The following is a 57,671-nucleotide window of genomic DNA, read 5'->3' on the forward strand; positions in this document are numbered from 1 at the left end:
AGTTTCGGCTGCAGGTCGGCAAGCTCGGCGGTCGCGGTGACCACATGCAGGTTGTCGTAGGGCGTTTCATAAATATCGACATGGTTCTTCTTGCCGAAGGGCGTCGAAGACAATGTCTGCTTGAAGAAATCGGCGATGCCCATGGGGATGTCAGTGCCGGTAAGGCCCGTGAGGTACTGGGTCGAATTGGCCTGTGCATCGAGGTCGATCAGCAGGGTCCGGTAACCTTCGTTAGCGCTGACCGCTGCCAGATTGCAAGCGATGCTGGACTTGCCGACACCTCCCTTCTGATTGAACACCACGCGACGCATGAATTGCCTCCCTGATTGATGAAGAAAAGACGCAGCCTGCTGATAACAGCCTGCAATGGGCCGAGTCTAGGCAATATGCATGACAAGGGCGAGGCTACAGACAAAAACAGTGCCGCATCAAAGTCTTCCCGCGTCATGGGTCACCAGCTCCATAAATGCCCTGGCCATGGGCGACTGTTCGTCCTTGCGTCGCGCCAGCCATATCGAGCTGGTCGCGCCGGGGTCGAGCAGGGTTCGGTATACGACGCCGTCGATACGCATCCGCTGGTAGGACGCTGGCAGGACTGTCACGCCCAGACCGGCGGCGACCAGGCCGATGATGGTCATCACTTCCCCCGCTTCCTGAGTGATCAACGGACTGAAGCCTGCCGCCCGGGCCAGGCTGAGCAACTGCGCGTGCAGGCCGCTGCCGTAACTCCGGGGGAAGAATACGAAAGGCTCGGCAGCCAGCGCCGAAAGGGACAAGCCGTGCTCGCTGCCTTCCGCAAGCGGATGATCGGCGCGCAGGATCGCCACCAGCGGATCACGCAGCAGTTCGACGGCAGTCAACGAATCGGGCAGCGGCAGAGGCCGCATGATGCCGACGCGAATTGACTGGTCCTCCAGACAGGCGACGACGTCCTGGCTGGTCATTTCCTTTAGCGCCAGGTGCACGTCCGGGTAGGCCTGACGAAACGCGAAGATAGCCTGTGGAATGCTCGACGTGAACGGCGCCGACGCGGTAAAGCCGATCTTCAGCTCGCCCAGTTCACCCAGCTGCGCTCGCCGAGCGACGTCTGCAGCTTTGTCCACCTGCGCCAGCACCTGGCGCGCTTCGTCCAGAAACAGCCGGCCCGCTTCGCTCAGTTCGACACGCCGATTGGTCCGCTCGAACAGACGTGCGCCCAATTGCTGTTCAAGCGCCTGAATCTGCTGACTCAATGGCGGTTGAGAAATTCCCAGCGACTGAGCCGCACGTCCGAAGTGAAGTTCTTCGGCGACAGCAATGAAATACCGCAGATGGCGCAATTCCATGACTTCCCCATTGAGTCGTTTTACATATCAAACAGGTCGAACAATATATTGGATCGCATCATTAACCGGCTATATGCTTTTCCCTGTTCTGCCTTGTCCAGCCTTGAGGTTTACCGTGAACCCCGTGCACGCACCGCTTGCCGCCGACCAACAGCCCTCGACGGCCAAAGCTTCCGTTCCGCTCGATGACCGCCACATCGAAAAGGACACGCCCCTATTCAAGCGCACGGTGTTGGCCCTGTTTGCCGGCGGGTTTTCGACTTTCACTCTGCTGTACTGCGTGCAGCCCATGATGCCGCTGCTCTCTCAGGAGTTTTCGATCAATGCGGCCGAGAGCAGCCTGATCCTGTCAGTCGCCACGGCAATGCTGGCGATCGGTCTGCTGATCACGGGGCCCATCTCCGACCGGCTGGGCCGCAAGCCCGTGATGGTGCTGGCGCTGTTCTGCGCAGCGCTGGCAACTCTGGCCAGCGCCCTTATGCCAACCTGGGAAACCGTGCTGGCGACTCGCGCCCTGGTCGGGCTTTCGCTCAGTGGTCTGGCGGCAGTAGCGATGACTTACTTGAGCGAAGAAATTCACCCGGCCCACCTGGGATTGGCGATGGGGCTGTACATCGGCGGTAGCGCAGTGGGAGGCATGAGCGGCAGGCTGATCGCGGGCGTGATGATCGATTACGTCAGCTGGCATGTGGCGATGTTGGTCGTGGGCGGTCTTGCACTGATTGCAGCCGTGGCGTTCTGGAAGATGCTTCCGGAGTCGCGCAACTTCCGCGCTCGCTCGCTGCATCCGCGCAGTCTGCTGGATGGCTTCGTGGTCCAGTTTCGTGACGCCGGTTTGCCGCTGCTGTTCCTGATGGGTTTTCTGTTGATGGGCGCATTCGTCACGCTCTTCAATTACATCGGCTATCGGTTGCTGGCCGAACCGTACCATTTGAGTCAGGCAGTAGTGGGCGTGTTTTCGGTGGTGTATCTGTCGGGAATCTACAGCTCGGCGAAAATCGGCTCGCTCGCCGACCGACTGGGGCGACGCAAAGTGCTCTGGGCGGTCATCGTCCTGATGCTGGTGGGTCTGGGCCTGACACTGCTATCGCCATTACCGTTGGTGGTGATCGGGGTATTGATCTTCACCTTTGGCTTCTTCGGCGCACATTCGGTGGCCAGCAGCTGGGTCGGCCGCCGCGCCACCAAAGCACGCGGTCAGGCGTCCTCGCTGTATCTGTTCTGTTATTACGCAGGTTCAAGCGTGGCGGGCACCGGCGGCGGGGTGTTCTGGCATTACGCAGGGTGGAACGGAATCGGGCTGTTCGTCGGCGTGCTGTTGGTGATCGCCCTTGGCGTGGCGCTGCGGCTGGCGAAGTTGCAGCCGCTGTCTATCAACGCCTGACCCCTGTGGGAGCGGACTTGTCCGCGAAGGCATCGGTACAGTCGCAACATGTGCGTCATTTTTACCTACGTATTCGCGGACAAGTCCGCTCCCACAACGTCCGCGCCTGCAGGCTCGGTCCGTTACTGGTGATACTGCGCCGACAACTCATGCACGGCTTCGATGAAAGCACCGGCATTGGCTGGGTCGACCTCTGGGGTGATGCCGTGGCCGAGGTTGAAGACGTGGCCGGTGCCGCTGCCGTAGCTGGCAAGGATACGCGCCACTTCCTGGCGAATCGCCGCAGGGCGAGCGTAAAGCACGGTCGGGTCCATGTTGCCTTGCAGGGCGACCTGACCACCGACACGTCGACGCGCTTCACCGATATCGCAGGTCCAGTCCAGGCCCAACGCGTCGGCGCCAGCGTCGGCGATGCTTTCCAGCCACAGACCACCACCTTTGGTGAACAGAATGACCGGCACCTTGCGACCGTCGTGCTCGCGGATCAGACCGCTGACGATCTTGCGCATGTACGCCAGGGAAAACTCCTGATAAGCCGCCGACGACAGGCTGCCGCCCCAGCTGTCGAAAATCTGCACCGCCTGAGCGCCAGCGAGGATCTGGCCATTCAGGTAGGAAGTCACCGACTGCGCCAGCTTGTCCAGCAACAGGTGCATCGCCTGCGGGTTGTCGTAGAGCATCGCCTTGGACTTGCGGAAGTCCTTGGACGAGCCGCCTTCGACCATGTAAGTCGCCAGTGTCCACGGGCTGCCGGAGAAGCCAATCAGGGGCACTCGGCCATTGAGCTCACGGCGAATGGTGCTGACCGCGTCCATCACGTAGCCCAGATCCTGACGCGGATCGGGGATCGGCAGCGCTTCGATGTCCGCCAGCGTTGTGACGGTCTTCTTGAAGCGCGGACCTTCGCCGGTCTCGAAATAAAGACCCAGACCCATCGCGTCGGGGATAGTCAGGATGTCGGAAAACAGGATCGCGGCATCGAGCGGATAACGCTCCAGCGGCTGCAGCGTGACTTCGCAGGCGAACTCCGGGTTCTTGCACAGGCTCATGAAGTCGCCGGCCTTCGCACGGCTGGCGCGGTATTCCGGCAGGTAACGGCCCGCCTGACGCATCATCCATACCGGCGTGACGTCGACGGGTTGCTTGAGCAGGGCGCGAAGGAAACGGTCGTTCTTCAGGGCAGTCATGTCGGCATCCGCAAAAAAAGTGCCGGCATTTTCTCAGAGAGCGACCTAAAAGGCACGGCGGATGCGGTTTCTTTTATCTATCGGGGCGATTTGTCGCGCTTGCCAGCATGGACACCGCTGGCCCCGTAGGAGCGAGCTTGCTCGCGAAGAGGCCAGTACAACCGCAACATTTGCGTCGTCTGGAAACAAGTCTTCGCGGACTAGTCCGCTCCTACAGGGCGCCGGGCTTGATCAGACGCCCAGGTAATCCAGAATCCCTTCAGCCGCGTTGCGGCCTTCGAAGATCGCGGTAACCACCAGGTCCGACCCGCGCACCATGTCGCCGCCGGCGAAGATTTTCGGGTTGCTGGTCTGGTGCTTGAACGGCGCCAGCTCGGGTGCGATCACGCGGCCCTGGCTGTCGGTGTTGATCGAAAACTGCTCGAACCACGGCGCCGGGCTCGGACGGAAGCCGAAAGCGATCACCACGGCGTCCGCCGGGATGATCTCTTCGGAGCCGGGAATCGGTTCCGGGCTGCGCCGACCACGGGCGTCCGGCTCGCCGAGACGGGTCTCGACCACTTTCACGCCTTCGACCTTGTCCTCGCCGACAATGGCGATGGGCTGGCGGTTGTAGAGGAACTTCACGCCCTCTTCCTTAGCGTTCTTCACTTCCTTGCGCGAACCGGGCATGTTTTCTTCGTCACGGCGATAGGCGCAGGTAACCGATTTGGCGCCCTGACGAATCGACGTCCGATTGCAGTCCATCGCGGTATCACCGCCACCCAGAACCACGACACGCTTGCCTTTCATGTCGACGAAATCTTCCGGCGACTTTTCGAAGCCCAGATTGCGGTTGACGTTGGCGATCAGGAAATCCAGTGCGTCATGTACGCCTGGAAGCTCTTCGCCAGGGAAACCGCCCTTCATGTAGGTGTAGGTGCCCATGCCCATGAATACGGCATCGTACTCTTCGAGCAGTTGGTCGACGGTGATGTCCTTGCCGATTTCGGTATTGAGACGAAACTCGATGCCCATGCCGGTGAAGACTTCACGGCGGTTGCTCAAGACCGACTTTTCAAGCTTGAACTCGGGAATACCGAAGGTCAGCAGGCCGCCGATTTCAGGGTTCTTATCGAACACCACGGGCGACACACCGGCACGCACCAGTACGTCGGCACAGCCCAGGCCGGCGGGACCGGCGCCGATGATGGCGACGCGCTTGCCGGTCGGTACGACCTTGGACATGTCCGGACGCCAGCCCATCGCAAAAGCGGTGTCGGCGATGTACTTCTCGACCGAGCCGATAGTCACCGCGCCGAAGCCGTCGTTCAAGGTGCAGGCACCTTCACACAGACGATCCTGGGGGCACACGCGACCGCAGACTTCCGGCAGGGTGTTGGTCTGATGCGACAGCTCGGCGGCGGCCAGGATGTTGCCCTCGGCCACCAGCTTGAGCCAGTTGGGAATGAAGTTGTGTACCGGGCACTTCCATTCGCAATACGGGTTGCCGCAACCCAGGCAGCGATGCGCCTGGTCAGCGGACTGCTGGGGCTTGAAAGGTTCGTAGATTTCCACGAACTCCTTCTTGCGTTGACGCAGCAGTTTCTTCTTCGGATCTTTACGCCCGACATCGATGAACTGGAAGTCGTTACTGAGACGTTCAGCCATGGGTGTTGCCTCGTTGCGGCAGCTTCAAGCTACAAGCTTCAAGCTGCAAAAAATCGAATTCGCAGGCATTCGCGCACTGCCGTTAACTTGCGGCTTGCAGCTTCCCGCTTGAAGCTGCAGTCATTGCCGCTTGCAGCCGCCTTACTGTGGGTTCGCCCGGGTGCTGGAGAGCAGCGACTTGAGGTTGGCAGCCTTGGGCTTGACCAGCCAGAAACGACGCAGGTAGTCATCCAGGTTCTCCGCCAGGTTGCGACCCCACTCACTGTCGGTTTCGGTGACGTACTCGTTCAGAACGCTCTGCAGGTGAGTGCGATAAGCCTCCATCGCTTCCCCGCTGATGCGCTGGATCTCGACCAGCTCGTGGTTGACCCGGTCAACGAAGGTGTTGTCCTGATCAAGCACGTAGGCGAAACCGCCGGTCATGCCCGAGCCGAAGTTGTAGCCGGTCTTGCCCAGCACACAGACGAAGCCGCCAGTCATGTATTCGCAGCAGTGATCGCCAGTGCCTTCCACGACCGCATGCGCACCGGAGTTACGCACCGCGAAACGCTCGCCCGCCGTGCCCGCGGCAAACAGCTTGCCGCCGGTGGCGCCGTACAGGCAGGTGTTGCCCACGATAGCGCTTTCGTTAGTCTTGAACGGGCTGCCCTTGGGCGGCACGATCACCAGTTTGCCGGCGGTCATGCCCTTGCCGACGTAGTCGTTGGCATCGCCTTCCAGATACATGTGCAGACCGCCAGCGTTCCAGACGCCGAAGCTCTGACCGGCAGTGCCCTTGAAGCGGAAGGTGATCGGCGCCTTGTTCATGCCCTGGTTGCCATGCAGCCTGGCGATCTCACCGGAAATCCGCGCGCCGATGGAACGGTCGCAGTTGCAGATATCCAGCTCGTACTCGCCGCCACTCAGCGACTCGATGGCCGGTTTGGCCAGCTCGACCATCTTCTCGGCGAGCAAACCCTTGTCGAACGGTGGGTTGCGGTCCACCAGACTGAACTGAGGCTTGTCGGCCGGAATGTGATCGCTGCCCAGCAACGGTGTAAGGTCCAGGTGCTGCTGCTTCTCGGTTTCGCCCGGCAGAATATCCAGCAGGTCGGTACGACCGATCAGCTCTTCGAGCGAGCGAACGCCCAGTTTCGCCAGCCACTCGCGGGTTTCTTCCGCCACGTAGGTGAAGAAGTTGATCACCATGTCGACGGTGCCGATGTAGTGATCCTTGCGCAGCTTGTCGTTCTGGGTCGCGACGCCGGTAGCGCAGTTGTTCAGATGGCAGATACGCAGGTATTTGCAGCCCAGCGCGATCATTGGCGCAGTGCCGAAGCCGAAGCTTTCAGCGCCGAGAATCGCAGCCTTGATCACGTCCAGGCCGGTTTTCAGGCCGCCGTCGGTCTGCACCCGCACCTTGCCGCGCAAGTCATTGCCGCGCAGCGTCTGGTGAGTTTCGGCCAGGCCCAGTTCCCACGGCGCGCCAGCGTACTTGATAGACGTCAGCGGCGAAGCGCCGGTACCGCCATCGTAGCCGGAGATGGTGATCAGGTCGGCGTAAGCCTTGGCCACGCCTGCGGCGATAGTACCAACGCCTGCTTCCGCAACCAGCTTGACCGAAACCAGCGCAGCCGGATTGACCTGCTTGAGGTCGAAGATCAGCTGTGACAGGTCCTCGATCGAGTAGATGTCGTGGTGCGGCGGTGGCGAGATCAGTGTCACACCCGGTACGGCGTAGCGCAGCTTGGCGATCAGGCCGTTGACCTTGCCGCCCGGCAACTGGCCGCCTTCACCCGGCTTGGCACCCTGGGCCACCTTGATCTGCAGCACGTCGGCGTTGACCAGATATTCCGGTGTTACGCCAAAACGGCCGGTCGCGATCTGCTTGATCTTGGAACTGCGGATCGTGCCGTAGCGCGACGGATCTTCGCCGCCCTCGCCCGAGTTGGAACGCGCGCCAAGGCGGTTCATCGCTTCAGCCAGTGCTTCGTGGGCTTCCGGCGACAACGCGCCGAGGGAAATCCCGGCGGAGTCGAAGCGCTTGAGGATCTCGGTCAGAGGCTCGATCTCGTCGATAGCCAGCGGCTGGTCGAGGGTCTTGACCTGAAACAGGTCACGGATCATCGAAACCGGACGCTTGTCCACCAGCGCGGTGTATTCCTTGAACTTGCTGTAATCGCCCTGCTGCACGGCGGCCTGCAGGGTGGCGACCACGTCCGGGTTATAGGCGTGGTATTCACCGCCGAACACGAACTTGAGCAGACCACCTTGCTGAATCGGCTTGCGCGGGCTCCAGGCTTCGGCGGCAAGCGCCTTCTGCTCGGCTTCCAGATCGACGAAACGCGCGCCTTTCAGGCGGCTCGGCACACCACGGAAGCTGGTGTTGCAGACTTCTTCGGACAGGCCGATGGCTTCGAACAGTTGTGCGCCGCGATAGGACGCGATGGTCGAGATACCCATCTTCGACAGGATCTTGAGCAGGCCCTTGGTGATGCCCTTGCGGTAGTTCTTGAAGACTTCGTACAGGTCGCCCAGCACTTCGCCGGTGCGGATCAGGTCGCCCAGCACTTCATAGGCCAGGAACGGATAGACCGCCGAAGCGCCGAAGCCGATCAGCACGGCGAAATGGTGCGGGTCACGCGCCGTCGCCGTTTCGACCAGGATGTTGCTGTCACAGCGCAGGCCCTGTTCGGTCAGGCGGTGGTGAACCGCGCCGACCGCCAGTGACGCGTGCGCAGGCAGCTTGCCCGGCGCGATATGACGGTCGCTCAGGACGATCAGCGTACGACCGGCACGCACGGCTTCTTCAGCCTGATCCGCGATGTTGCGGATAGCGGCTTCAAGGCCCATGTGCTCGTCGTAGTTCAGGTCGATGATGTGCCGCTCGAAACCAGGCCGCTCCAGGTTCATCAGCGAACGCCACTTGGCTGGAGAAATGACCGGCGAGCTGAGGATGACGCGCGAGGCATGCTCAGGCGACTCCTGGAAGATGTTGCGCTCGGCGCCTAGGCAGATTTCCAGCGACATGACGATGGCTTCGCGCAGCGGGTCGATCGGCGGGTTGGTCACCTGCGCGAACTGCTGACGGAAGTAGTCGTAAGGCGAACGCACGCGACGCGACAGCACCGCCATCGGCGTGTCGTCGCCCATGGAGCCGACCGCTTCCTGGCCTTGCTCGCCCAGCGGCCGCAATACCTGATCACGCTCTTCGTACGTGACCTGATACATCTTCATGTATTGCTTGAGCTGGTCGCTGTTATAGAAAGCCGAACCGTGGTCGTTGTCTTCCATGGTTGCCTGGATGCGCAACGCGCTCTTGCGCAGCCATTGTTTGTACGGGTGGCGCGACTTCAGGCGGTTATCAATGGCATCGGTGTCGAGGATCTGTCCGGTTTCGGTGTCCACCGCAAAGATCTGACCCGGACCGACGCGACCTTTGGCGATCACGTCTTCAGGCTTGTAATCCCACACGCCGATTTCTGACGCCAGGGTGATGTAGCCGTTGGTGGTGGTGACCCAGCGCGCCGGGCGCAGGCCGTTGCGGTCGAGCAGGCAGACTGCGTGGCGACCTTCGGTCATCACGATCCCGGCCGGGCCGTCCCACGGCTCCATGTGCATGGAGTTGTATTCGTAAAAGGCGCGCAGATCCGGGTCCATAGTCTCGACGTTCTGCCACGCTGGCGGAATGATCATACGCACGCCACGGAACAGGTCGATGCCGCCTGTGACCATCAGTTCGAGCATGTTGTCCATGCTCGACGAGTCGGAACCCACGCGGTTGACCAGCGGGCCGAGCTCTTCCAGATCCATCAGATCGTTGGTGAACTTGGTGCGGCGCGCCTGTGCCCAGTTGCGGTTACCGGTAATGGTGTTGATCTCGCCGTTGTGCGCGAGCAGGCGGAACGGCTGAGCCAGCGGCCATTTCGGCAGGGTGTTGGTCGAGAAACGCTGGTGAAACACGCAGATCGCGGTCTGCAGGCGCTCGTCGCTCAGGTCCGGGAAGAAGGCCGTCAGGTCGGCCGGCATCATCAAGCCTTTATAGATGATGGTCTTGTGCGAAAAGCTGCAGATGTAGTGATCGGTATCGGCGGCGTTGGACACCGAGGAACGGCGACGTGCGCTGAACAGCTTGATCGCGAATTCCTGATCACTCAGACCTTCGCCACCGATGAACACCTGTTCGATCTTGGGCAGGCGCTCCAGGGCCAGACGGCCGAGCACGCTGGTATCGACAGGCACCTGACGCCAGCCGATCAGATCCAGGCCTTCGGCCAGGATTTCGCGGTTCATGTTTTCGCGGGCAGCTTCGGCGCGGGCATCGTCCTGATTGAGGAACACCATGCCCACGGCATATTGGCGCGGCAGATCAGCGCCCAGGTGTTCCTTGGCGACTGCGCGCAGGAAGGCATCGGGCTTCTGAATCAACAGGCCGCAACCATCGCCGGTCTTGCCGTCGGCGTTGATCCCACCACGGTGGGTCATGCAGGTCAGGGCTTGGATCGCCGTCTGCAACAGGTGATGACTGGGCTCGCCCTGCATATGAGCGATCAGGCCGAAGCCGCAGTTATCCTTGAATTCATCTGGTTGGTACAGACCTGCTTTCATAGACACTTTCTCACCAGGCTGCCTCTATCAGAGGCTTTTCCTTTTTAATTCAACCACTTACTTGTCGCGCCGAACGGTCGCCAGCTTTGGACAGGCAAAACGGAGGTCATTGTACACAGCGACACATAGGCCCACAAATTTTACGACGAATAGCCGATGATATTTGTCGCATTTCTGAAGGTTTTAGAGTGCACCGCCGTGCTAGTCAAAATAAATCTTTGAAATCTGACCGAAGCGAAGAGGACTTCTGAGCGTTTGTGACGCAGACGCCACAAGGCGCACCACCCAGAGGCGGTACGCTCAAGCGGGTAAAATCAGGGGTTGCCGGGTGAGCGGCCTGGATAAGGCCGCTGCGACTTCAGCGGGTGGCGCCCAGCTCTTGTTGGATGCTGGCGACAGTACGAGGCCAAGGTTTACCAGCCTGAACCTTGGCTGGCAAGACCTTGATGGCTGCCAGTGCAGCAGCTCGGTCGGAAAAGTTACCGTAAGTCACGACATACAGAGGCTTGCCCTGCAGGGTTTTCTTGAAATAACGGTACTCGCCGCCCTGCTCCGCCACGTAGGCCTGAGCGGTGGCTTCGGAACTGGTGCCAAGAATCTGCACCACATAATGCCCCGGCGCCTGACCGCTGTACCAGTTACCACCAGCAGCCGGTTTGGCAGCCGCAGGTTTTTCGGCGGGTTTTGGCGCGGGCTTGGCGGTCGCCACCTGAGTCGGCGCCTGAGCAGGAGCCGGCCTTGCCGCTGGAGCGGCTTGCGGTGCAGCGGCCGGTGCCGGAATCGACGAACGGGGAGCCTGAGCCGCTGCCTGACCCGCCGGGACGCCGGCAGGCGGAGCAGTTGTGGTCACGGTCGGAGGCTGAGCCGGCGAACCGGTCGGCACTGCGTCTTCTTCGCCGATATCCCCGCCCTCGCCACTGGAGGCCTCGGCCAATGGGCCGCGCATCACCGGTTGAGAATTACCGACCAACGGCAACGGCATAGGTTGCGAATTGCCCGCGAACTCGATGGCCGGCCCGCCGTTGTTCGATTGCTGCGCGGCTGGCGTGCCCTGACCCAGCGGCAATTGTGCCTGGGCAGTGGCAGGAGCATCGGCTGGCGTCTTGTCGCCACGACCCGGGATCAGCACAGCGGCTGCCACGGCGACGACTACGACTGCGCCTAAAGCCAATACGTGTTTTTTCGGCATGTTGAACCCCACACTTGGACGTTTGACCGCAGAGCGACTCGCGATCATCGCCTCGATCATTGAATCCCGGGCGACCTGATTGATTGCTCCAGGCCAGCCGTCGGATTGTTCATGGATATCGGTAATCTGCTCGGCCGAGAACAGAGCAATGGACTGCCCTGCGCCTTCCAGCCGTTGCGCCAGGTATTCCCTGGTTTCTTCTTCCGTGTAGGGTTGCAGCTCGATAACGTGAAAGCGCTCGCCTTCAACATCTCCCTGCAAGGCGGCACATAGCTGGTCCAGACGGTCGAGCAGCGATGGCTCGCCGAACAGGAACACGTGCGGGCGGCCTTCCGGCGTACCTTCGGCCAGACCCAGCAACGCTTCGAGCGCCGAATCGCCCAGTTGTTCCGCATCGTCCACCAGCAGATAGACTTCCTGGCCGGTCAGCCCCAGCTGCACGACCTGGGCAAGAATCGCCTGCATTTCCGCGTGAGCAACGCTCAGCCCCTGTGCGACCTGTTGCAGCACGCCGGCCGCATCGCTTGCGCCGCGTGCTGATACCACAACGCTCTGCACCGACTGTTTGTTGGTGCTGGCGACCAGCGCCTGACGCAGCAAGGTCTTGCCGCTGCCCTGCGGCCCGGTGACCGCGAGAAGCAACTGGCTGTAGCGCGCCAGGTGGTGAAGCTGACCCAGCACCGGCTTGCGCTGGGCGGGGAAGAATTTAAAGCCAGGTACCCGCGCCGCAAAGGGGTCATGACTCAACTGATAATGACCGAGGAAGGCCTCGTCGGCATGCAAACTAGTCATGGAGTTTCCGTTAACCTCTAAGCTGATCCACCAGGGCGCGGTAATCCGCAACCAGAGTGGCCTGTAGTACTTCTTTTGGATAATCGTCCGTGACAACTGCTTCGCCCATCTGGCGCAGGAGCACCAGACGCAGACGTCCGTCGATGACTTTCTTGTCTACCGCCATGTGTTCGAGGAAGTGCTCTTCCGTCATTTCCTGAGGTGGCACCACCGGCAGCCCGGCGCGCTGTAACAGACGAATGCCGCGATCACGCTCCTGCGGGGTAATCCAGCCCAGACGCGAGGACATTTCCAGCGCCATGACGGTGCCCGCGGCAACCGCTTCGCCGTGCAGCCAGACACCATATCCCATATGCGTCTCGATGGCGTGCCCGAACGTATGCCCCAGATTCAACGTGGCCCGGACTCCGGACTCACGCTCATCGGCACCAACCACCAGCGCTTTCGCAGCGCAGGAACGCTGAATGGCAACAGTCAGCGCTGCCTGGTCCAGACCGCGCAGCTGGTCGACATGCTCTTCCAGCCAGCCCAGGAACGGCTCGTCGCAGATCAGGCCGTACTTGATGACTTCCGCCAGCCCGGCGGACAGCTCACGTTCGGGCAGCGAATTGAGCGTGGTGGTATCGATCAGCACAACCGCAGGCTGATAGAACGCACCTATCATGTTCTTGCCCAGCGGATGATTGACGCTGGTCTTGCCACCGACCGAAGAGTCCACCTGCGACAGTAGCGTGGTGGGAATCTGAATGAAATTCACGCCGCGCTGATAACACGCCGCAGCGAACCCGGCCATGTCGCCGATCACGCCGCCGCCCAAGGCGATCACCGTGGTGCGGCGATCATGGCGGGCGGTCAGCAGGCCGTCGAAAATGGTCTGCAGGGTTTCCCAGTTCTTGAAGGCTTCGCCATCCGGCAACACGATTGGCAACACGTTGTAGCCAGCCAGCGTTCGGGTCAGGCGCTCAAGATACAAAGGCGCCACTGTCGTGTTGGAAACGATCGCCACCTGCCGCCCAACGATATGCGGGGTCAGGAGTTCGGGACGATCCAGCAGGCCTTCGCCAATATGGATCGGATAGCTACGCTCACCAAGGTCGACCTTCAGAGTCTGCATGTTTCCCCGCATTGATTACGAATGGGCGTTGGCGCAGCGTTCGTGCGCCCGGACGGTGGGTGGCACACGCCACCAACCGCCCCGGTTTTATTGGTCGCCGAGGATAGCGCATTTTCGTCTGCGCTTTAACGGGGAGGAAGCTCTGCCAGTCGTGCGAGGATGTCCATAACGACCATACGCGGTGGCCGTTCATCGGTTTCAACCACCAGATCGGCGATCTCGCGATACAGCGGGTCCCGAATCGCCAGCAGTTCGCTCAGTACCTTGGCCGGATCGGCCGTACGCAGCAGTGGCCGATTGCGATCCCGCGCGGTGCGTCCGACCTGCTGTTCGACAGAGGCGTGCAGATAGACCACACGTCCGCCAGCGTGAAGAGCCTGGCGGTTTTCGCTGCGCATGACTGCGCCGCCTCCGGTCGCCAGTACCACGCCGTCGGCTTCGCACAGCTCTGCGAGCATCGCCTGTTCGCGATCACGGAAGCCCAGTTCGCCTTCCTTGTCGAAAATCCAGGGAATATTGGCGCCGGTCCGCAATTCGATTTCCTTGTCGGAATCCTTGAATGGCAGCCGCAGCTCTTTGGCAAGCAAACGGCCGATGGTGCTCTTGCCAGCACCCATCGGCCCTACGAGTATTAAATTTCGCACAGAATCAACGACTCACCGCAATCGCCTGGTTGTTCATGATACGCGGAGTCAGAAATACCAGCAGCTCGGATTTGGCTTCTGACACCACGTCACGCCGGAAAAGGCGGCCAACATACGGCACATCGCCGAGAAATGGCACTTTCTCGACAACTTTACTTTGCGTATTGGAGAACACGCCCCCGATCACGATAGTCTCGCCGTCGGAAATCAGCACCTTGGCGTTGACCTCGTTCTTGCGGATCGGAGGCACACCCAGCACCGCGTTCAGGTAGTCCGGCTCGTCCTTGGTGACCTTGACCTCCATGATGATGCGGTTGTCCGGGGTGATCTGCGGGGTCACTTCCAGCGACAGCGACGCCTCCTTGAAACTCACGGTCGTCGCGCCGCTGGAGCTGGATTCCTGGTAAGGAATCTCGGTGCCTTTCAGGATCTTGGCGGTTTCCTTGTCGGAAGTAACCACCTTGGGTTGCGAGACGATTTCGCCGTTACCGGTTTTCTCCATCGCGCTCAGCTCCAGGTCCAGCAACGTGTTGTTGGTCACGAAACCCAGACCAATCCCGGAGGTTGCGTCGGGAGCACCCAGATCGACGAAGGGCACGTTGGCGCCGATATCACTACCAGTGTTGCCGCCTTCGTCGCCATTGTTGTCCAGGCCGTAGGTATTCCAGTTGCTGCCACCCTTGAGGTTGGTCGACCCGCCCCAGCGCACACCCAACTGCTTGTCGTAATCGACGTTGGCTTCGACGATCCGCGCCTCGATCATCACCTGGCGCACCGGAATATCCAGCTGCGAGACGATACGGCGCAGTTCGTCGAGGCGGTCCTGCGTCTGATAAGCAATGATGTTGTTGGTGCGCTCGTCGACTGTGATCGAGCCACGCTCATCGGTCTGGCTCTCCGCGCTGGTGACCGACTGGAACAGCTTGGCGATGTCGGCCGCCTTGGCATAGTTGACCTGCAACAGCTCACGGCGCAGCGGCGCCAGTTCGGCGATCTGCTTGAGCGACTCCAGTTCCTGACGCTCGCGGGCAGCGATTTCGTCGGCCGGCGCGACCAGCAGAACGTTACCGACCTTGCGCTTGTCGAGGCCTTTGGTCTTGAGCACCAGATCCAGCGCCTGATCCCAAGGCACGTTCTGCAGACGCAGCGTGATACCGCCTTGAACCGTGTCACTGGCTACCAGGTTCAGGTTGGTGAAATCGGCGATCAACTGCAGCACCGAACGCACATCGATGTCCTGGAAGTTGAGCGACAGTTTTTCCCCGGTATAGACCGGCTTGTCCGCCGCGCGACGGTCCACGTCCTCGTTGGTGAGCGGGCGCACGCTGATGGTCAGCTTGTTTTCAGTCTGAAACGCCGAATAGTCGTACGCACCCGACGGCTCGATGGTGATGCTCGCTTTGTCGCCGGCAGTGGTAGCGTTGACGAACTGCACCGGTGTGGCGAAATCCTTGACGTCCAGACGTACCCGCAACGGGTCCGGCAGAAGCGTCTTGGCGAAGTCCACGCGGATCTTGCCGCCTTGCTCCTGAATGTCCGGCGCGATGCTGGCGTTGCTCAGCTCGATGACCACGTTGCCTTCGCCAAGCTCGCCGCGCTGGAAATCCACATTGCGGATCGCCTTGGCGCCTGCCGGCACATAAGGCCTAGAGGCAGCTGGCGCGGGTGTCGGAGTGGCGACTCGCGGCGCGCCCATCGCCGTCGATGGCTGGGAAGCCTGGGCCGCCGCCGCGCCCTGGCCGATCACCACGAACAGATTGTTGCCCTCGACCCGCGTGCTGTAGGCCGACAAGGTGGTCAGGTTGATGATGATCCGCGTCCGGTCCTGAGCCTGAACGACCACCACGCTGCGCGCATTGCCCGAGCCCAGCTCGCGGCTTCTGGTGGCCAACTGGCTGGTAACGCCCGGCAGGTCCAGCGCGATCCGCGCCGGCTCCTGAGTGGTGTAACCCCGCGGTGCCGGGACCGGCGCGTCGAAGGACAGCTTGAGTTCGATCCGGTCGCCCGGTAACGCCGCCACATCCAGTGTCTTGAGCGCGGCAGCCTGGAGAGCCGGCGATATCATCGCCATCCAGAGCGAAGCGCCGATGATCGAAAGAATCCTGGTCATGGTCGGTTTCCGTTTTGCGGTGTTAAGCATGCTTGGCCTTGCCCACTTCATGAGCGTTCTTTAAGGGAAATACTGCGTGGCCTTTCAAGCCAGGCCCCCTCTCCATCAGGAACTATTTCAATGACATCGACCTGCCCATCACTGACCGACACGATACGACCGTTGTTGCGCCCAAGGTAATCACCCACCTTCACGCGATGAACGCCTCCTGCTCCGCGCAGCAGCGCGAAGGTGCCCGAGCCGTTGCCGATGGTTCCGACCATCTCGAAGATCTCGATATTGAAGCCTTCGAGAAACTGCCTGGGCCGGTTCTCATCCGGCGCCACCAGCCGCGAACCCTTCTGCCGGTTCTGCAAGTCGATCTTGACCGGAGGCTGGAACGGGCTGCGCAGCGAAGCGGCGTTGTAGGTAAAAGCCTCGTAAGACCAGAACTTGGGCAGTGCCTCGATGGTGCCGACAGGCCGCGCGCGCACCTCGTCCATGAACGCGCTCAGGTCCCCGAAATCCTTGTCTGCGTCGCAGCCAGCCAGTCCCGACAGCATCACACTGACGCACAACAATCGCGCCAACCTCATTTCTTCAGCCCTTCATCGTTGTAGCGGTAGGTCTTGGCCAGAATGCTCATGCGCAGCCTGGTGGAGACCTTGGGATCGATCGGTTTGATCTCGAAATCGTGCAGGGTCACGATACGCGGCAGGCTGGCCACGCCGCTGGCGAAAGTCGCCAGGTCGTGATAGCTGCCCACTACCGTGATCTGGATCGGCAATTCGATGTAGAACTGCTGAGCCTCTTCCGGCAGCAGCTTGATCTCTTCGAACTCCAGTCCGCTTCCCAGGCCGGTGCGGGTGATGTCTTCAAGCAGGCCGGGCACCTCGGTGTCGCTGGGCAACTGCCGCAACAGCGCACCGAAGGTGTCTTCCATCTCCTGCATCTGCTTTTTGTAGGGTTCAAGATTCGCGGCCTGAAACGCCTTGCTGGAGAACTGCTCCTTGAGCATGGCCTCGTTCGCATGGGCAGTGTCGAGCTGCGTTTCCAGGTCCTGGATGAAAAAGAAGTACCCCAGCGCAAAGACCAGCACCATCACCAGCACGCCGGAAATGACTTTCACGGCGGCGGGCCAGGACCCTACGTTGTTGATATCAAGCTCGCTCAGATCAACCTTGCGAAGCCCTTCGAGCCATTCGGACATATTCATGGCTTGGCTCCTTCCGCCACGACCGGCTGGGTCTGACGCACCGTCAGCTGGAAGACGTTGGCCTGATCCACGGCACCCGCGGTGGTGGCCTTGACTTCGGTAAGGCTCGGCGCCTCCAGCCAGTCGGAAGCATCGAGGTTGCGCATCAGGTCCGAGACCCTGTTGTTGGACTCGGAAACCCCACTGATGGCGATCACCTTGTCGGTCATCTTCACGTCCGAAAAGTACACGCCATCAGGCAGGGTACGCGCCAGCTGGTCGAAGACGCGGCCAATGATCGGTCGGTTGCCCTGCAGATCTTGAATGATCTTCATACGCTCCAGCAGCTGTTTGCGCCGGGCGCGCAGGTCGCTGATTTCCTTGATGCGGATGTCCAGCTGGGCGATTTCCTTCTGCAGGAAGGCGTTGCGTTCGTTCTGATGCGTGATTGCGTTGCTGATGAAGCGGTCGACCAGAAACAGCGTACCGGCCGAGAGCAGCAGCACGCAGACCAGAGCCGTAAGAAAACGCTTCTTGCGCTCTTCGCGCAGCTCCTCACGCCAGGGAAGTAAGTTGATGCGCGCCATCAGTCGAAGCTCCTCAGGGCCAGGCCGCAGGCAATCATCAACGCCGGTGCGTCGCTGGCCAGCGCGCCGGCGTTGACCTTGGAGCTCAAGGCCATGTCAGCGAACGGATTGGCGACCAGCGTTGGCGTGCCCAGACGGCGCTGGATCAGGTGTTCGAGCCCCGCGATGGACGCTGACCCACCGGCCAGCATGATGTAGTCCACCGAGTTGTACTGCCCAGCTGCGAAAAAGAACTGCAACGATCGCGACACCTGCTGCACGAGGGCGTCCTTGAACGGGTCGAGCACCTCGCTGATGTAGTCGTCCGGCAGGCCGCCCTGCTTCTTTGCCAGCCCGGCCTCCTCCATCGAGAGGCCATAGCGGCGCTGAATCTCTTCAGTCAGTTGCCGGCCGCCGAACAGCTGTTCGCGGGTATAGATGATGCGACCATGGTGCAGGACGCTCAGGGTGGTCATGGTTGCGCCTATGTCGACGACCGCCACGGTCAGCCCTTCATGGCCGTTGCCCAACTGCGCCGAGAGCAGCCCGAACGAGCGCTCCAGTGCGTAGGCTTCGACGTCGACGACCCGCGCGGTCAGACCGGCAAGGGCAAGCGCGGCTTCGCGCACTTCGACGTTTTCCTTGCGGCAGGCGGCCAGCAGGACTTCGACGCGCTCGGGGTTGCGCACCGAATAGCCCTGCACTTCGAAATCGATGGCGACTTCTTCAAGCGGATAAGGGATGTACTGATCGGCTTCCAGCTTGAGCTGGTTTTCCATGTCATCGTCGGACAGACCGGCGTCCATCTCGATGGTCTTGGTGATGACCGCGGAACCCGCCACTGCCACCGCCACGCTGCGGGTGTTGGTCTTGGCCTTGATCAGCACGCGCGACAAGGCCTGACCGACGCCTTCGAGCTCCGCGATGTTCTTTTCGACGACGGCGTTGACCGGCAACGGCTCGACCGCGTACGACTCGACCTTATAGCGTGTGCCGGAACGACTCAATTCAAGAAGCTTGACCGAGGTGGAACTGATATCGATCCCTAGAAGGGTGTTGGCCTTCTTACTGAAGAGTTCGAACACTACTTGATTCCTATGAGTTTCCGTCACTTACGGAGTTATTTCGGTACTGCGTCTGTGTCGACAGCCTTGACAGTAGCGCAAATCACGCCTCGGGACGAAAAATGCTTATAATGCCCGGCGTTTTTTTCGTTTATCCAAGCTTCAAGGCGTGTTCATTTGTAAATGCCTGCGCTCAACCCATTATTTTTTCTGGAAATCCAAAAGCCTTGATACGCGTGCTGAAATTTCTATGGTGGTCCCTCGTAGCGGTGTTCTGTGCACTGCTGCTCGGCCTGAGCGGCGCTTTTCTTTACCTGAGCCCGAACCTGCCATCCGTCGAAGCCCTGCGCAGCATCCAACTGCAAATTCCGCTGCGCGTCTACAGCAGTGACGGGAAGCTGATCGCCGAGTTCGGTGAGATGCGCCGCACGCCGATTCGCTTCGCCGAGATTCCACCCAATTTCATCAACGCACTGCTGTCCGCCGAGGACGACAATTTCGCCAACCACTATGGCGTCGATCCCGGCAGCCTGATGCGAGCCGCCAGCCAGCTGGTCAAGAGCGGTCATATTCAATCGGGCGGCAGTACTATCACCATGCAGGTGGCAAAAAACTTTTTTCTGACGAGCGAGAGAAGTTTTTCACGTAAAACCACCGAAATCCTTCTTGCCTTGCAAATTGAGCGCCAACTGACCAAGGACGAAATCCTTGAGCTGTACGTCAACAAGATCTACCTGGGTAACCGGGCGTACGGCATTGAAGCGGCAGCGCAAGTCTACTATGGCAAATCGATTCGTGACGTCAGCCTCGCACAGATGGCAATGATTGCCGGCCTGCCGAAAGCGCCGTCACGCTTCAACCCGCTGGCCAATCCCGCCAGGGCCAAAGAGCGTCGCGACTGGATTCTGGGCCGCATGTACCGGCTTGGAAAGATCGACCAAACCGCTTACCAGGCTGCGCTGAGCGAACCCCTCAACGCCAGTTATCACGTGCCTACGCCGGAAGTCGACGCGCCTTACATCGCCGAGATGGCCCGCGCCGAAATGGTCGGCCGTTATGGTAGCGAGGCGTATACCGAAGGCTTCCGCGTCACCACTACCGTCCCGAGCGACTTGCAGGAACACGCCAAGCTGGCCGTGCGCCGCGGCCTGATCGAGTATGACCAGCGTCACGGTTACCGTGGACCCGAAAGCCGCTTCCCCGGCATGACCCGCGCTGGCTGGACTCAGGAACTGGCCAAGCAACGGACCATCAACGGCCTGGAGCCGGCGATTGTCACCCAGGTCGACAAGACCGGGCTGCGTGTTCTGACGCGCAACGGCGAGCAGGAAGAAACCGTAGATTGGGCGAGCATGAAGTGGGCACGTCCGTACCTGAACACCAACAGCATGGGCGCCAACCCGCGCCAGCCTGCCGACGTGGCGAAGGTCGGTGATCTGGTCCGTGTACTGCGTCAAGATGACGGCACGCTCAAGTTCAGTCAGATTCCCGCCGCGCAAAGCGCTCTGGTTTCCCTTGATCCGCAGAACGGTGCCATTCGCGCACTGGTTGGCGGCTTCGCTTTCGAGCAGAGCAATTACAACCGGGCCATGCAGGCCAAGCGGCAGCCGGGTTCCAGCTTCAAGCCATTCGTTTACAGCGCGGCGCTGGATAACGGCTATACCGCATCGAGTCTGGTGAACGACGCGCCAATCGTGTTTGTCGACGAGTATCTGGACAAGGTATGGCGTCCGAAGAACGACACCAATACCTTCCTCGGCCCGATTCGCCTGCGCGAAGCGCTGTACAAGTCTCGCAACCTGGTATCGATCCGCTTGTTGCAGGCGCTGGGCGTCGACAGCACCATCGATTACATCACCCGGTTCGGCTTTGCCCGGCAGGACCTGCCACGCAACCTGTCGCTGGCGCTGGGCACCGCAACTTTGACCCCGATGGAAATCGCCACCGGCTGGAGCGCATTTGCCAACGGCGGCTACAAGGTCAGCCCTTATCTGATCCAGACCATCGAGAACCGCGATGGTCAGATGCTGTTCGCGGCCAACCCGCCGAGCGTACCGGCTGGCGACACCAAAAGCGCTCCCGACACCTCGACCTTTGCCGTCAATGACAACCCGAGCGTGACCCCTGCTTCCGCTACCGCGCCAGCCCAGCCTCAGGCACCTGCGGTGGCGGAGCGGATCGTCGACAGCCGCACGACGTTCATTCTCAACAGCATGCTGCAAGACGTTATCAAACGCGGGACCGGACGCCGGGCGCTGGCCATGAACCGCCCGGATATCGCTGGCAAGACCGGGACCACCAACGAATCGAAGGATGCGTGGTTCTCTGGTTACAACGCCGATTACGTGACGACCGTCTGGACCGGTTTCGACCAGCCTGAAAGCCTGGGGCGTCATGAATTTGGCGGTACGGTCGCGCTTCCGATCTGGATGGACTACATGGGCGCGGCGCTCAAAGACAAGCCGCCCCATCAGCAGGCCGAGCCGGACGGCATCCTGAGCCTGCGCGTCGACCCGGTCAGTGGCCGCGCCGCTACACCAAGCACGCCTAACGCGTTCTTCGAGCTGTTCAAGAGCGAAGACACACCGCCAAGCGTGAACGAACTGGGCGGCAGCGCCCCAGGCAGCCCGCTGCCTGCCGACGAGTCAGCGCCCATCGATCTGTTCTAGGTCTGCTGGCCTCTTCGCGAGCAAGCTCGCTCCCACAGATTTGCGTCGAACTGTAGGAGCGAGCTTGCCCGCGACGACGGATTCCAGGGGCATGCATTTGCTGTGTGTGTACTGGCCTCTTCGCGGACAAGTCCGCTCCCACCGAAACTACGCCGAACTGTAGGAGCGGACTTGTCCGCGATGACGGATTCCAGGGCCATGCATTTGTTGTGTCTGTACCGGCCTCTTCGCGAGCAAGCTCGCTTCCACAGATTTGCGCCGACACGAACAAAAACGCCCCGACGAGTCGGGGCGTTTTTGTTTTACGGGTTCAGGCTCAGCCTTTGAACACGTCTTCCACGCTGGTCAACGGGTAGTGCTTCGGATACGGCAGGGTAGCAACGCCGCTCTCGATGGCCGCTTTGGCGACTGCGTCGGCGATCAGGCCCAGCAGGCGGGAGTCCATTGGTTTCGGAATGATGTACTCACGGCCGAATTCCAGCTTGATACCACCGTAGGCGTCGCTGACTTCCTGTGGAACCGGCAGCTTGGCCAGTTCGCGCAGAGCGTTGGCGGCGGCGATTTTCATCTCTTCGTTGATGCGCTTGGCGCGAACGTCGAGGGCACCACGGAAGATGAACGGGAAGCCCAGAACGTTGTTGACCTGGTTCGGGTAGTCGGAACGACCGGTCGCCATGATCACGTCGCTGCGAGTGGCATGCGCCAGCTCTGGCGAGATTTCCGGATCAGGGTTCGAGCAGGCGAACACGATCGGGTCCTTGGCCATGGACTTCAGACCTTCAGCGCTCAGCAGGTTCGGACCGGACAGGCCGACGAACACGTCAGCGCCTTCCAGTGCGTCGGCCAGGGTGCGCTTCTCGGTCGAATGAGCGAATACAGCCTTGTACTGGTTCAGATCGGTACGCTCGGCATGGATCACGCCGGTGCGGTCGATCATGTAGATGTTCTCGATTTTCGCGCCCATGCTCACCAGCAATTTCATGCAGGAGATGGCTGCGGCGCCAGCGCCCAGGCAAACGATCTTGGCGGTATCGAGGCTCTTGCCGACGATTTCCAGCGCATTGATCATGCCGGCCGCGGTAACGATGGCGGTACCGTGCTGGTCATCGTGGAAAACCGGGATGTCGCACTGTTCGATCAACGCCTTCTCGATTTCAAAGCACTCAGGCGCCTTGATGTCTTCCAGGTTGATGCCACCGAAGGTGATGGAGATACGCTTGACGGTGTCGATGAAAGCCTGCGGGCTCTCGGAATCGACTTCGATATCGAACACGTCGATACCGGCGAAACGCTTGAACAGCACGCCTTTGCCTTCCATGACCGGCTTGGAAGCCAGAGGGCCGAGGTCGCCAAGGCCGAGAATCGCGGTGCCATCGGAAATAACTGCTACCAGATTACCCTTGCCGGTGTATTTGTAGGCCAGTTCGGGGTCACGGGCGATTTCACGCACGGGCTCGGCAACGCCGGGGCTGTAGGCCAGCGCCAGGTCACGGGCGGTTGCGGTCGGCTTGGTGAGTTCGACGCTCAGCTTCCCCGGACGAGGATTGGCGTGATATTCGAGCGCGGCAGTTTTCAGATCTGACATGTATGCGATTCCGCTTTTTGCTGTGGGACTGACGGACCGCCGAGGATACGCAAGATGCATAGTCCTAACAAGACTGACCAGTCACAGCTGTCAAGGGGCGGAGGCTTAGACTTTACGCTTAGATCCGCAACCTGACTATCGCCTGGTTAGCCGCCCGGCGGGCTCAGCATCGCCGGATGCGTGATCGGCATCAGCCATCGTGCCTGCCCGGGTTTCAACCCGCCACGTCGCGAACGATCGACCACCCAGCCTCGCGCTTCGATCTGCCGGCCTTTGAGCCGCTGGAGCATGGCCGCATCGAATTGCGCCAGCAACCGCGCGTCGATACGCAGCACCAGCGAACCGCCAAGCTCGATCCATAGACCGCCACGGTTGCGCTGCACGTCGCGGACCTCGCCGGCCACCACGGCAAAGCCGCCCTGCCGGATTTGCTCGGCCGATTGTACCGGCGAGTTACGCCACAGACCACGTCGCGCCTGACGTGCGGTCTGTTCGGCAATTCGCTGGCAGGCAACCAGAGAGACATTAGGCGCGACGGCAACCTGATAGCCCAGGCCTTCGCTCAGCAGTTGCGCTTCCAGGTTCACGCCATCGCGGGCGTAGACATTTGCCAGCGTGCGGCCGTAGTGGTCCTTGGCCTGAGCGCCGACTTTCAGGGCAACCTGACCACCGCTGCCGTCGACCAGAGCCTGCAGGCGGCGTTGCGCCGCTTCGGCAAAGGGCTCTGCCGTTTTGCCCTTCTTGCCGGTCTCCGGCGTATTGAGCCCGATCATGCGCACACTGCGTCCGTCGGTCAGCCGCAACGTGTCGCCGTCCACCACTCGCTGCACCTGCGCAGTGGGCAGGCTTTCCGGCGCCGGACAGAACGCCTGGGCGCTGGAGAACCAAATCGCGGACATAAAAAAGACGCCCACAAGGGGCGTCTTTTCAAGCAGTCTGGAGTTGCCCACAGGCAATCCGTCTTACTTCGCTTTGGTTGCGCCGAACGCACCGAAACGGGATTTGAACTTGTCGACACGGCCGCCAACGTCAAGCGTCTTCTGCTTGCCGGTGTAGAACGGGTGGCACTCGTTGCACACGTCCAGGCTCAGAGGAGCGGCCAGGGTGGAACGGGTCTTGATGACATTGCCGCAGCTGCAGGTTGCGTCAATGGCTTCGTAAACTGGATGGATATCAGCTTTCATCGGTACTTCCTCAGTCTAGCGTGCCGCCACCCAACACTATTGTTGAATACCGCACGGAAATAGGCTGCGGATACTACCAGACAATCGAAACGACGCAAGCGAACCTTTGCACCGGTCGTCTGCTAAGATCGCGCATCGCCACAGACCGCCATAGAGAACGACCGCGTGCCCAACGCCATCCTGCGCCTTGCCTTGCCCTCGCCGTTGCGCCGCCTGTTCGACTACCGCGCTCCCGCCGGCGTCGCGCGCAGTGCGTTGCGGCCGGGCATGCGTCTGCGCGTGCCGTTCGGGCGTCGCGAGATGATCGGCATTCTGGTGGAAGTCGTCGATCACAGCGACGTTCCCGCCGACAAGCTCAAACCGGCCATTGCCCTGCTCGACAGCAAAGTGCCGATGCCGGCGTCGCTGTTCAAACTGTGCCTGTGGACCGCTCAGTATTATCAGCACAGCCTGGGCGACACTTTGAGCTGGGCGTTGCCAGTGCTGCTGCGCCAGGGTGAGCCGGCCGAAACGCGACAGGAGCGTTTCTGGCATGTGGCCCCGGGCGCCAGCGCCGACGATCCGCGCATCGCGCGCGCGCCCAGGCAACGCGAAGCGCTGACTACCCTTGGCCAACACCCACATGGCGTCGCGCACCAGTTGCTGAGCAAGCTGATGCTCAACAAGGACAGCCTCAATCTGCTGCTGGCCAAGGAACTGGTCTACGTCGAAGTGCGCAGCCATGCGCCCGCTCCGCGCCATGAACGCTGGCTGGCGCAGCCGGAGCTGCCGCTCAACGCCGAACAACGCGCCGCCTGCGAGGCGGTTCGCGCCGGGTTCGACAGTTTTCACGCGTATCTGCTGGCTGGCGTCACCGGTAGTGGCAAGACCGAGGTGTACCTGCAACTGATCCGCGAGACTCTGGAGGCCGGCAAGCAGGCACTGGTGCTGATCCCGGAAATCAACCTCGGCCCGCAGACGCTGGCGCGCTTCGAGCAGCGCTTCAATGCACGTATCGCTCTGGTGCATTCCGCGGTCAATGACCGTGAGCGCCTGGATGCGTGGCTCGCGGCCCGTGACGGCGAGGCCGATATCATCATCGGCACGCGGTCGGCGCTGTTTACGCCGATGAAGAACCCCGGCCTGATCATTATCGATGAAGAGCACGACGGCTCTTATAAACAGCAGGAAGGCTTGCGCTATCACGCCCGCGACCTGGCACTGGTTCGCGCGCGGCAGGAAAACATTCCCATCGTGCTCGGGTCGGCGACACCTTCGCTGGAAAGCCTGCACAACGCATACACCGGGCGCTACGCCCTGCTGCGCCTGAACCAGCGCGCCGGCGGCGCTCAACAGCCGCGTTTCATGCGTCTGGACGTGAAAAGCCGGCCGCTGGACAGCGGCATATCAGGCCCGATGCAGCAGGCTATCGGCCAGACGCTTCAAGCAGGCCAGCAAGTGCTGGTGTTTCTCAACCGCCGAGGCTTCGCGCCAACGCTGCTGTGCCACGACTGCGGCTGGATGTCGGGCTGCCAGCGCTGCGACGCACGCATGACTGTGCATCAGCGTTCCGGCGAACTGCGCTGCCACCATTGTGGATATGTCGAGCGAGTCCCGCGCCAGTGCCCGTCGTGCAGCCGGGTCGACCTGCGTCCGGTGGGCGCTGGAACGGAGCGCGCCGAGGAGCGCCTCGCCATTCTGTTCCCGGACTACCCCGTGCTGCGGGTGGATCGGGACAGCACCTCGCGCAAGGACGCGATGAACAAACTGTTCGAGACGATTCAGCGCGGTCAGCCGTGCATTCTGGTCGGCACGCAAATGCTCGCCAAAGGGCACCACTTCCCGAGGGTGACGCTGGTATCGATCCTGGATGCAGATGGCGGCCTGTTCTCCGGTGACTTCCGCGCCAGTGAACGGATGGCGCAACTGATCGTGCAGGTCGCCGGCCGCGCCGGACGGGCCGAGGAGCCGGGCAAGGTCATCATCCAGACGCACCTCGCCGACCATCCGTTGCTGATCCAGCTCACGGAGCAGGGCTATTTCGCTTTCGCCGAACAGGCGCTGAGCGAGCGTCGCGCCGCCGGGCTGCCGCCGTTTTCGCATCTGGCGCTGCTGCGTGCCGAAGCGCACAAACCCGGACAGGCCGAAGAATTTCTCGATCAGGCGTGCGCCGAAGCGGAACGCCTGCTGACACAGCAGGGCCTGACTGGCATCGAATTGCTCGGCCCCGTCCCGGCCCCCATGGAAAGACGCGCCGGACGCTACCGCGCGCAGTTGCTGCTGCAAGGCAACGCGCGGGCACCGCTGCACAAGTTGCTGAGCAACTGGCTGCTGGTTCTCGAACAAATGCCAAGCGGACGAGCGGTCAGATGGTCGCTGGACGTGGATCCGGTGGATCTTTATTAGCCCTGCGGATGACACTGTGGGAGCGGACTTGTCCGCGAAGGCTTACTTACAGGCGGCACAGATGCAGTAGATGTAACACCCCTTCGCGGACAAGTCCGCTCCCACATAGTTGGCAAGGCGGCCTTCGCAACGGATAATGCAGAGTTTTTCCACCCCGGCATCGAAGCGCCACTGCGCTTGCGGTCGAAGAGAGCATCATGAAAGACACCATTCGCCAGCTGATCCAACAAGCCCTGACCCGCCTCGTTTCCGAGGGCGTCTTGCCTGAAGGGCTGACGCCGGCGATTCAGGTGGAAAACGCCCGGGACAAGACCCACGGCGATTTCGCCAGCAATATCGCCATGATGCTTGCCAAGCCCGCCGGCATGAAACCGCGTGATCTGGCTGAAAAACTCATCGCTGCCCTGCCCGCCGATGAGCAGGTCAGCAAGGTCGAGATCGCAGGTCCGGGCTTCCTCAACTTCTTCCAGAACACCCAAGCCCTGGCCGCGCGTCTGGATGCCGCCCTGGCTGACCCACAGCTGTCGGTACGCAAGGCTGGCGCGACCCAGCGCGTGGTCGTCGACCTATCGGCGCCGAATCTGGCCAAGGAAATGCACGTCGGCCATCTGCGCTCGACCATCATCGGTGACGGCGTTGCCAATGTGCTGGAATTCCTCGGCGATACCGTGATCCGTCAGAACCACGTTGGCGACTGGGGCACCCAGTTCGGCATGCTGCTGGCCTATCTTCAGGAAAAACCGGCCACCAGCGACGAGCTGTCGGACCTGGAAAACTTTTACCGTGCCGCCAAGCAGCGCTTCGACGAGTCCGAAGAGTTCGCCGAGCGCGCTCGCGGTCTGGTGGTGCAACTGCAGGCTGGCGATGCCGAATGCCTGGCACTGTGGACGCGCTTCAACGAGATTTCGCTGTCGCACTGCCAGCAGACTTACGAGCGCCTGAACGTCAAATTGACCCCGGCGGACGTCAAGGGCGAAAGCGCCTACAACGATGATCTGGCCAATGTCGTCAGCGACCTGAAAGCTGCCGGCCTGCTCGTCGAAAGCAACGGCGCGCAGTGCGTGTTCCTCGAAGAATTCCGCACCGCAGAAGACACGCCGTTGCCAGTCATCGTGCAGAAGGCCGGTGGCGGTTACCTCTACGCGACCACGGACCTCGCGGCGATCCGCTATCGCAGCAGCGTGCTCAAGGCCGACCGCGTTCTGTACTTCGTGGACCAGCGTCAGGCCCTGCACTTCCAGCAGGTGTTCGAAGTCGCGCGCCGCGCAGGTTTCGTGCACGACGGCATGCAACTTGAGCACATGGGCTTCGGCACCATGAACGGCGCCGATGGCCGCCCATTCAAGACCCGCGATGGCGGCACCGTGAAGCTGGTCGACCTGCTGGACGAAGCCCAGGAGCGCGCCTATACACTGGTCAAGGAAAAGAACCCGGAAGTCGCCGAGGCCGAGCTGCGCAGCATCGCCAGGGCCGTTGGCATTGGCGCGGTGAAATACGCGGACCTGTCCAAGCACCGCACCAGCGACTACAGCTTCAACTTCGACCAGATGCTGAGTTTCGAAGGCAATACCGCGCCTTACCTCCTTTATGCGTACACCCGCGTCTCGGGCGTTTTCCGCAAGCTCGGCGGCACGTTCGACGCCAGCCAGGGCCGGATCGTGCTGGAGGCATCTCAGGAGCAGGATCTGGCAGCACGTCTGGCGCAGTTCGCGGAAACCCTGAACAACGTTGCGGAAAAAGGCACGCCTCACGTGCTTTGTGCTTACCTGTATGACCTTGCGGGCCTGTTTTCGAGCTTCTACGAAAACTGCCCGATCCTTGGTGCGGAAAATCCCGAGCAGCAACAGAGCCGCCTGCGTCTCGCGGCGCTGACCGGTCGCACCCTCAAGCAAGGCCTGGATCTGTTGGGTCTGGAAACTCTGGAGCGTATGTAAGTTGGCAGTTGCGAAGAAGAAACCGGCTCCCAAGCGCGGCGCCAGCCGTTATCAGGCACCCGCGAAGCAGCCGATTCCAGGATGGTTGTGGTTGGCGATTGGCCTCACCGTGGGCGCGTTCATCGTCTTCCTGATGAAGCTCGAACCCGGTGGCGCTGATATCAAGCGCGAGAAGGCCGAGGCCAAGGCAGCCAAGATCGCCGAAGCCAACAAGACGCCGCCCAGCCCGACGGCGCCGGTCAAGCCCAAGTACGACTTCTATACGCTCCTGCCGGAGTCGGAAGTCATCGTGCCGAACGAAGCGGTGCCTGAGAAGACACCTCCGGCGGTAGCGCCGGTTGCGCCGGTGAGCCCGGAACAGGCGGCGAAGATCGACACCGCCCGCGCTCAGGCAGCCCTGAGCGGCCTGACGCCACCTCCGGCACCTCCGGTCGCGACAGCCAGCAAACCCGCGGCAGTGACGACCTTCTTCCTGCAGGCCGGCTCGTTCCGCAAGCAGGCTGACGCAGAGAAGGTTCGCGCGCAGATCATCCTGCTCGGGCAGGCGGCGACAGTAGAGTCCGGCACGGTCAAGGACGAAACCTGGTACCGCGTACTGGTAGGGCCCTTCAGCAACCGCGAACAACTGACCACGGCGCAAAAGCAACTGGCCGGTGGCGGTTTCAGTAACTTGCTGTTGCAACAGCGCCAGAGTCGCTGACAGACGACAGCCTGCTGTAGGAGCGCGCTTGCCCGCGACGGGGCCAGCGCAGGCACAACGGCTGCGTTGCTTGATAGATTGCCGTCGCGGGCAAGCGCGCTCCTACAACGCGTTTTGCCCAGGCGCACCATTCATCCCCAACGGTTGAAATACCAGACCGCACCCCCATATGAGTCTGCATCAGGGCATTTTCGCCCCACTGCGTGGAGACTCTCCCCTTGACCACCATCGTTTCAGTGCGCCGCCACGGCAAAGTCGTCATGGCTGGTGACGGCCAGGTTTCCCTGGGCAATACCGTCATGAAGGGCAACGCCAAGAAAGTCCGTCGCCTGTACCACGGCGAAGTGATTGCCGGATTCGCTGGCGCTACCGCCGACGCTTTCACCCTGTTCGAGCGCTTCGAAGGCCAACTGGAAAAACACCAGGGCCATCTGGTGCGCGCCGCCGTCGAGCTGGCCAAGGATTGGCGTACGGATCGTTCGCTCAGCCGCCTCGAAGCCATGCTTGCGGTCGCCAACAAGGACGCATCGCTGATCATCACCGGTAACGGCGACGTCGTGGAGCCTGAAGACGGCCTGATCGCCATGGGTTCCGGCGGCGCCTTCGCCCAGGCCGCGGCACGCGCGCTTTTGCTCAAGACCGACCTGTCGGCCCGTGAAATCACGGAAACCGCGCTGCACATCGCAGGTGATATCTGCGTGTTCACCAACCACAACATCACCATCGAGGAGCAGGACCTCGCCGAATAAGCCCGGACGCTGCCGAATTCACGCCGTCCCGGCTTAATTTCACTCAGAGGATCGTATTCATATGTCCATGACTCCACGCGAAATCGTCCATGAACTCAACCGCCATATCATCGGCCAGGACGATGCCAAGCGCGCTGTGGCCATTGCCCTGCGCAACCGCTGGCGCCGGATGCAGCTGCCAGAAGAGCTGCGCGTCGAAGTTACCCCCAAGAACATTCTGATGATCGGCCCGACCGGCGTCGGCAAGACCGAAATTGCCCGCCGCCTGGCCAAGCTGGCCAATGCGCCTTTCATCAAGGTCGAAGCGACCAAGTTCACCGAGGTCGGCTATGTAGGCCGTGATGTCGAGTCGATCATTCGCGATCTGGCCGACGCCGCCATCAAGCTGCTGCGCGAGCAGGAGATCGTCAAGGTTCGCCACCGCGCCGAAGATGCCGCCGAAGACCGCATCCTTGATGCGCTGCTGCCGCCTGCACGCAGCGGTTTCAACGAAGAACCGGTGTCGACCGGCGATTCCAACACCCGTCAGCTGTTCCGCAAGCGTCTGCGCGAAGGACAGCTGGACGACAAGGACATCGAAATCGAGCTCAATGAGTCGGTTGGCGTCGACATCGCCGCGCCGCCCGGCATGGAAGAAATGACCAACCAGCTTCAGAGCCTGTTCGCCAACATGGGCAAGGACAAGAAGAAGAGCCGCAAGCTCAAGGTCAAGGAAGCACTCAAGCTGGTCCGTGACGAAGAAGCGAGCCGTCTAGTCAATGACGAAGAGCTGAAGGTCAAGGCACTGGAAGCGGTCGAGCAGCACGGTATCGTGTTCATCGACGAGATCGACAAGGTCGCCAAGCGCGGCAATTCCGGCGGCGTGGACGTATCCCGTGAAGGCGTGCAGCGCGACCTGCTGCCGCTGATCGAAGGCTGCACCGTGAACACCAAGCTGGGCATGGTCAAGACCGACCATATTCTGTTTATCGCATCCGGCGCGTTCCACTTGAGCAAGCCGAGCGACCTGGTGCCGGAACTGCAAGGTCGTTTGCCGATTCGCGTCGAGCTCAAAGCCCTGACGCCACAGGACTTCGAACGCATCCTGAGCGAACCGCACGCCTCGCTGACCGAGCAATACCGCGAGCTGCTCAAGACCGAAGGCTTGAACATCGAGTTCAAGGCCGACGGGATCAAGCGTCTGGCGGAGATCGCCTGGCAGGTCAACGAAAAGACCGAGAACATCGGCGCCCGTCGCCTGCACACGCTGCTGGAGCGCCTGCTCGAAGAGGTATCGTTCAGCGCCGGCGACCTGGCAAGCAGCCCGGATGCTGGCGTAATCAGCATCGATGCCGATTACGTCAACAGCCATTTGGGCGAACTGGCCAACGACGAAGACCTGTCGCGCTATATTCTTTAAGCCACAAGCTGCAAGCTGCAAGAGGGATCACCTCGTTGCGGCTTGCAGCGTTCGGCTTGAACCACGACGCTTGTAGCTTGTAGCTTGTAGCTTGTAGCTTGTAGCTTGTAGCTTGTAGTTTGTAGTTTGTAGTTTGTAGTTTGTAGTTTGTAGCTTTCAGCTTGAGGCTGATTCCCATGACCCGACTTCCCACCGCAATCCAGCTGCACAAGGCCTCCAGAACGCTGACGCTGAAATACGCGCCGGATGAGGAGTATCACCTGCCGGCCGAGTTTTTGCGGGTGCATTCCCCGTCAGCCGAGGTTCAGGGCCACGGCAACCCGATCCTGCAATTCGGCAAGCAGGGCGTGGGCTTGCTCAAGGTCGAGCCAGCCGGGCAATACGCCTTGAAGCTGACCTTTGACGATGGTCATGACAGCGGGCTGTTCACCTGGGAATATCTCTACGAGCTGGGCAGGCGCCAGGACGCTCTGTGGGAGGATTACCTGCTGGAACTGAAGAAGGCCGGCAAGTCCCGTGATCCTTCGGAGCAGGTCATCAAACTGATGCTGTAGTCTTTTGACTGCGGCCGTTCATCACTTCATCACTTCCGGCCCGCCTGACGTCCCTTCGACAACCCACCGCTTTGGCGCGCCGCCTGCCGTTTTAGAACGCACTTTCTAATCGTATTTGCTTCAATGTCCCGCGCAGCGGTCAATGACTGACGCTGCTTGCGATTTTTTGCAATCTCGCGTAACCAATGACTTTGTCAATTTCCTGCATCGACAATGATGCGGACAGCCGTATGCGAAGCAGTGGTCACGTGAAGCGCAGCTGTTCAGGCGCCTTCGCGGTAGCTTGCATGAATTCCGGAAATTGGCTGGCACACCATCATCGGTCACACGAGCAGTAGTACCGGCATTGCGCCTGTGTCACTGGTCACAGGTGCACGTCGGTACTCGTCTCGGACAATGGAGCGTCGTAGATGAGTAGCAAGAACAATGATGACCTGCCGCTGCAAGCCTCTGAGCACACCTTGGGCCTCAACCCGGTGGTTGGCTTGCGCCGCAAAGATTTAATGACCACCGCTCGCATCATTTTGCGCCAGTCGCTCAGGCAACCCATTCACAGCCTCAAGCATGTCGCCCACCTGGGCGTGGAGTTGACCAATGTCCTGCTGGGCAGATCCCCTCTGCAGCCGACACCGGAGGACCGTCGATTTTCCGACCCGGCCTGGAGCCATAACCCGCTGTACCGGCGCTACCTGGGCGTCTATCTGGCCTGGCGCAAGGAGCTCCACGACTGGATAGGCAACAGCAATATGTCCCCGCAGGACATCAGCCGTGGTCATTTTGTGATCAATCTGCTGACCGAAGCGATGTCGCCCACCAACTCGGCCGCCAACCCGGCCGCAGTGAAGCGTTTCTTCGAGACGGGTGGCAAAAGCCTGCTCGACGGCTTGTCGCACCTGGCCAAGGATTTGGTGCACAACGGCGGCATGCCCAGCCAGGTGAACATGGATGCCTTCGAGGTGGGCAAGAACCTGGGTACGTCGGAAGGCGCCGTGGTCTTTCGCAACGACGTGCTGGAGCTCATCCAGTACAAACCTGCTACCGAGCAGGTCCACGAACGGCCGCTGCTGGTTGTTCCGCCACAGATCAACAAGTTTTACGTCTTTGACCTGAGCAAGGAAAAGAGCCTGGCGCGCTTCTGCCTGCGCAATCAGGTGCAGACGTTCATCATCAGTTGGCGCAATCCGACCAAAGCCCAGCGTGAATGGGGCCTGTCGACCTACATCGAAGCGCTTAAAGAGGCGGTGGACGTGGTGCGGGCGATCACCGGCAGCCCCGACGTCAACATGCTGGGCGCATGCTCGGGCGGGATCACCTGTACAGCCTTGCTCGGTCATTACGCGGCGCTCGGTGAGCAGAAGGTGAATGCTCTGACTCTGCTGGTAAGCGTGCTCGACACCACCCTCGATACCGAAGTCGCGCTGTTTGTCGACGAGCAGACCCTGGAAACTGCCAAGCGGCGCTCTTACCAGGCAGGTGTGCTGGAAGGCCGCGACATGGCCAAGGTATTTGCCTGGATGCGCCCCAACGATCTGATCTGGAATTACTGGGTCAACAATTATCTGCTAGGCAACGAGCCGCCGGTGTTCGACATCCTGTTCTGGAACAACGACACCACGCGCCTGCCAGCCGCCTTTCATGGCGACCTGATCGAGATGTTCAAGACCAATCCGCTGATCCGCCCCAATGCCCTTGAGGTCTGCGGCACGCCGATCGACCTGAAACAGGTCAACAGCGATGTTTTTTGCCTGGCCGGCACCAATGATCACATCACACCATGGGTCTCCTGCTACAGATCGGCGCGCCTGTTTGGCGGCAACGTTGAATTCGTGCTTTCCAGCAGCGGCCACATCCAGAGCATTCTCAATCCGCCGGGCAACCCCAAGGCCCGCTTCATGACCAATTCCGAAATGCCTGTCGACCCGCATGAATGGCAGGAGAACGGCATCAAGCACACCGATTCGTGGTGGCTGCACTGGCAGGGCTGGCTGACGCAACGATCGGGCGAACTGAAGGAAGCGCCAGCGACACTGGGCAGCAAGGCTTATTCGGCGGGCGAAGCCTCTCCGGGCACTTACGTTCACGAACGCTAGTATTGAAGGAAGCGGCCGGCTCCAGGATGGCAGTACCGGCGGTGAGCTTCATGCACATTCATTTCATGAGGCCATGCCTCGGTCGATCTGGCGTAGCGCAGGATTGCTTGCCAGGAGTCAACGAACAGGGCTTCGCGCATGCCTCAACCCTTTGTCTTTCGTTCCATCGACCTGGACGGTCACTCGATTCGCACCGCAGTGCGGCGTGGCAAGAGCCACCTGACGCCACTGCTTATCTTCAACGGCATCGGCGCCAACCTGGAGTTGGTGTTTCCGTTCGTCGACGCGCTCGACCCCGATCTGGAAGTCATCGCCTTCGACGTACCGGGCGTCGGGGGCTCATCGACACCCAGCACGCCGTACCGGTTTCCAGGTCTGGCGCGGCTGGCCGCCCGAATGCTCGATTATCTGGATTTCGGGCAGGTCAACGTCATCGGCGTGTCATGGGGCGGCGCGCTGGCTCAGCAGTTCGCCCACGATTATCCGGAGCGCTGTAAAAAGCTGGTGCTCGCGGCCACGGCGGCCGGCATGGTGATGGTGCCGGGCAAGCCGCGCGTGTTGTGGTTGATGGCCAGCCCCAGGCGATATATCCAGCCCTCGCATGTCATTCGCATCGCGCCGGAGATTTACGGCGGTGCGTTTCGTCGGGACCCGTACCTTGCCGCCAACCATGCATCCAAGGTCCGTTCATCCGGCAAGCTCGGCTATTACTGGCAGCTGTTCGCGGGGGTCGGCTGGACCAGCATTCACTGGCTGCACAAGATTCGGCAGCCCACGCTGGTACTGGCCGGTGACGACGATCCGCTGATTCCGTTGGTAAATATGCGTCTGCTCGCTTGGCGGATACCCAATGCCCAGCTACACATAATCGACGACGGTCATTTGTTTCTGATCACTCGGGCCGAAGCCGTCGCGCCCATCATCATGAGTTTTCTACAGCAGGAACGACAACGCGCAGTCATGCATCCACAGCCACTGCCACCCAGAACGCGTTGACCCCATCAGCCGTACTCAACGGAGCGGGAGAGCTTCGAGAACGGATTCGTATCACCGACTGTGCCGACAGACAGGATTTCGACCGGCGCAGAACGGCGCAGGCCCGCGCGCGCAGGCCTGCGTCAGCCCTTGGCTTTGAAGGCTCGACGAAGGAGTGTTGCCCTCATGCAAAAAAATACCAACGTGGTGGCCGAAGCGACTCCGGCCACTTACATCAATGCACAAAGCGCCATTAGCGGCCTGCGCGGGCGCGATCTGTTGTCGACCCTGCGCGCCGTTGCCTTACAAAGCTGGAGACATCCGTTTCGAAGTGCCCGCCGGGCCCTGGCTCTGAGCAGCCAGGTCGGGCGAGTGGTACTGCTGGGCGAAACGCCTTACTCACTCAACCCGCGCGACAGCCGCTTCGCCGACCCGACCTGGAGCCTCAACCCACTGTACCGACGCGGTTTGCAGGTCTATCTCAGCTGGCAGCATCAGGTCAAAAAGTGGATCGATGAAAGCGACCTGTCCCGCGACGACCGCGCCAGGGCGCACTTTCTGTTCGCCCTTATCAACGACGCCATGGCGCCCACCAACACGCTGCTCAACCCGCTTGCGATCAAGGAGCTGTTCGATTCGGGCGGCACCAGCGTGCTCAAGGGCCTGCGGCATATGGTCGACGACATGCTGCATAACAACGGCCTGCCGCGCCAGACCACGCGGGACGCTTTCGAGATCGGTCGCACGGTAGCGACCACGGCGGGCTCCGTGGTGTTTCGCAATGAAATGCTGGAGCTGATCCAGTACAAGCCCATGAGCGAGAAGCAGTACTCGCGTCCGGTACTGATCGTGCCGCCGCAGATCAACAAGTACTACATCTTCGACCTGAGCCCTAAAAACAGCTTCGTGCAGTACGCGCTGAAAAACGGTTTGCAGACCTTCATCATCAGTTGGCGAAATCCCGACGTCCGGCACCGTGAATGGGGCCTGTCGAGCTACGTCGAGGCGGCCGAAGAGGCAATGAACGTTTGCCGCGCGATCACCGGCGCGCGAGAGGTGAATCTCGTCGGTGCCTGCGCCGGCGGGCTGACCATTGCCGCGTTGCAGGGCCATTTGCAGGCCAAACGTCAGATTCGCCGGGTGGCCAGCGCGACTTATATGGTCAGCTTGCTGGACGCGCAGATCGACAGCGCAGCGTCGCTGTTCATCGATGAGGAAACCCTGGAAGCGGCCAAGCGCCGTTCCTATCAGCACGGTGTACTCGACGGCAGCGACATGGCCCGGGTTTTCGCCTGGATGCGCCCCAATGATCTGATCTGGAGTTACTGGGTCAACAATTACCTGATGGGCAAGTCGCCACCGGCTTTCGACATCCTTTACTGGAACAACGACACCACCCGCCTGCCCGCAGCGCTGCATGGCGATATGCTCGACTTCTTCAAGCACAACCCGCTTGTCCATCCGGGCGGCCTTGAAGTCTGCGGTACGCCGATCGACTTGCAGAAAGTGACAGTGGACAGCTTCCACATCGCAGGCCTGAACGATCACATCACCCCGTGGGATGCGGTGTATCGCTCAACGCTTCTGCTGGGAGGCGAGCGGCGTTTCGTGCTATCCAACAGCGGACATGTGCAAAGCATCCTGAACCCGCCGGGCAACCCCAAATCGCACTACGTCGAGCACAGCGAGCTCAGCGGTGATCCCAGGGCCTGGTACTACGATGCCAAGCAGCAGGAGGGCAGCTGGTGGCCGACCTGGCTGAAATGGATTCAGGAGCATGCCGGGACCGAGCGCCCGACCAGCATGGAACTGGGCAACGCCAACTTTCCACCGATGGAAGCCGCGCCAGGCACTTACGTGCACGTGCGTTGAAGGCGTTACGTTCTTACAGCCCAGCCCGGCAACCTCAGGGGCGCGCCTGTTCGCAGGCGCCCCTGCCACGGCGTATCGCGCCACATGCCGGACATCCCGAACCCAGACAAGTAGACCGGATGAAGACCCGCGACCGTATCCTCGAATGTGCGCTCACACTGTTCAACCAGGAAGGCGAGCCGAACGTTTCGACCCTGGAAATTGCCAATGAAATGGGCATCAGCCCTGGCAACCTCTACTACCACTTCCACGGCAAGGAACCGCTGATCCTCGGTCTGTTCGAGCGATTTCAGAGTGAGTTGACGCCGTTGCTCGACCCACCTGCCGATGCTCGCCTCGGGGCTGAAGACTACTGGTTGTTCCTGCACCTGATCGTGGAGCGCGTGGCGCACTACCGATTTCTGTTTCAGGACCTCTCCAACCTCGCCGGCCGTTTGCCGAAGCTGGCACGCGGCATGCGCAACCTGCTCAATTCGCTCAAGCGGACGCTGGCGTCATTGCTGGCCCATCTCAAGTCACAGGGGCAACTGGACAGCGAAACCCAGGCACTTGGGCAACTGGTGGAACAGATCACCATGACGCTGTTGTTTTCACTGGATTACCAACGGATTCTGGGCCGTGAGCCCGAGATAGAAATCGTCGTATATCAGATCATGATGCTGGTCACTCCACACCTGATCCCGACCTCCAGACAGGCCGTGCAGGAAATGGCAATGCAGTATCTGGAGAGATGATGCCTGGGGTGGTTCGCGGGCAAGCGGAACGCCGCTTGTCCGCGAAGACCTGCATCAGCTGGCTGGCGCAGCTGGGGCGGCATCGTCTGGCGCGGTGTTGGCCGCAGGTTCTGGAGCGGGTTTGGGTGCGGCCTTGCGGGTTGCCGGCTTTTTCGGGGTAGCGGACTTCGCTACGGACCGGGCCTTGCTCGCTGTGTTGGAAGCCGCCTTGCTGGCCGCATCGACCGGCTTGGCCGCCGCTTTCTTCACGGCTGGCTTGGCTGCTGCGGTCTTGTCCGCCACTTTATCGGCAGCCTTGGCGACCGTTTTTGCGGCTGACTTGACCAGCGGCTTGGCAGTATTTCGCGGAGCGGGCGCGGCGATTCGAGGCGTGACCGCCTGCACTTTCTCGCCGGTAAGAAGCTCGATCTGCCGGGTCAGCTCGTCGACCTTGATGTGCAGCGCCTGCACTTCGACGCGACTAGGCACGCCCAGCCTGGAAATGGCGCTGTTTAGGCGCTTGTCGAAAGCACCTTCGAGCTCATTCCACTTGCCCAGCGCCAGGCCTTTCACATCGCCTACCCGGGACTTGGCTTTCTTGCCCGCATCCTTGACTTCGTCGAGTTGCCTTTCCGCTTCAGCCTTGGTTTCCAACTCGGCCTTCTCGCCGTCCTTCACCAGCGTTTCAAAGAGCTTACTGCCGTCATTGCTGATTTTGGAGTAAGCACCCAAACCAGCCAGCCAGATTTGACGAGAGTATTTTTCTACCTCGCCAATCCAGGAGCTGCCTTCTTTTTTTTCAGCTTTGTTCTTGCCAGCCATCCTGCTCTCCTTATTCTTCAGGCTCGGAGCGATGGGCGTGCTCGGCGCGGTTTCCATGCTCGGAACGTTCGAGTCGTTTGGGCTCGGAGCGTTCGAGTTTCTTAGGCTCTACGCGCTCCAGCAATGCGGTCAACTCATCGAGCTTAGCAGAGAGCGCGTCCACATCACGCTTGGAAGGGATGCCCACGCGATTCAGGGCTTTGGCGACGCGGCGGTCGAAAGCCGTTTCGATACGATCAATGCGATGCTCGACACGACCGACCACGCCGGACACTTCGCCACGCACTGAATCGATCTCGCTGTTGGCCGCTTCGAGCTTTTCATTGACGACTTTCTTGGCTTCTTTCTCGACCTGCTCGCCAGTCTTGATCAGTTCGCGAACGTACTCGGAGCCTTCCTGGTTGACCTTGGAATAGGCGCCCAGGCCGGCAAGCCAAATCTTGCGTGCGTACTGTTTGACTTCGGACAGCGTGCCGGTTGCTTCGTCTTCGATTTTTCTCTTTGCGCTTGCCGCATTGGTTCTGGCCATGATGCACCTCACTCTGGAAAGTTGAAGGATCGTCCCCAGGAATGGGGCATGGACGCAAAACTACGGAGAAAAATTAGAATGCACACCCTAGGCATCGCTCGCCCGATCCAGTAGGAGCGACCGGGCGGCACGTCGCTTCAAACACCCTTCGCCAGCAAGCTGGCTCCCACACAGTAGGAGCTTGCTTGCCCGCGATCTGGCTTCTCGCACAGTAGGAGCGCGCTTGCCCGCGATCTGCCGCGTAGCGGCAGCCCCGACAGCAAGGGGCAGCAGTCAGGCCGCCAGTGCTTTATCCAGAACGCGTTCGACTTCGGATTTGATCGAGCCGCTCATGGCCGAGAGGATGAAGTTGAGCTCAATGGTGATGCGGATCAGCGTTTCCTGTACGTCGACCCGCCCTTTGGCGCCCTTGCCTTCGAGCCGGACGGTGTCTTCGACCCATTCGTGCGCCAGACCGTATCGGTCGGCCAGCTTCTGAACCAGTTGTTCCGCTCTCTCCCGCGCTTCAGCCAGGCCCAGTGTATGAGGGCGTTCAACAGTTATCTTGGCCATGGGAGTTCCTTGATCGTCGGATGAAAATGCGGCGCAACTATATACACCCGCCCGTATCCAAGAAAGCGTTGGCGGTGAGCCTTGTCAAGACAAAGACCGTCGCGGGCGATTAGAATGGCCCGCATTCTATTCCGGTGAAGCGATATGAACGATCAGCGCAAAGGCAACGATGCCGAACCTACCACTCACTTCGGCTACAAGAGTGTGCCGGAAAGCCAGAAGGCCGAGAAAGTCGCTGAGGTTTTCCACTCCGTAGCGGCCAAGTACGACCTGATGAACGACCTGCTGTCCGGCGGCATGCACCGCCTGTGGAAGCGGTTCGCCATCGAGCTGTCAGGCGTGCGTACCGGCAACCGGGTTCTGGATATCGCCGGCGGCACGGGCGACCTGACCCGCAAGTTTTCTCACCTGGTGGGCCCTACCGGCCACGTAGTACTTGCCGACATCAACGCCTCCATGCTCAAGGTCGGCCGTGATCGCCTGCTTGATCTGGGCATTTCGGGCAACGTCGAATTCGTCCAGGCCGACGCTGAAAAGCTGCCGTTCCCGGACAACCATTTCGACTGCGTGACCATTGCCTTCGGCCTGCGCAACGTGACCCACAAGGAAGACGCCCTGCGTTCGATGCTGCGCGTGCTCAAGCCTGGCGGTCGCCTGCTGGTGCTGGAGTTCTCCAAGCCGACCAACGCCTTCATGTCCAAGGCCTATGACGCGTATTCGTTTGCGTTCATGCCGTTGATGGGCAAGCTGGTGACCAACGATTCGGAAAGCTATCGCTACCTCGCCGAATCGATCCGCATGCACCCCAATCAGGAAACCCTGAAGTCGATGATGGTCGACGCCGGTTTTGACCGCGTGACCTATCACAACATGACTTCCGGCATCGTCGCTCTGCATCGCGGTATCAAGCCCTGATGCTGCTCCGGGCTCTGCTCGCCGGTGCCGAACATGGCATCAATCGGGTGCTGCGCATGGACAGCACGGCCATACCGCGCCTCGCCGCGCTGTCGGGCAGAGTGATCGCTGTCGACTGCCGTGATCCGGCGCTGCGCCTGTTCATCATCCCCAGCGATGAAGGGCTGATGCTCGCATCGGAATGGGCCGCCGAGGCCGACTGCACCTTGCGGGCACCTGCGGCCAGCCTGTTGCGCCTGGCCTTGAGCCGGGACAAGACCGCCGTGCTGCATGGCCCGGATGTCGAGCTCGATGGCGACAGCGGCCTGCTGCTTGAACTGGCCGGTGTTCTTCAGGACCTTGAGCTGGACTGGGAATACGAAGTCTCCCGCTGGCTTGGCCCGGTTGGCAGCCAGTTGGTTGGTGGACACTTGCGCAGCCAGGCTCGCTGGAGCCGGGATAACTTCGCCAGCATCAGCCGCAATCTCGCCGACTATCTAGCCGAAGAAACCCGCACGGTCGTCGGCAAACACGAAGCCGAAGCCCGTTTTGCCGAACTCGATCAGATCAAGCTCGATCTGGAACGTCTTGAGGCGCGCGTCGCACGCCTTGCCCAATCCTCTACTCCCAGCGATAACGCATGAAGCTGCTTGCCGTACGACGTCTATTCCGCATTCAACGTGTCGTGATCCGCTACCGCCTCGATGACTTGCTGTTCGCCCTGCCGCTACCCTGGTGGTTGCTCGCCGTGCGCTTCGTGCTGCCGTGGCGCTGGCTGCCACGTCGAGCGTCGGAGCTGAATCGAGGCGCGCGTCTGCGCCTCGCGCTGCAGGACCTGGGCCCGATATTCATCAAGTTCGGACAGATGCTCTCGACGCGCCGCGACTTGCTGCCCGAAGACATCGCCGACGAGCTGATGCTGCTGCAAGACCGCGTGCCGCCTTTCGACGAGCAGGTGGCGGTCAAGCTGATCGAAGATCAGCTCGGTGCGACCATCAACGAAGTGTTCAGCCGTTTCGACCTTACGCCGCTGGCGTCCGCCTCGGTGGCGCAGGTTCACTCCGCACGTCTGAAGACCGGCGAAGAAGTGGTGGTCAAGGTCGTGCGCCCAGGGCTCAAGCCGGTCATCAGTCAGGATCTGGCGTGGCTGTTCATTCTGGCCAGCACCGCCGAACGGCTTTCCGCCGACGCCAGGCTGCTGCACCCCGTGGACGTGGTCAGCGACTACGAAAAGACCATTTACGACGAGCTGGACCTGCTGCGCGAGGCGGCCAACTCCAGCCAGCTGCGACGCAATTTCGAAGATTCGCAGTTGTTGTACGTGCCGCAGGTGTACTGGGACTGGTGCCGGCCGAAAGTGCTGGTCATGGAACGCATCTACGGCGTGCAGGTAAACGATCTGGCGACTCTCGCCGACCAGCGCACCGACATGAAGCTGCTGGCCGAACGCGGCGTGGAGATCTTCTTCACTCAGGTGTTCCGCGACAGCTTTTTCCATGCCGACATGCATCCGGGCAACATTTTTGTCAGCACGGTCAATCCATGGGACCCGCAGTACATCGCCATCGACTGCGGCATCGTCGGTAGCCTGACGCCGGAAGATCAGGATTATCTGGCCCGTAACCTGTTTGCCTTCTTCAAGCGCGATTATCGTCGCGTGGCGCAACTGCACATCGATTCGGGCTGGGTGCCGGCGGAAACCAAACTCAACGAATTCGAGGCAGCGATCCGCACCGTCTGCGAGCCGATTTTCGAGAAGCCGCTCAAGGACATTTCGTTCGGTCAGGTGCTGATGCGCCTGTTCCAGACGGCTCGACGCTTCAATATGGAAGTCCAGCCGCAACTGGTGCTGCTACAGAAAACGCTGCTCCACATCGAGGGCCTGGGCCGTCAGCTGTACCCGGATCTGGATCTGTGGGCAACCGCCCAGCCGTATCTGGAACGCTGGATGCGCGAGCGCGTCAGCCCCAAATCGTTGTTCAGCAATCTGCAATCCCAGGTCGAACAACTGCCGCACATGGCCAACATGACCCGCGATCTGCTCGAACGCATGTCCCGGCCGCACGCCTCCGATCCGCCCAAGCCATGGCGGGAGCGCAATGATGGCTGGGCGCTGCGGCTGACCGGTGCGGCGCTACTCGCAGGCGGCGCTGTGCAGGCCTGGGTGATGAGTGAGGCTGGAACGCAGCTGCTGACGCTCACCGCCTGGCCCGCGGCGATCATGCTGGCGAGCGGGTTGTATCTGATCGTTCGCCGATAGCCAGCGGCGCGGGGCGCTGGCACACTGTTCAATCCGCCGGGCCTGAAACCCGGCTGCCGGAGTAGATATGGAAGACTGGCTGGACGAGATTCACTGGAACAGCGACGGTTTGGTGCCTGCAATCGCCCAGGACCACAAGACCGGCCGTGTATTGATGATGGCGTGGATGAACCGCGAGGCTCTGACGCTGACCGCCGCCGAAAACCGTGCAATTTATTGGTCGCGTTCGCGTGGCAAACTCTGGCGCAAAGGCGAAGAATCGGGGCATGTGCAGAAGCTGCACGAGCTGCGTCTGGACTGTGACGCCGACGTCGTGATCCTGATGGTCGAGCAGATCGGCGGCATCGCCTGCCACACAGGACGCGAAAGCTGCTTCTACCGGGTCTACGAAGATTCGGCCTGGAAGACGGTCGACCCGGTACTCAAAGACCCTGATGCCATTTATCACGCAGGCCACTGACATGACTGATACCTTGGCCCGTCTGGCCGAAGTGCTTGAATCGCGCAAGGATGCCGCTGCCGACAGTTCCTACGTCGCCAGCCTGTATCACAAGGGACTGAACAAGATCCTGGAGAAACTCGGCGAAGAATCGGTGGAAACCATCATTGCCGCCAAGGATGCCGCAGTCAGCGGCGACTGCAGCGACGTCATCTACGAGACCGCAGACCTGTGGTTCCATAGCATGGTGATGCTCGCCGCTCTGGGCCAGCATCCACAGGCCGTGCTCGACGAACTCGATCGCCGCTTCGGGCTGTCCGGTCACGCAGAAAAAGCCGCGCGCTCGGCTGACTGACCGGCTCTCCAATTTGAATTGAACGTCTACGAGGATTGCTTCATGGGTATTTTTGACTGGAAACACTGGATCGTCATTCTGGTGGTGGTTGTGCTGGTGTTCGGGACCAAGAAACTCAAGAACCTGGGCACTGATGTCGGTGAATCGATCAAGGGCTTTCGCAAGGCCATGAACGACGACGAGAAACCGGTCGATCCGGCTGCGCCGCAATCGGAGCAGACGTACACCCAGACTCCTGGTCAGGGCGCGCCTCTCAAGCAGCCGCATACTATCGACGCACAGGCGCAAAAGGTCGACGAGCCGACCCGCAAAGACCAGGTCTAAGCCATGTTTGGTGTCAGCTTTCAAGAACTGCTGCTGGTCGGGCTGGTGGCCTTGCTGGTCCTCGGTCCCGAGCGCCTGCCGGGTGCCGCGCGTACCGCCGGGCTATGGATCGGCAGGCTGAAGCGCAGCTTCAATACCATCAAGCAGGAAGTCGAACGTGAGATTGGGGCCGACGAAATCCGTCGGCAACTGCACAACGAACACATCCTGGCGCTGGAAGAAGACGCACGCAAACTGTTCAACCAGAATGCGCCTGCGCAACAGCCCCCGGCCGAGCAACCGGCGGTGGTCGAGCCACAACCGGCACCGGAGGTCGAAAGCGAGCCTGCCCAGACCGCGCCGCGCACGCACCTGTCGCTGGAGAAACCGCCTAAACCTCAGTTTTCCGCAGCTGCGGTTTCGACCTCCCCGGCGGCCCCGATGGCCACCGCGCCTTCCGTCCACGATTCGTCACTGCCACCGCGAGCCCCATGAGCGCCGATATCCCGGAAAATGACCAGCAGATGCCGCTGGTCTCCCACCTCACCGAACTGCGCACCCGTCTCCTGCGGTGTGTGGCTGCGGTGTTTCTGATCTTTGCCGGCCTGTTCTACTTCACTCAAAAGATCTACACGCTGGTGTCGGCGCCGTTACGGGTTTACCTGCCCGAAGGTGCAACGATGATCGCCACGGATGTGGCATCGCCGTTCCTGACACCGTTCAAGCTGACCATGATGGTTGCGCTGTTTCTATCGATGCCGGTGATCCTGCACCAGATCTGGGGCTTCGTTGCGCCCGGTCTGTACAAGCATGAAAAGCGCGTCGCCGTGCCTTTGCTGATCTCCAGCATCATTCTGTTCTACGCGGGCATGGCGTTTGCCTACTTCCTCGTGTTCCCGCTGATCTTTCACTTCTTTGCCAGCGTGACGCCGGAAGGCGTGTCGATGATGACCGACATCGCCAGCTACCTCGACTTCGTCATGACGCTGTTCTTCGCCTTTGGCGTCGCCTTCGAGATTCCGGTCGCCGTGGTATTGCTGGTGTGGATCGGCATTGTCGACGTGAAATACCTCAAGAAGGTCCGGCCGTACGTGATCATCGGCTGCTTTGTGGTCGGCATGATCCTGACGCCGCCCGATATCTTCTCCCAGACCTTGCTGGCGGTGCCGATGTGGCTGCTGTTCGAGCTGGGCATCGTGTGCAGTACGCTGATCAAGAAGCGTGGCGAGCATCCCGACGATCTTGAGAAGCAAGATCAGCCGCCTGCGACCATGCCGTGAACCTGCTGTTACTGGAAGAGGCCGATTTCATTGCGGCCGGCCGCGTCGTGCTGCGCGACCGGCGCCTGACACACATGCAGGAAGTGCATCGCTCGGCAGTTGGCGACAGCATGCGCGTAGGCCGCGTCAACGGCCCGATCGGCACCGCCGAAGTGCTGCGCCTGGAAAAGCACGAGGTCGAATTGCGCGTCGTGCTGGATAGCGAGCCGCCGGCCAAGCTTCCGCTCACGCTACTGCTCGCGCTGCCTCGGCCCAAGATGCTGCGTCGGGTATTCCAGACGGTTGCGACCATGGGTGTGCCTAAAGTCGTGTTGCTCAACAGCTACCGCGTCGAGAAAAGCTTCTGGCAGACCCCGTTTCTGGAGCCGGACGCGATTCGCGAGCAGTTGGTCCTCGGCCTCGAACAGGCGCGCGACAGCGTGCTCCCGGAGATCGTCATCGAGAAGCGCTTCAAGCCCTTCGTCGAAGATCGTTTGCCCGCGCTGGCTCACGGCACGCTCGGTCTGGTCGGCCATCCGGGCAACTTTCCGCCCTGCCCGCGTGCCGTTGATCGCCCCGTTACTCTGGCCATCGGCCCGGAAGGCGGCTGGATTCCCTACGAAGTCGACCTGCTGGGCCGCGCGGGCCTTGAGCCGGTGCAGCTCGGCGATCGTATCCTGCGTGTCGAGACCGCCGTCACCGCCCTGCTCGCCCGACTGTTTTAGGCTGTTCTGTCGACTCAATCGCTTCAGTTAGTGAATGATCCGCCGATCTAGTGGACATCCACCCAATCCGAACGAAGGAGTCGTCATGTTCCGCTGGTTTACTCAAGGTCTCGCCAACGCGAGTGTCAGCCTGAAGCTGGCGTTCGGATTCGGGATCGTGCTGTTAATGACGCTGATGATCACTGCCACGGCCTGGTTCAGCACCCAGTCGCTGATCTCCCGTGGCGACAGGGTCGCCGCGATCTCTGCAGTGAGCGAGTTGATCCTTGAGCTGCGCATCAATCGGCTGCGTTACGAAGCACTGTTCAATGCTCAAAGCGCCGACGCCGTCGTCCAGTCGCTGAACACGCTCGATGCGGCGCTCAACAAAGCCAGGTCGCTGCTGCAAACGCGCGAGAGTCAGCAACATGTAGACGCTCAGATCCAGACCGCCGCCGAGTATCGCCAGGCTTTCGGGCAGATGACCAAGGCCATCGAGGTACGCGAAGGCACTCGCAAGCTGATGGGTGACAGTGCCGACAAGGCGGTCGCTGAAGCGGACAAGATCGAAGCCGAGCTGCTTCAGTCGGACAACATCCTGGCCTTCAATAGCATTGTCGGCGTCAGCAAGCAGATCCAGCAGGCGCGCTTTCAAGTGCGCGGCTACACCTACAGCGGCAAACCCGAGTTCGAGCAGAATGCTAATGCCGCTATTGACGAAGCCATGACTGGCGTCAACACCCTGGCTGGCGACATTCCCTCGTCTTTCCTGCCGCAATTGCAGCAGGCCATTGCGGGCCTCAAGGCTTACCGCGGCGCTGTCGCCCAATATCGCGATGCTCAGGCTGCCAGCAAGGCGGCCCTGGAGACAATGGCGCCGCTGGGCGAGCGCTTGTTGACCATCAGTGAAGAATTGCTCGCCGACCAGAATGCCAAGCGCGACCGGGACAGCGCGAAAGCCCTGACGATGATCATGGTCGCCACGTTGCTGGCCGTGGTGTTCAGCATCATTGCCGCCCTCATCATCACCCGGCAGATCACCGTTCCGCTGAACGACACCCTGCAAGTAGTGGAGCGCGTAGCCTCCGGCGACCTGAGCCGCGACCTCACCATCAACCGCAGGGACGAACTGGGCAAGCTACAAGGCAGTATCCAGCGCATGACCATCAGTCTGCGTGAGCTGATCGGCGGAATTCGCGACGGCGTAACACAGATCGCCAGCGCCGCCGAGCAATTGTCCGCCGTTACAGAACAGACCAGTGCCGGCGTCAACAGTCAGAAGGTCGAAACTGATCAGGTCGCGACCGCCATGCACGAAATGACCGCCACGGTTCAGGAAGTTGCCCGCAACGCCGAAGAAGCTTCCGAAGCCGCAGTGGCTGCTGACCAGCAGGCGCGCGAAGGCGAACGCGTTGTGGGCGAGGCCATCACGCAGATCGAGCGACTGGCGTCAGCGGTCGGCAAGTCCTCTGAAGCCATGGGCGTGCTCCGGGTGGAAAGCGACAAGATCGGCAGCGTGCTGGACGTTATCAAGTCGGTGGCCGAACAGACCAACCTGCTCGCGCTTAACGCTGCCATCGAGGCTGCCCGTGCGGGCGAAGCCGGCCGCGGCTTTGCCGTGGTCGCGGACGAAGTTCGCAGCCTGGCGCAACGCACCCAGAAATCCACGGAAGAAATCGAAGGCCTGATCGCTGGCCTGCAGAGCGGCACGCAGCACGCCTCGACCATCATGGACAGCAGCCGCGAGCTGACCGTCAGCAGCGTGGAACTGACCCGACGCGCCGGCGGCTCGCTTGAGTCCATTACCCGGACAGTTTCCGCGATCCAGTCGATGAACCAGCAGATTGCTGCTGCTGCCGAGCAGCAGAGCGCAACCGCCGAAGAGATCAACCGCAGCGTGATCAACGTGCGCGATGTGTCGGAACAGACCTCCGCCGCCAGCGAAGAAACCGCCGCGTCCAGTGTCGAACTGGCGCGCCTGGGCAACCACCTGCAAGTTCTGGTCAGCCGCTTCACTGTCTGACACTCGCGATACGGCCCTGCATGACGTTGGTGTCGGCAGGGCCGCCGAACTGTGACCCGCTTCACCTCATTTTCTCCATCGGAAAATTCCCACGGCCGCTTCAGGTCGCGCGATCCCGGCACCTGCCGATGAGTTCGTAACGCAAGCCTCTGTATCGCCAGAGGCCCGCTTTCGTACGAACCCGCAGGAGATACGCCATGTTTCGATGGATCGCCCAGTCACTCGGCAATACAAGCGTGAAGCTCAAACTCTCGCTGGGCTTCGGCCTGGTGCTGTTGTTGACCCTGGCCATAACCCTCACTGGCTGGCATGGTCTGGACACTATGATCGAGCGCTCCGAGTCGCTCTCCTCCATCGGCCACCTGAGCGACCTCACCAAAGATCTGCGCGCCGAACGCATTATCTTTCGCTCTGAAAACACACCTGAGAACGCCAAACGGGTATTCGATCGGCTCGATGAACTGGAGGCGCACCTCAGCCAGCTGCGCAAGGACATCGATGACGAGCGCAGCGTGGCAATGCTCACCGAGCAGAGCCAGCTGGTCAGCCGCATGGAAACGACCTTTGGCGATATCGGCGTTGACCGAAAGGCTGCCGACGAGTCTCGTGCCAGGCTTGACCAGCAGTCCGAGCAGGCGGTAAAGGCGGTTGCGCAGGTCGAAGCCGAAGTGCTCAAAGCCGTCAGCCAGGAGCAGGACAACAGCGAACGCATGGACGAATTCACCAATATCTCGCAGCTCAAGCAGCAGATTCAGGTCGCGCGGTATCAAGTCCAGGCTTACACCTTCACCGCGAAAGAGGCGGACGAAGCCGCGGCCATCGTCGCCATCGATGAAGCGTTCAAGGAAGTGCGGGAGATCTCTCAGGATCAGGCGGATGAGAATATCCAAGGGCTCAAGCCCGCCAATGAAGCCTTGCAGAGCTACCGCGACCAGTTGAGCCGCTTCAAGGAAATTCGGGGCAGGCTTGAGGCAGGCCAGGAAAACATGGAGGCGCTGGGCGACAAGATGCTCAACTCGGTGGCCGAACTGGTGAGCCTGCAAAGCACGCAACGCGACCATGAAGCGACTGCCTCACGCACGACGCTGAGCACCGTCGCGGGTATGGCGCTGTTGATCGGGGTGCTGGCCGCTTGGGTGATGACTCACCAGATCATCACCCCATTGCGCCAGACACTCGCTGCGGCCGGGCGCATTGCCAAGGGCGATCTGAGCCAGGACCTGCACGTGAAGCGGGCCGACGAGATGGGCCAGTTGCAGAGCAGCATGCAGGCCATGACTGTCAGTTTGCGCGAGTTGATCGGCGGGATCGGTGACGGCGTCATCCAGCTTGCCAGTGCCGCCGAGCAGCTGTCTGCCGTGACCGAACAGACGTGCGTGGGAGTCAATGATCAGAAGGAAGAGACGGAACAGGTCGCCACGGCAATGAACCAGATGTCGGCCACCGTGCAGGAAGTTGCGCACAGTGCGCAGCAGGCTTCGGAAGCGGCGGCACACGCCGATCAGCAGGCCCGCAATGGCGACGCTGTGGTTGGCGAGGCGATCGACCAGATTGAGCAGTTGGCGCTGGAGGTGGGCAATTCCACCCAGGCCATGAATGTGCTCAAACAGGAAAGCGGGAAGATCGTGGGCGTGCTGGATGTGATCAAGTCGGTGTCTCAGCAGACTAACCTGCTGGCACTCAACGCAGCCATCGAAGCCGCTCGCGCCGGTGAAGCCGGTCGCGGATTTGCCGTGGTTGCCGACGAGGTGCGCAGCCTGGCGCAACGCACTCAGGAATCCACCGAGGAAATCGAGGAGCTGATTGCGGCTTTGCAACACGGCACACAACAAGTCGCCACGACGCTGGATGCCAGTCGCAGCCTGACCGATAACAGCGTTGACCTGAGCCGCCGGGCCGGCAGCGCACTGGAGCAGATCACCCGTACCGTTGCGTCGATTCAAGACATGAATCGGCAGATCGCCACCGCCAGTGAGCAACAGAGCGTGGTGGCTGAGCAGATCAACCGGAATGTCATCAGCGTGCGCAACATCTCCGAGCAAACCGCCACCGCCAGCGAAGAAACCGCCGCCTCCAGCGTGGAACTGGCACGATTGGGCAGCCAATTAAAAGCGTTGGTGGGGAAATTCCGCGTTTGAATGCCGAACCGCGTAGGAGCGCGCTTGCCCGCGACGACGTATGCACAGGCACTGATACTGCGTCGGTAGAATTACCGCCGTCGCGGGCAAGCGCGCTCCTACAACGGATGTTCGTTGATACAAAAACGCCCCGCTAGTGCGGGGCGTTTTTGTCAGACCAATGCAGGCTGCTGCGTTTGCGACTGCGGCTGCAGAGGCAACAGCGGCGCATGCGGATCGGCTTCTATCGAAGCTCTCCACGCGGCCAGCCATGGCTCTTGACCTTCACTCCAGACCCGCTCATGCAGGCGGCCCAAGGCAACCGGGTCGCTGAGCAGCATCAGCCGCTCATGGTTGCTGAGCTTGTCCGGGCCAACTGCGATGGCATGGTCAACACGCTCCATGCGCACCACTTCAATCGGCTGAGCCTGACGGTGACGCGAGGTCGCTAATGCACAGGCCAAGGCATTCTGCTGCGGGTCCACAACGGCCCGAATGAAGCCCTGCTTGAGCGCATGCCAGCGGTTTTCGTGGGTGTACTGGTCGGTGGAAACCAGTTCCTGAGGCGGCTCGTATTCTTCAGGAATCAGGAAGAATTTCTCATCGCGTGCCTTCAAGCCCAGATTGGTGCGGCTGGAGATGACCGATACCGGGATCGACAGCATCAACGACACAACGATCGGCGCCAACCACCACAGGAAGCTCGGGTTCAGCCAGGCAACCAGCAAGGCCCAGCAAGCACCCAGCAGCGTCTGCGGACCGTGCCGCTTGACGGCTTCAAGCCATGGCGTCGAGTCGTCGTCACGCTGTGGCGAGTTCCAGGTCGCGGCCCAGCCCAGGAAAGCAGCCAGTACGAAGCGAGTGTGGAACAGCATGCGCACTGGTGCGAGCAGCACCGAGAACAGCATTTCCATCAGCATCGACAGCGTGACCTTGATCCGGCCGCCATAGCCTGTCGCGCCCTTGGCCCAGATCAGAATGATACTGAGCAGCTTGGGCAGGAACAGCAGAACGATGGTGGTGGAGAACAAGGCAACTGCCTTTTCCGGGTGCCACTGCGGCCACAATGGATACAGCTGCCGCGGCTCCAGGAAGTACGTCGGCTCCATCAGCGTGTTCACCGCCAGCAAGGCTGTGGACAACACCAGGAAGAAGAACCACAGCGGCGCCGACAGGTAAGACATCACGCCCGTCAGGAACACCGCACGGTGAACCGGGTGCATGCCCTTGACCAGGAACAGCCTGAAGTTCATCAGGTTGCCGTGGCACCAACGGCGGTCACGCTTGAGTTCGTCCAGCAGGTTCGGCGGCAGCTCTTCGTAACTGCCCGGCAGATCGTAGGCAATCCACACGCCCCATCCGGCACGGCGCATCAACGCGGCTTCAACGAAGTCGTGAGACAGAATCGCACCGGCAAACGCGCCTTTACCGGGCAGCGGCGCCAGGGCGCAGTGCTCGATGAACGGCTTCATGCGGATGATCGCGTTGTGGCCCCAGTAGTGGGACTCGCCCAATTGCCAGAAGTGCAGGCCGGCGGTGAACAGTGGGCCATAGACGCGTGTCGCGAACTGCTGCATGCGCGCATAGAGGGTGTCCATGCCCGAAGCGCGTGGCGCGGTCTGAATGATACCGGCGTCCGGCGTGGCTTCCATCAGGCGCACGAGGCTGGTGAGACACTCACCGCTCATGACGCTGTCGGCGTCGAGTACGACCATGTAGCGATAGTCGCTGCCCCAGCGACGGCAGAAGTCGTCGAGGTTGCCGCTCTTGCGCTTCACGCGGCGGCGGCGGCGGCGATAGAAGATCTTGCCGAAGCCCTTGGTCTCGCGGCAGACATCCAGCCAGGCCTGTTGCTCGGCCACTGCAATATCGGTTTCGTTGGTGTCGCTGAGCACGAAGAAATCGAAGCGATCCAGATCGCCCGTCGCGGCGACGGACTCGAAGGTCGCTCGCAGCCCTGCGAATACACGCGGGACGTCTTCGTTACAGATCGGCATCACCAGCGCGGTGCGCGCGCCGGCTTCGATAGGCTCGTTACCGGCACTGGCACCGGAAATCCGGTATTTGTCACGGCCAGTGAGCAATTCCAGAAAGCCCATCAGTGCTGTCCAGAAACCTGCCGACACCCAGCAGAACAGAATGCCGAACAGCAACAGAATGCTGGTCTGCAATGCATACGGCATGACCTGCAAGGCAGTCTGCACGAAAGTCTGACGCGTGATTTCATCCAGCGATACCAGGGACCAGCCCTGGTACGGCAGGATGCCTTTCATGTACCAGCCGGCGACGATGGTCTGCCCGAGCATGAGGATCAGCAGGATATAGCGACGGATCGAACCCACGGTGCGCCAGCGCGACTTGGGCAAATCCCGCGGCAGATCGCTGTGATCCGGCTTTGGCGGATTGGTCTTGCCGGTCAGGCGACGCCAGCCGCGCACCAGGATATTGGTGCGCCAGGGCTCGGGGACCACCTTGGTCCGGCGAATCGGCGGAGTAGCCTTCAGGCACAACCGACCGTTGGCATCGACGGCGAGCATTTCGGCGTCCTGCAACTCGTCGGCGGTGGACAGCGTCAGGCGACGACCCACCGAAGCCTGAGCGGCCTCGGTGGATGCGCTGCCCGGCTGGGCGGAAAGGCGTTGATGCAGCTCGGCGAACGACTGGCAGCTGGCAAGTTCTGCCCGCTGCGCGTCCGTCATCGGTAGATGTGCCAGGTACTCTTGGAGTGACATTGGCACTGGCAAAGAATTACTCATCGCTCGGCAACTGATAACTCCAGGTCTCGGTCATGACTTGCAGCGTCTTGGCCGGTTCCGGATGGGTGGGTGCTGCCTCGGCTTCGGACGGCTGGATTTCCTTGCCGTCCTTGTCCTTGGCGACTTCTGCCTTGGCTACGTCGGCTTTTGCCGGATCAGCCTTGGCGGTTTCACCTTTGGCGGCGTCAGGCTTGGCGGCATCGGCCTTGGCTACTTCAGGCTTGCCAGCTTCGGGCTTGGCGGCGTCGGCCTTGGCGACTTCAACCTTGTCCGTGGCGGTGTCCTTGGTGGCGGCCGGCTTGGCAGCGTCCTTGGTCACGGGCTTCTTCTCTTCTTTGTCAGCAACCAGCAACGCTGGTTCCTTGCCCGGTTCGGCCGGAATTTCACGCAACAGATAGGCGCGCATTTCGGTCGGACGGTTGTTGTCCTTGACCTTGACGCGCAACGTCAGGCGATAGCCCTTGGTAACCGGGTTGTAGCGCAGATTGTTTTCGACCAGCTCGACGTTGTCGTCAGTAGTGACCTGGCTGCGGATGGTCTTGTCTTCAGGCAGGGCGGCAAGTACCGGACCTACGAAATCGACCAGGAACGCGAGGCTGCCGTCCGGCTGACGTACCAGGTTGGACTGCCTTACATCACCGATGGAGCGCTGCGTCTGCTTGACCCAGCCCAGGTCCGGCGAATGGATCGCGTTTTCCTGCATGGTCCAGTGGATGCGGTAGTTGAATTCCATCGGCTCGCCCGGTGCTGCCAGGGTGTCCGGCTTCCAGAACGCAACGATGTTGTCGTTGGTCTCGTCGGCTGTCGGAATTTCCACCAGATCGACGGTGCCTTTGCCCCAATCACCTTTTGGCTCGATCCAGGCGCTTGGACGCTTGTCGTAGCGGTCGTCGAGGTCTTCATACTGGCTGAAGTCGCGGCCACGTTGCAGCAGACCGAAACCGCGCGGGTTCTCTACCGAGAAGCTGCTGACGGCCAGGTGTTTCGGGTTGTTCAGCGGACGCCATACCCATTCGCCATTGGCGGCCTGGATCGACAGACCGCTGGAGTCGTGCAGCTCGCGGCGGTAGTTCGGTACACGCGAAGGCTGGTTGGCGCCGAACAGGAACATACTGGTCAGCGGCGCAACGCCGAGCTTGGAAACCTTGTCACGCAGGAACATTCGCGATTTGACGTCAACCAGCGTATTGGTGCCGGGACGCAAGGTCAGCTGGTAGGCGCCGGTAGCGCGGGGCGAATCCAGCAGGGCGAAGATCACCAGATGGTTGTCATCGGCACCTGGCTTCTCGATCCAGAACTCTTTGAAGCGCGGGAATTCTTCGCCGGATGGCATGGCGGTGTCGATGGCCATGCCGCGCGCGGACAAGCCATACACCTGACCCTTGCCGATCACGCGGAAGTAGCTCGCGCCCAGCATGGTCATGATTTCGTCCTGCTTGTCATCCTTGTTGATCGGATACAGAACGCGGAATCCCGCATAACCGAGCTTCTCGGTCGCGCGAGGATCGAATTTGACGTCGCCGAAATCGAAACGACCGCTGTCGTACTTGATCTCTTCCACAGTGGTGGAGGTCACTTCGTTAATCTTGACCGGCGTGTCGAAGTGCATGCCCTGGTGATAGAACGACAACTTGAAAGGCGTCTTGTCGGCTGCCCACTCGGCCTTGTCTTCACGGAAGCGGATCTTCTGATAGTCCGCGAACTTCATGTCGCGGAACTCGGCAGGCAGGTTGCTTCGAGGAGCCTCGAACTTCTGCCCGGCCAATTCCTTGGCCTTTACTGCCACATCATCAAGATTGAACGCCCAAAGCTGACCGGAGCCTAACAGGCAGACCAGTGCCGAGCTTGCCAAAAGCGCACTACGCAATCGCTTGACAGGTGTTTTTGGAGCATCACAGGGACTAACAATCACGAGCAACCCTCGCCGAAAAACAGATGAAAAAACCAACGGCCAGCTATCGATGCCGGGTTGGCGAGCAATGTTCCGACTCCGAAAGGGCCTAATGATTCCCCATCCGGTGCCAGAACCGCTTTTGACATAACCCAATGAATCCACCGCCGCCGATCCCTATAGCGCGCGATTATCTAGTAGCGCGCGCCACAACGCATCAGGTGTAACAAGAAAATTTTCTTACGAACGGCGCGACTTTCGAAGTTGATGCTCAACGTGTAGGTTCAGGACTCAAGCAAAAATGTTACCGGGCCATCATTAATCAGATGAACCTGCATGTCCGCGCCGAATTGTCCTGCCGCTACAGTACCGTGAGCCTTGCTCGCCTGGGCAAGCAGGTAATCGAACAATTCAGCGCCGAGCGCAGGCGGCGCCGCTTTTGAAAAGCTGGGCCGCATGCCGCTTTTAGTGTCGGCAGCCAGGGTGAATTGGGAAACCAGCAGCAACCCACCGGCCACGTCCTTCAATGACAGGTTCATTTTGCCGTCGCTATCGCTGAATACCCGGTAATTGAGCAGTTTATGCAACAGCTTGTCGGCGCTGGCCGTGGTGTCCTGGGGTTCAACCCCTACCAGAACCAGAATCCCCTGATCGATCGAACCGACCACCTCGCCCTTTACTTCGACACGAGCGCTGCGCACGCGCTGCAACAGGCCTTTCATATCAAGCCTCTTCAGGCGGCAGATCGAGCAAACGGCGTGCGATCTGCGACGCAGCCCGGATCAGCGCATCGGTAATACCCGGCTCGGCAGCGGAATGGCCCGCGTCACGGATCACCTGCAACTCGCTGTTGGGCCACGCCTGATGCAACTCCCAGGCGTTATCCAGCGGACAGATGACGTCGTAGCGACCATGGACGATAACGCCAGGCAGGTGCGCGATCCTGGGCATGTCGCGAATCAGCTGGTTTTCTTCAAGGAAAGCTTTGTTGGTGAAGTAGTGACACTCGATGCGCGCAATGGACAACGCACGATGAGGTTCGGTAAAGCGGTCGACCACCTGCGGATTGGGTCGCAGGGTCGCGGTCCGGCCTTCCCAGGTCGACCAGGCCTTGGCGGCATGCATTTGCGCGATCTGATCCGGGCCGGTCAGGCGCTTGTGGAAAGCGGCCAGCAGGTCATCGCGTTCATCAGGCGGAATGGGCGCAAGGTAGTCTTGCCAGTAATCGGGAAACAACCGGCTGGCACCGGACTGGTAGAACCATTCGATTTCCTGAGGACGGCACAGGAACACGCCGCGCAGGATCATCGCATGCACGCGCTCCGGGTGCTTCTGCGCATAGGCAAGCGCCAGCGTCGACCCCCACGAGCCTCCGAACAGGACCCATTTCTCGATGCCAAGGTGTTCGCGAATGCGTTCCAGATCCTGAACCAGATGCCAGGTCGTGTTGTTTTCCAGGCTCGCATGAGGCGTGGAGCGACCGCAGCCACGTTGATCAAACGTAATGATGCGATACAGGTTAGGATCGAAGAAACGACGACTGTGCGCATCGCAGCCCGAACCCGGTCCGCCGTGGATGAATACCACCGGCAGCCCTTCCGGCGATCCGCTCTCATCGACATACAGCACATGCGGTTCTTCCACCGCCAGATCATGCCGGGCGTAGGGTTTGATCTGCGGGTACAAAGTCTGCATAGGTGCTCCACGGGTCCGGTTCAGGGGCTTCTATCGTTCTGCCGTTGGCATCATAAACCCGAAACGAGGAAACGGCATGCTGCACATGAATCACGAGGGCCGGAGGTGCCGGACAAGCTTGTTGTCAGCCATCGCACGGGCGAACCAGAGCGGTCAGCCCCGGTCGAAGCGAGAGTCATGTCTTGAGTTATTTTCGATTTTTTTCAGGAAATAACTGACGACACGCCTACAGTCAAAGAATCCGAAATTTCATTCGTCAGACTACTTGAGGTTGTACCGATGTCTCAGGAACCACTCGTTCGTGACGCAGATGTGGCTGAATTCCGCACCGCTGTTCTCGCCAAACTCACTTATGCGGTGGGCAAGGATCCCGATCATGCGTTCGAGCATGACTGGTTCGAAGCCATTGCCCTCGCCGCGCGGGATCACATGGTCGAGCACTGGATGGACCACACCCGGCAGATCTACCGCAAGGTTCAGAAACGCGTGTATTACCTGTCGCTCGAATTCCTCATTGGGCGCCTGCTTTACGACAGCCTGAGCAACCTCGGCCTGCTGGAAATCGCCCGCGAAGCGATGACCGAACTGGGCGTGGACATCGAGCGTATCCGCACGCTGGAACCGGATGCGGCTTTGGGCAACGGCGGCCTCGGTCGTCTGGCGGCGTGCTTCATGGAAAGCATGTCGACGCTGGGTATTGCCGGTCACGGTTACGGCATTCGCTATGAGCACGGGCTGTTTCGCCAGGCGGTGGTAGATGGCTGGCAGCAGGAGCAGACCGAGAACTGGCTGGATTTCGGCAACCCGTGGGAGTTCGAGCGTCCTGAAGTGGTTTATCCGATCGGCTTCAGTGGCAGCGTCGAAACCGTGGTCAACGAAGCGGGCGAAGCCCGTCAGGTCTGGCACCCGGCTGAAACCGTGCGGGCCATTGCCTATGACACTCCGGTCGTCGGCTGGCGTGGCGCAAGCGTCAATACGCTACGCCTGTGGCGTGCCCGAGCGGTCGAAGACCTGCATCTGGAGCGCTTCAACGCCGGCGACCACTTTGGCGCTGTGGCGGAAGTCGTTCGCGCCGAAAGTATCTCGCGCGTTCTCTATCCCAACGATGCCACCGAGGCAGGCCAGGAACTTCGCCTGCGCCAGGAATACTTCTTTGTTTCGGCGTCTCTGCAGGATCTGCTGCGCCGCCACCTGAACATGCACGCGACCCTGACCGACCTGCCGGAACACGCTGCGATCCAGATGAACGACACGCACCCGTCGATCGCTGTGGCCGAGCTGATGCGCCTGCTGATCGACACCCATGAGATCCCTTGGGATACGGCGTGGAAAATCACCGTCAACACGCTGGGCTACACCAACCACACCCTGCTGCCGGAAGCGCTGGAAACCTGGTCTGTGGGTCTGATGGAGCGGATGCTGCCGCGCCATATGCAGATCATTTATCTGATCAACGCTCAACACATCGATACCTTGC

At 60.8% G+C, this 57,671-nt stretch carries 47 protein-coding genes (2 of these 47 running past the window's edge); 24 read left to right on the forward strand and 23 right to left on the reverse strand.

Annotation, left to right across the window (positions count from 1 at the left end; all coding sequences use genetic code 11):
• A protein-coding gene (locus J3P77_RS20585; protein WP_434678411.1) for a ParA family protein crosses the window boundary here: on the reverse strand, window positions 1-311 show its beginning. The gene continues 469 nt to the left of window position 1, outside the view; 311 of the gene's 780 nt are visible here — the first part of the coding sequence; the start codon lies at window positions 309-311; its stop codon lies beyond the left edge, outside the window.
• Window positions 312-428: 117 nt separating this feature from the next.
• Window positions 429-1,325, reverse strand: a complete 897-nt coding sequence (locus J3P77_RS20590; RefSeq protein WP_434678412.1) for a LysR substrate-binding domain-containing protein — start codon at window positions 1,323-1,325, stop codon at window positions 429-431.
• 115 nt (window positions 1,326-1,440) lie between these two features.
• Here J3P77_RS20590 and J3P77_RS20595 point away from each other — a divergent pair, with 115 nt between their 5' ends.
• On the forward strand, window positions 1,441-2,709 hold the full coding sequence (locus J3P77_RS20595) for an MFS transporter (RefSeq protein ID WP_434678413.1): 1,269 nt from the start codon (window positions 1,441-1,443) through the stop codon (window positions 2,707-2,709).
• Between the two features lie 122 nt (window positions 2,710-2,831).
• Here the strand turns inward: J3P77_RS20595 and hemE are convergent, their stop codons facing one another.
• From hemE to J3P77_RS20650, 11 genes are all read right to left on the reverse strand, one after another.
• Window positions 2,832-3,896 (reverse strand): uroporphyrinogen decarboxylase, encoded by a 1,065-nt coding sequence (gene hemE / locus J3P77_RS20600; RefSeq protein ID WP_434678414.1) that lies wholly within the window; start codon window positions 3,894-3,896, stop codon window positions 2,832-2,834.
• A 231-nt stretch (window positions 3,897-4,127) separates the two neighbouring features.
• Window positions 4,128-5,546, reverse strand: coding sequence for an FAD-dependent oxidoreductase (locus J3P77_RS20605; RefSeq protein ID WP_434678415.1), 1,419 nt, complete (start codon window positions 5,544-5,546; stop codon window positions 4,128-4,130).
• A gap of 141 nt (window positions 5,547-5,687) precedes the next feature.
• The gene (gene gltB / locus J3P77_RS20610) at window positions 5,688-10,133 is read right to left on the reverse strand and encodes a glutamate synthase large subunit (protein ID WP_434678416.1); all 4,446 of its coding nucleotides are present in this window, start codon (window positions 10,131-10,133) and stop codon (window positions 5,688-5,690) included.
• 358 nt (window positions 10,134-10,491) lie between these two features.
• The gene (locus J3P77_RS20615) at window positions 10,492-12,114 is read right to left on the reverse strand and encodes an AAA family ATPase (protein WP_434678417.1); all 1,623 of its coding nucleotides are present in this window, start codon (window positions 12,112-12,114) and stop codon (window positions 10,492-10,494) included.
• Window positions 12,115-12,124: 10 nt separating this feature from the next.
• Window positions 12,125-13,228 (reverse strand): 3-dehydroquinate synthase, encoded by a 1,104-nt coding sequence (aroB, locus tag J3P77_RS20620; RefSeq protein ID WP_434678418.1) that lies wholly within the window; start codon window positions 13,226-13,228, stop codon window positions 12,125-12,127.
• 125 nt (window positions 13,229-13,353) lie between these two features.
• Entirely contained in the window at window positions 13,354-13,872 is a 519-nt protein-coding gene (aroK, locus tag J3P77_RS20625) for a shikimate kinase AroK (RefSeq protein ID WP_434678419.1), read from the reverse strand.
• Between the two features lie 4 nt (window positions 13,873-13,876).
• Window positions 13,877-15,982: a type IV pilus secretin PilQ gene (gene pilQ / locus J3P77_RS20630; protein WP_434678420.1), complete on the reverse strand. Its 2,106-nt coding sequence runs from the start codon at window positions 15,980-15,982 to the stop codon at window positions 13,877-13,879.
• 47 nt (window positions 15,983-16,029) lie between these two features.
• A complete protein-coding gene (gene pilP, locus J3P77_RS20635) occupies window positions 16,030-16,557 on the reverse strand; it encodes a type 4a pilus biogenesis lipoprotein PilP (protein WP_434678421.1) in 528 nt (175 codons plus the stop codon).
• Window positions 16,554-17,177: a type 4a pilus biogenesis protein PilO gene (gene pilO / locus J3P77_RS20640; RefSeq protein ID WP_434678422.1), complete on the reverse strand. Its 624-nt coding sequence runs from the start codon at window positions 17,175-17,177 to the stop codon at window positions 16,554-16,556. The genes pilP and pilO overlap by 4 nt, the downstream gene beginning before the upstream one ends.
• Complete coding sequence (locus J3P77_RS20645) at window positions 17,174-17,743, reverse strand: PilN domain-containing protein (RefSeq protein ID WP_434678423.1); 570 nt, start codon at window positions 17,741-17,743, stop codon at window positions 17,174-17,176. The genes pilO and J3P77_RS20645 overlap by 4 nt, the downstream gene beginning before the upstream one ends.
• Window positions 17,743-18,807, reverse strand: coding sequence for a pilus assembly protein PilM (locus J3P77_RS20650; protein WP_434678424.1), 1,065 nt, complete (start codon window positions 18,805-18,807; stop codon window positions 17,743-17,745). The genes J3P77_RS20645 and J3P77_RS20650 overlap by 1 nt, the downstream gene beginning before the upstream one ends.
• Window positions 18,808-19,016: 209 nt before the next feature.
• Between J3P77_RS20650 and J3P77_RS20655 the strand changes: the two genes are divergently transcribed.
• Window positions 19,017-21,455, forward strand: a complete 2,439-nt coding sequence (locus tag J3P77_RS20655; RefSeq protein ID WP_434682086.1) for a penicillin-binding protein 1A — start codon at window positions 19,017-19,019, stop codon at window positions 21,453-21,455.
• 316 nt (window positions 21,456-21,771) lie between these two features.
• On the opposite strand, the gene J3P77_RS20660 is transcribed toward J3P77_RS20655, so the two are convergent.
• From J3P77_RS20660 to rpmE, 3 genes are all read right to left on the reverse strand, one after another.
• The gene (locus J3P77_RS20660; RefSeq protein WP_434678425.1) at window positions 21,772-23,040 is read right to left on the reverse strand and encodes a malic enzyme-like NAD(P)-binding protein; all 1,269 of its coding nucleotides are present in this window, start codon (window positions 23,038-23,040) and stop codon (window positions 21,772-21,774) included.
• 146 nt (window positions 23,041-23,186) lie between these two features.
• Window positions 23,187-23,990, reverse strand: coding sequence for a thermonuclease family protein (locus tag J3P77_RS20665; protein WP_434678426.1), 804 nt, complete (start codon window positions 23,988-23,990; stop codon window positions 23,187-23,189).
• A 12-nt stretch (window positions 23,991-24,002) separates the two neighbouring features.
• Window positions 24,003-24,224, reverse strand: a complete 222-nt coding sequence (gene rpmE / locus J3P77_RS20670; RefSeq protein ID WP_002551648.1) for a 50S ribosomal protein L31 — start codon at window positions 24,222-24,224, stop codon at window positions 24,003-24,005.
• A 165-nt stretch (window positions 24,225-24,389) separates the two neighbouring features.
• On the opposite strand from rpmE, the gene J3P77_RS20675 reads away from it, so the two are divergent.
• From J3P77_RS20675 to J3P77_RS20720, 10 genes are all read left to right on the forward strand, one after another.
• Window positions 24,390-26,609: a primosomal protein N' gene (locus J3P77_RS20675; protein WP_434678427.1), complete on the forward strand. Its 2,220-nt coding sequence runs from the start codon at window positions 24,390-24,392 to the stop codon at window positions 26,607-26,609.
• Between the two features lie 197 nt (window positions 26,610-26,806).
• Window positions 26,807-28,543 (forward strand): arginine--tRNA ligase, encoded by a 1,737-nt coding sequence (argS, locus tag J3P77_RS20680; RefSeq protein ID WP_434678428.1) that lies wholly within the window; start codon window positions 26,807-26,809, stop codon window positions 28,541-28,543.
• Between the two features lies 1 nt (window position 28,544).
• On the forward strand, window positions 28,545-29,243 hold the full coding sequence (locus tag J3P77_RS20685; protein WP_434678429.1) for an SPOR domain-containing protein: 699 nt from the start codon (window positions 28,545-28,547) through the stop codon (window positions 29,241-29,243).
• Window positions 29,244-29,461: 218 nt separating this feature from the next.
• Window positions 29,462-29,992 (forward strand): ATP-dependent protease subunit HslV, encoded by a 531-nt coding sequence (gene hslV, locus J3P77_RS20690; protein ID WP_025262300.1) that lies wholly within the window; start codon window positions 29,462-29,464, stop codon window positions 29,990-29,992.
• Window positions 29,993-30,053: 61 nt separating this feature from the next.
• On the forward strand, window positions 30,054-31,391 hold the full coding sequence (hslU, locus tag J3P77_RS20695; protein ID WP_434678430.1) for an HslU--HslV peptidase ATPase subunit: 1,338 nt from the start codon (window positions 30,054-30,056) through the stop codon (window positions 31,389-31,391).
• A 176-nt stretch (window positions 31,392-31,567) separates the two neighbouring features.
• Complete coding sequence (locus J3P77_RS20700) at window positions 31,568-31,945, forward strand: gamma-butyrobetaine hydroxylase-like domain-containing protein (protein WP_434678431.1); 378 nt, start codon at window positions 31,568-31,570, stop codon at window positions 31,943-31,945.
• Between the two features lie 410 nt (window positions 31,946-32,355).
• Window positions 32,356-34,035 (forward strand): class II poly(R)-hydroxyalkanoic acid synthase, encoded by a 1,680-nt coding sequence (gene phaC / locus J3P77_RS20705; RefSeq protein ID WP_434678432.1) that lies wholly within the window; start codon window positions 32,356-32,358, stop codon window positions 34,033-34,035.
• 138 nt (window positions 34,036-34,173) lie between these two features.
• A complete protein-coding gene (gene phaZ / locus J3P77_RS20710; protein ID WP_434678433.1) occupies window positions 34,174-35,031 on the forward strand; it encodes a poly(3-hydroxyalkanoate) depolymerase in 858 nt (285 codons plus the stop codon).
• Window positions 35,032-35,196: 165 nt separating this feature from the next.
• Window positions 35,197-36,882 carry a class II poly(R)-hydroxyalkanoic acid synthase gene (phaC, locus tag J3P77_RS20715; protein ID WP_434678434.1) on the forward strand — a complete coding sequence of 562 codons (1,686 nt, stop codon included), beginning with the start codon at window positions 35,197-35,199 and terminating at the stop codon, window positions 36,880-36,882.
• Between the two features lie 119 nt (window positions 36,883-37,001).
• Window positions 37,002-37,616, forward strand: a complete 615-nt coding sequence (locus tag J3P77_RS20720; RefSeq protein ID WP_434678435.1) for a TetR/AcrR family transcriptional regulator — start codon at window positions 37,002-37,004, stop codon at window positions 37,614-37,616.
• A 54-nt stretch (window positions 37,617-37,670) separates the two neighbouring features.
• Here the strand turns inward: J3P77_RS20720 and J3P77_RS20725 are convergent, their stop codons facing one another.
• The 3 genes from J3P77_RS20725 to J3P77_RS20735 form a co-directional block, all read right to left on the reverse strand.
• The gene (locus J3P77_RS20725; RefSeq protein WP_434678436.1) at window positions 37,671-38,417 is read right to left on the reverse strand and encodes a phasin family protein; all 747 of its coding nucleotides are present in this window, start codon (window positions 38,415-38,417) and stop codon (window positions 37,671-37,673) included.
• Between the two features lie 10 nt (window positions 38,418-38,427).
• Window positions 38,428-38,946 carry a phasin family protein gene (locus J3P77_RS20730; RefSeq protein ID WP_434678437.1) on the reverse strand — a complete coding sequence of 173 codons (519 nt, stop codon included), beginning with the start codon at window positions 38,944-38,946 and terminating at the stop codon, window positions 38,428-38,430.
• A gap of 273 nt (window positions 38,947-39,219) precedes the next feature.
• On the reverse strand, window positions 39,220-39,498 hold the full coding sequence (locus J3P77_RS20735) for a polyhydroxyalkanoic acid system family protein (protein ID WP_434678438.1): 279 nt from the start codon (window positions 39,496-39,498) through the stop codon (window positions 39,220-39,222).
• Window positions 39,499-39,642: 144 nt separating this feature from the next.
• Here J3P77_RS20735 and ubiE point away from each other — a divergent pair, with 144 nt between their 5' ends.
• From ubiE to J3P77_RS20790, 11 genes are all read left to right on the forward strand, one after another.
• Window positions 39,643-40,413 (forward strand): bifunctional demethylmenaquinone methyltransferase/2-methoxy-6-polyprenyl-1,4-benzoquinol methylase UbiE, encoded by a 771-nt coding sequence (ubiE, locus tag J3P77_RS20740; protein WP_434678439.1) that lies wholly within the window; start codon window positions 39,643-39,645, stop codon window positions 40,411-40,413.
• Window positions 40,413-41,036, forward strand: a complete 624-nt coding sequence (locus J3P77_RS20745; RefSeq protein ID WP_434678440.1) for a ubiquinone biosynthesis accessory factor UbiJ — start codon at window positions 40,413-40,415, stop codon at window positions 41,034-41,036. Before ubiE ends, J3P77_RS20745 begins: the two co-directional genes overlap by 1 nt.
• Window positions 41,033-42,652, forward strand: a complete 1,620-nt coding sequence (gene ubiB, locus J3P77_RS20750) for a ubiquinone biosynthesis regulatory protein kinase UbiB (protein ID WP_434678441.1) — start codon at window positions 41,033-41,035, stop codon at window positions 42,650-42,652. Before J3P77_RS20745 ends, ubiB begins: the two co-directional genes overlap by 4 nt.
• Window positions 42,653-42,719: 67 nt before the next feature.
• The gene (gene hisI, locus J3P77_RS20755; protein ID WP_434678442.1) at window positions 42,720-43,112 is read left to right on the forward strand and encodes a phosphoribosyl-AMP cyclohydrolase; all 393 of its coding nucleotides are present in this window, start codon (window positions 42,720-42,722) and stop codon (window positions 43,110-43,112) included.
• Window position 43,113: 1 nt separating this feature from the next.
• Complete coding sequence (locus J3P77_RS20760; protein WP_434678443.1) at window positions 43,114-43,446, forward strand: phosphoribosyl-ATP diphosphatase; 333 nt, start codon at window positions 43,114-43,116, stop codon at window positions 43,444-43,446.
• 42 nt (window positions 43,447-43,488) lie between these two features.
• Window positions 43,489-43,770 carry a twin-arginine translocase TatA/TatE family subunit gene (locus J3P77_RS20765; protein WP_434678444.1) on the forward strand — a complete coding sequence of 94 codons (282 nt, stop codon included), beginning with the start codon at window positions 43,489-43,491 and terminating at the stop codon, window positions 43,768-43,770.
• A gap of 3 nt (window positions 43,771-43,773) precedes the next feature.
• The gene (tatB, locus tag J3P77_RS20770) at window positions 43,774-44,244 is read left to right on the forward strand and encodes a Sec-independent protein translocase protein TatB (RefSeq protein ID WP_434678445.1); all 471 of its coding nucleotides are present in this window, start codon (window positions 43,774-43,776) and stop codon (window positions 44,242-44,244) included.
• Complete coding sequence (gene tatC / locus J3P77_RS20775) at window positions 44,241-45,029, forward strand: twin-arginine translocase subunit TatC (protein ID WP_434678446.1); 789 nt, start codon at window positions 44,241-44,243, stop codon at window positions 45,027-45,029. Before tatB ends, tatC begins: the two co-directional genes overlap by 4 nt.
• On the forward strand, window positions 45,026-45,733 hold the full coding sequence (locus J3P77_RS20780) for a 16S rRNA (uracil(1498)-N(3))-methyltransferase (RefSeq protein ID WP_434678447.1): 708 nt from the start codon (window positions 45,026-45,028) through the stop codon (window positions 45,731-45,733). Before tatC ends, J3P77_RS20780 begins: the two co-directional genes overlap by 4 nt.
• 166 nt (window positions 45,734-45,899) lie before the next feature.
• Entirely contained in the window at window positions 45,900-47,735 is a 1,836-nt protein-coding gene (locus J3P77_RS20785; protein WP_434682087.1) for a methyl-accepting chemotaxis protein, read from the forward strand.
• A gap of 197 nt (window positions 47,736-47,932) precedes the next feature.
• Entirely contained in the window at window positions 47,933-49,873 is a 1,941-nt protein-coding gene (locus tag J3P77_RS20790; RefSeq protein WP_434678448.1) for a methyl-accepting chemotaxis protein, read from the forward strand.
• A gap of 152 nt (window positions 49,874-50,025) precedes the next feature.
• On the opposite strand, the gene mdoH is transcribed toward J3P77_RS20790, so the two are convergent.
• The 4 genes from mdoH to pip form a co-directional block, all read right to left on the reverse strand.
• The gene (gene mdoH / locus J3P77_RS20795; RefSeq protein ID WP_434678449.1) at window positions 50,026-52,608 is read right to left on the reverse strand and encodes a glucans biosynthesis glucosyltransferase MdoH; all 2,583 of its coding nucleotides are present in this window, start codon (window positions 52,606-52,608) and stop codon (window positions 50,026-50,028) included.
• Window positions 52,601-54,520, reverse strand: coding sequence for a glucan biosynthesis protein (locus tag J3P77_RS20800; protein ID WP_434678450.1), 1,920 nt, complete (start codon window positions 54,518-54,520; stop codon window positions 52,601-52,603). The genes mdoH and J3P77_RS20800 overlap by 8 nt, the downstream gene beginning before the upstream one ends.
• Before the next feature lie 263 nt (window positions 54,521-54,783).
• On the reverse strand, window positions 54,784-55,221 hold the full coding sequence (dtd, locus tag J3P77_RS20805; protein ID WP_434678451.1) for a D-aminoacyl-tRNA deacylase: 438 nt from the start codon (window positions 55,219-55,221) through the stop codon (window positions 54,784-54,786).
• Between the two features lies 1 nt (window position 55,222).
• A complete protein-coding gene (gene pip, locus J3P77_RS20810; protein WP_434678452.1) occupies window positions 55,223-56,194 on the reverse strand; it encodes a prolyl aminopeptidase in 972 nt (323 codons plus the stop codon).
• Window positions 56,195-56,473: 279 nt separating this feature from the next.
• On the opposite strand from pip, the gene J3P77_RS20815 reads away from it, so the two are divergent.
• Window positions 56,474-57,671, forward strand: partial view of a glycogen/starch/alpha-glucan phosphorylase gene (locus J3P77_RS20815; protein WP_434678453.1) — the beginning only. It continues 1,253 nt past the right edge of the window; the window shows 1,198 of its 2,451 coding nt (coding positions 1-1,198); it begins with the start codon at window positions 56,474-56,476; its stop codon lies off the right edge, out of view.

The organism is Pseudomonas sp. R1-18, from assembly GCF_051132095.1.
Lineage (GTDB): Bacteria > Pseudomonadota > Gammaproteobacteria > Pseudomonadales > Pseudomonadaceae > Aquipseudomonas.

Bases quoted from the DNA above. Each gene is read 5' to 3' on its own strand.
- phaC (WP_434678434.1), top strand. From the start codon at position 35,197: ATGCAAAAAAATACCAACGTGGTGGCCGAAGCGACTCCGGCCACTTAC.
- J3P77_RS20725 (WP_434678436.1), bottom strand. From the start codon at position 38,417: ATGGCTGGCAAGAACAAAGCTGAAAAAAAAGAAGGCAGCTCCTGGATT.
- J3P77_RS20745 (WP_434678440.1), top strand. From the start codon at position 40,413: ATGCTGCTCCGGGCTCTGCTCGCCGGTGCCGAACATGGCATCAATCGG.
- J3P77_RS20765 (WP_434678444.1), top strand. From the start codon at position 43,489: ATGGGTATTTTTGACTGGAAACACTGGATCGTCATTCTGGTGGTGGTT.
- J3P77_RS20760 (WP_434678443.1), top strand. From the start codon at position 43,114: ATGACTGATACCTTGGCCCGTCTGGCCGAAGTGCTTGAATCGCGCAAG.
- ubiB (WP_434678441.1), top strand. From the start codon at position 41,033: ATGAAGCTGCTTGCCGTACGACGTCTATTCCGCATTCAACGTGTCGTG.
- phaC (WP_434678432.1), top strand. From the start codon at position 32,356: ATGAGTAGCAAGAACAATGATGACCTGCCGCTGCAAGCCTCTGAGCAC.
- J3P77_RS20615 (WP_434678417.1), bottom strand. From the start codon at position 12,114: ATGACTAGTTTGCATGCCGACGAGGCCTTCCTCGGTCATTATCAGTTG.
- pilQ (WP_434678420.1), bottom strand. From the start codon at position 15,982: ATGACCAGGATTCTTTCGATCATCGGCGCTTCGCTCTGGATGGCGATG.
- J3P77_RS20730 (WP_434678437.1), bottom strand. From the start codon at position 38,946: ATGGCCAGAACCAATGCGGCAAGCGCAAAGAGAAAAATCGAAGACGAA.
- gltB (WP_434678416.1), bottom strand. From the start codon at position 10,133: ATGAAAGCAGGTCTGTACCAACCAGATGAATTCAAGGATAACTGCGGC.
- hslU (WP_434678430.1), top strand. From the start codon at position 30,054: ATGTCCATGACTCCACGCGAAATCGTCCATGAACTCAACCGCCATATC.
- pip (WP_434678452.1), bottom strand. From the start codon at position 56,194: ATGCAGACTTTGTACCCGCAGATCAAACCCTACGCCCGGCATGATCTG.
- J3P77_RS20660 (WP_434678425.1), bottom strand. From the start codon at position 23,040: ATGTCAGATCTGAAAACTGCCGCGCTCGAATATCACGCCAATCCTCGT.
- tatC (WP_434678446.1), top strand. From the start codon at position 44,241: ATGAGCGCCGATATCCCGGAAAATGACCAGCAGATGCCGCTGGTCTCC.
- aroB (WP_434678418.1), bottom strand. From the start codon at position 13,228: ATGCAGACTCTGAAGGTCGACCTTGGTGAGCGTAGCTATCCGATCCAT.
- J3P77_RS20720 (WP_434678435.1), top strand. From the start codon at position 37,002: ATGAAGACCCGCGACCGTATCCTCGAATGTGCGCTCACACTGTTCAAC.
- mdoH (WP_434678449.1), bottom strand. From the start codon at position 52,608: ATGAGTAATTCTTTGCCAGTGCCAATGTCACTCCAAGAGTACCTGGCA.
- hemE (WP_434678414.1), bottom strand. From the start codon at position 3,896: ATGACTGCCCTGAAGAACGACCGTTTCCTTCGCGCCCTGCTCAAGCAA.
- dtd (WP_434678451.1), bottom strand. From the start codon at position 55,221: ATGAAAGGCCTGTTGCAGCGCGTGCGCAGCGCTCGTGTCGAAGTAAAG.
- rpmE (WP_002551648.1), bottom strand. From the start codon at position 24,224: ATGAAAGCTGATATCCATCCAGTTTACGAAGCCATTGACGCAACCTGC.
- J3P77_RS20735 (WP_434678438.1), bottom strand. From the start codon at position 39,498: ATGGCCAAGATAACTGTTGAACGCCCTCATACACTGGGCCTGGCTGAA.
- J3P77_RS20790 (WP_434678448.1), top strand. From the start codon at position 47,933: ATGTTTCGATGGATCGCCCAGTCACTCGGCAATACAAGCGTGAAGCTC.
- tatB (WP_434678445.1), top strand. From the start codon at position 43,774: ATGTTTGGTGTCAGCTTTCAAGAACTGCTGCTGGTCGGGCTGGTGGCC.
- pilO (WP_434678422.1), bottom strand. From the start codon at position 17,177: ATGAATATGTCCGAATGGCTCGAAGGGCTTCGCAAGGTTGATCTGAGC.
- J3P77_RS20645 (WP_434678423.1), bottom strand. From the start codon at position 17,743: ATGGCGCGCATCAACTTACTTCCCTGGCGTGAGGAGCTGCGCGAAGAG.
- J3P77_RS20590 (WP_434678412.1), bottom strand. From the start codon at position 1,325: ATGGAATTGCGCCATCTGCGGTATTTCATTGCTGTCGCCGAAGAACTT.
- ubiE (WP_434678439.1), top strand. From the start codon at position 39,643: ATGAACGATCAGCGCAAAGGCAACGATGCCGAACCTACCACTCACTTC.
- phaZ (WP_434678433.1), top strand. From the start codon at position 34,174: ATGCCTCAACCCTTTGTCTTTCGTTCCATCGACCTGGACGGTCACTCG.
- J3P77_RS20605 (WP_434678415.1), bottom strand. From the start codon at position 5,546: ATGGCTGAACGTCTCAGTAACGACTTCCAGTTCATCGATGTCGGGCGT.
- J3P77_RS20785 (WP_434682087.1), top strand. From the start codon at position 45,900: ATGACGCTGATGATCACTGCCACGGCCTGGTTCAGCACCCAGTCGCTG.
- pilP (WP_434678421.1), bottom strand. From the start codon at position 16,557: ATGAGGTTGGCGCGATTGTTGTGCGTCAGTGTGATGCTGTCGGGACTG.
- hisI (WP_434678442.1), top strand. From the start codon at position 42,720: ATGGAAGACTGGCTGGACGAGATTCACTGGAACAGCGACGGTTTGGTG.
- argS (WP_434678428.1), top strand. From the start codon at position 26,807: ATGAAAGACACCATTCGCCAGCTGATCCAACAAGCCCTGACCCGCCTC.
- J3P77_RS20700 (WP_434678431.1), top strand. From the start codon at position 31,568: ATGACCCGACTTCCCACCGCAATCCAGCTGCACAAGGCCTCCAGAACG.